This window comes from Pararhizobium sp. O133 (assembly GCF_051669845.1).
Classification (GTDB): Bacteria; Pseudomonadota; Alphaproteobacteria; order Rhizobiales; family Rhizobiaceae; genus Pararhizobium.
On record NZ_CP196426.1, the window covers coordinates 4,437,877 to 4,493,777 of the forward strand.

57 protein-coding genes, 1 tRNA gene and 1 pseudogene (2 of these 59 only partly in view) are annotated in these 55,901 nt (G+C 61.9%); 30 read left to right on the forward strand and 29 right to left on the reverse strand.

Going from position 1 to position 55,901, the window contains the following annotated elements:
• Together ACST81_RS21550 and ACST81_RS21555 are read left to right on the forward strand one after the other, a co-directional pair.
• A protein-coding gene (locus ACST81_RS21550) for a Crp/Fnr family transcriptional regulator (RefSeq protein WP_438750468.1) crosses the window boundary here: on the forward strand, positions 1-532 show its 3' portion. The gene continues 173 nt to the left of window position 1, outside the view; the window shows 532 of its 705 coding nt (coding positions 174-705); the start codon falls outside the window, past its left edge; the stop codon is at positions 530-532.
• A gap of 48 nt (positions 533-580) precedes the next feature.
• The gene (locus ACST81_RS21555; protein ID WP_438753757.1) at positions 581-2,392 is read left to right on the forward strand and encodes a CHASE2 domain-containing protein; all 1,812 of its coding nucleotides are present in this window, start codon (positions 581-583) and stop codon (positions 2,390-2,392) included.
• Between the two features lie 116 nt (positions 2,393-2,508).
• On the opposite strand, the gene ACST81_RS21560 is transcribed toward ACST81_RS21555, so the two are convergent.
• Positions 2,509-3,153, reverse strand: coding sequence for a FecR family protein (locus tag ACST81_RS21560; RefSeq protein WP_438750469.1), 645 nt, complete (start codon positions 3,151-3,153; stop codon positions 2,509-2,511).
• A 199-nt stretch (positions 3,154-3,352) separates the two neighbouring features.
• Between ACST81_RS21560 and ACST81_RS21565 the strand changes: the two genes are divergently transcribed.
• Positions 3,353-4,243, forward strand: coding sequence for a tetratricopeptide repeat protein (locus ACST81_RS21565; protein ID WP_438750470.1), 891 nt, complete (start codon positions 3,353-3,355; stop codon positions 4,241-4,243).
• 292 nt (positions 4,244-4,535) lie between these two features.
• Here the strand turns inward: ACST81_RS21565 and ACST81_RS21570 are convergent, their stop codons facing one another.
• From ACST81_RS21570 to ACST81_RS21585, 4 genes are all read right to left on the reverse strand, one after another.
• Complete coding sequence (locus ACST81_RS21570; RefSeq protein ID WP_438750472.1) at positions 4,536-5,570, reverse strand: proline racemase family protein; 1,035 nt, start codon at positions 5,568-5,570, stop codon at positions 4,536-4,538.
• A 24-nt stretch (positions 5,571-5,594) separates the two neighbouring features.
• On the reverse strand, positions 5,595-6,572 hold the full coding sequence (locus ACST81_RS21575) for a biotin-dependent carboxyltransferase family protein (protein ID WP_438750474.1): 978 nt from the start codon (positions 6,570-6,572) through the stop codon (positions 5,595-5,597).
• On the reverse strand, positions 6,569-7,234 hold the full coding sequence (pxpB, locus tag ACST81_RS21580; RefSeq protein WP_438750475.1) for a 5-oxoprolinase subunit PxpB: 666 nt from the start codon (positions 7,232-7,234) through the stop codon (positions 6,569-6,571). Before pxpB ends, ACST81_RS21575 begins: the two co-directional genes overlap by 4 nt.
• A 75-nt stretch (positions 7,235-7,309) precedes the next feature.
• A protein-coding gene (locus tag ACST81_RS21585; RefSeq protein WP_438749571.1) for an IS5 family transposase occupies positions 7,310-8,067 on the reverse strand; the annotation gives its coding sequence in 2 pieces (ribosomal slippage) (positions 7,310-7,734 and positions 7,734-8,067; 759 coding nt in all).
• A gap of 190 nt (positions 8,068-8,257) precedes the next feature.
• Here ACST81_RS21585 and ACST81_RS21590 point away from each other — a divergent pair.
• From ACST81_RS21590 to putA, 6 genes are all read left to right on the forward strand, one after another.
• Entirely contained in the window at positions 8,258-9,031 is a 774-nt protein-coding gene (locus ACST81_RS21590; RefSeq protein ID WP_438750476.1) for a LamB/YcsF family protein, read from the forward strand.
• A 23-nt stretch (positions 9,032-9,054) separates the two neighbouring features.
• Complete coding sequence (gene accB / locus ACST81_RS21595) at positions 9,055-9,504, forward strand: acetyl-CoA carboxylase biotin carboxyl carrier protein (RefSeq protein WP_438750477.1); 450 nt, start codon at positions 9,055-9,057, stop codon at positions 9,502-9,504.
• A gap of 4 nt (positions 9,505-9,508) precedes the next feature.
• Entirely contained in the window at positions 9,509-9,904 is a 396-nt protein-coding gene (locus ACST81_RS21600; protein ID WP_438750479.1) for a hypothetical protein, read from the forward strand.
• Positions 9,905-10,000: 96 nt separating this feature from the next.
• Positions 10,001-10,807: a 2', 3'cyclic nucleotide phosphodiesterase SpdA gene (gene spdA, locus ACST81_RS21605; protein ID WP_438750481.1), complete on the forward strand. Its 807-nt coding sequence runs from the start codon at positions 10,001-10,003 to the stop codon at positions 10,805-10,807.
• A gap of 203 nt (positions 10,808-11,010) precedes the next feature.
• Entirely contained in the window at positions 11,011-11,325 is a 315-nt protein-coding gene (locus ACST81_RS21610; protein WP_438750482.1) for a YkgJ family cysteine cluster protein, read from the forward strand.
• Positions 11,326-11,511: 186 nt separating this feature from the next.
• Complete coding sequence (gene putA / locus ACST81_RS21615; RefSeq protein ID WP_438750483.1) at positions 11,512-15,207, forward strand: trifunctional transcriptional regulator/proline dehydrogenase/L-glutamate gamma-semialdehyde dehydrogenase; 3,696 nt, start codon at positions 11,512-11,514, stop codon at positions 15,205-15,207.
• Between the two features lie 191 nt (positions 15,208-15,398).
• On the opposite strand, the gene ACST81_RS21620 is transcribed toward putA, so the two are convergent.
• Positions 15,399-16,166 carry a MauE/DoxX family redox-associated membrane protein gene (locus ACST81_RS21620; protein WP_438750484.1) on the reverse strand — a complete coding sequence of 256 codons (768 nt, stop codon included), beginning with the start codon at positions 16,164-16,166 and terminating at the stop codon, positions 15,399-15,401.
• A 76-nt stretch (positions 16,167-16,242) separates the two neighbouring features.
• On the opposite strand from ACST81_RS21620, the gene ACST81_RS21625 reads away from it, so the two are divergent.
• From ACST81_RS21625 to ACST81_RS21645, 5 genes are all read left to right on the forward strand, one after another.
• Positions 16,243-16,650, forward strand: coding sequence for a MerR family transcriptional regulator (locus ACST81_RS21625; protein WP_438750486.1), 408 nt, complete (start codon positions 16,243-16,245; stop codon positions 16,648-16,650).
• A 42-nt stretch (positions 16,651-16,692) separates the two neighbouring features.
• A complete protein-coding gene (locus ACST81_RS21630; RefSeq protein ID WP_438750488.1) occupies positions 16,693-17,280 on the forward strand; it encodes an IMPACT family protein in 588 nt (195 codons plus the stop codon).
• 79 nt (positions 17,281-17,359) lie between these two features.
• A complete protein-coding gene (locus tag ACST81_RS21635) occupies positions 17,360-18,346 on the forward strand; it encodes an aldo/keto reductase (RefSeq protein ID WP_438750489.1) in 987 nt (328 codons plus the stop codon).
• A gap of 209 nt (positions 18,347-18,555) precedes the next feature.
• Positions 18,556-19,005, forward strand: a complete 450-nt coding sequence (locus tag ACST81_RS21640) for a DUF1810 domain-containing protein (protein ID WP_438750491.1) — start codon at positions 18,556-18,558, stop codon at positions 19,003-19,005.
• Positions 19,006-19,416: 411 nt separating this feature from the next.
• Positions 19,417-19,833, forward strand: a complete 417-nt coding sequence (locus ACST81_RS21645) for a hypothetical protein (RefSeq protein ID WP_438750492.1) — start codon at positions 19,417-19,419, stop codon at positions 19,831-19,833.
• 85 nt (positions 19,834-19,918) lie between these two features.
• Here the strand turns inward: ACST81_RS21645 and ACST81_RS21650 are convergent.
• The 5 genes from ACST81_RS21650 to ACST81_RS21670 all read right to left on the reverse strand — a co-directional run bounded on the left by ACST81_RS21650 (position 19,919) and on the right by ACST81_RS21670 (position 26,127).
• Positions 19,919-19,995, reverse strand: a tRNA-Arg gene (locus ACST81_RS21650).
• Between the two features lie 201 nt (positions 19,996-20,196).
• A complete protein-coding gene (locus tag ACST81_RS21655; RefSeq protein WP_438750493.1) occupies positions 20,197-21,690 on the reverse strand; it encodes a sensor histidine kinase in 1,494 nt (497 codons plus the stop codon).
• A gap of 17 nt (positions 21,691-21,707) precedes the next feature.
• On the reverse strand, positions 21,708-23,153 hold the full coding sequence (locus tag ACST81_RS21660; RefSeq protein WP_438750494.1) for a dihydrolipoyl dehydrogenase family protein: 1,446 nt from the start codon (positions 23,151-23,153) through the stop codon (positions 21,708-21,710).
• Positions 23,137-23,940, reverse strand: coding sequence for a TVP38/TMEM64 family protein (locus ACST81_RS21665; protein ID WP_438750496.1), 804 nt, complete (start codon positions 23,938-23,940; stop codon positions 23,137-23,139). The genes ACST81_RS21660 and ACST81_RS21665 overlap by 17 nt, the downstream gene beginning before the upstream one ends.
• Positions 23,941-24,111: 171 nt before the next feature.
• Entirely contained in the window at positions 24,112-26,127 is a 2,016-nt protein-coding gene (locus ACST81_RS21670) for a methyl-accepting chemotaxis protein (protein WP_438750497.1), read from the reverse strand.
• Positions 26,128-26,545: 418 nt separating this feature from the next.
• On the opposite strand from ACST81_RS21670, the gene rpmH reads away from it, so the two are divergent.
• The 5 genes from rpmH to yihA all read left to right on the forward strand — a co-directional run bounded on the left by rpmH (position 26,546) and on the right by yihA (position 30,855).
• Complete coding sequence (gene rpmH, locus ACST81_RS21675) at positions 26,546-26,683, forward strand: 50S ribosomal protein L34 (RefSeq protein WP_037104763.1); 138 nt, start codon at positions 26,546-26,548, stop codon at positions 26,681-26,683.
• A gap of 135 nt (positions 26,684-26,818) precedes the next feature.
• Positions 26,819-27,214 carry a ribonuclease P protein component gene (gene rnpA / locus ACST81_RS21680; RefSeq protein ID WP_438750499.1) on the forward strand — a complete coding sequence of 132 codons (396 nt, stop codon included), beginning with the start codon at positions 26,819-26,821 and terminating at the stop codon, positions 27,212-27,214.
• Complete coding sequence (yidC, locus tag ACST81_RS21685) at positions 27,201-28,985, forward strand: membrane protein insertase YidC (RefSeq protein ID WP_438750500.1); 1,785 nt, start codon at positions 27,201-27,203, stop codon at positions 28,983-28,985. The genes rnpA and yidC overlap by 14 nt, the downstream gene beginning before the upstream one ends.
• Positions 28,986-29,204: 219 nt before the next feature.
• Complete coding sequence (locus ACST81_RS21690) at positions 29,205-30,119, forward strand: DMT family transporter (protein ID WP_438750502.1); 915 nt, start codon at positions 29,205-29,207, stop codon at positions 30,117-30,119.
• 82 nt (positions 30,120-30,201) lie between these two features.
• Entirely contained in the window at positions 30,202-30,855 is a 654-nt protein-coding gene (gene yihA / locus ACST81_RS21695) for a ribosome biogenesis GTP-binding protein YihA/YsxC (protein WP_438750503.1), read from the forward strand.
• Positions 30,856-30,872: 17 nt separating this feature from the next.
• Here yihA and msrB read toward each other — a convergent pair whose 3' ends face one another.
• From msrB to ACST81_RS21715, 4 genes are all read right to left on the reverse strand, one after another.
• Entirely contained in the window at positions 30,873-31,364 is a 492-nt protein-coding gene (gene msrB, locus ACST81_RS21700) for a peptide-methionine (R)-S-oxide reductase MsrB (RefSeq protein ID WP_438750505.1), read from the reverse strand.
• A gap of 236 nt (positions 31,365-31,600) precedes the next feature.
• Complete coding sequence (locus ACST81_RS21705) at positions 31,601-32,158, reverse strand: fasciclin domain-containing protein (RefSeq protein WP_438750506.1); 558 nt, start codon at positions 32,156-32,158, stop codon at positions 31,601-31,603.
• A 514-nt stretch (positions 32,159-32,672) separates the two neighbouring features.
• Positions 32,673-33,401: an anti-sigma factor gene (locus ACST81_RS21710; protein WP_438750508.1), complete on the reverse strand. Its 729-nt coding sequence runs from the start codon at positions 33,399-33,401 to the stop codon at positions 32,673-32,675.
• Positions 33,398-33,937, reverse strand: coding sequence for a sigma-70 family RNA polymerase sigma factor (locus ACST81_RS21715; protein WP_438750509.1), 540 nt, complete (start codon positions 33,935-33,937; stop codon positions 33,398-33,400). Before ACST81_RS21715 ends, ACST81_RS21710 begins: the two co-directional genes overlap by 4 nt.
• 186 nt (positions 33,938-34,123) lie before the next feature.
• On the opposite strand from ACST81_RS21715, the gene argB reads away from it, so the two are divergent.
• Positions 34,124-35,011, forward strand: a complete 888-nt coding sequence (gene argB, locus ACST81_RS21720; protein WP_062582936.1) for an acetylglutamate kinase — start codon at positions 34,124-34,126, stop codon at positions 35,009-35,011.
• Between the two features lie 214 nt (positions 35,012-35,225).
• Here the strand turns inward: argB and ACST81_RS21725 are convergent, their stop codons facing one another.
• Positions 35,226-35,993, reverse strand: a complete 768-nt coding sequence (locus ACST81_RS21725) for an isocitrate lyase/PEP mutase family protein (protein ID WP_438750510.1) — start codon at positions 35,991-35,993, stop codon at positions 35,226-35,228.
• Positions 35,994-36,067: 74 nt separating this feature from the next.
• The gene (locus ACST81_RS21730) at positions 36,068-36,973 is read right to left on the reverse strand and encodes an EamA family transporter (RefSeq protein ID WP_438750511.1); all 906 of its coding nucleotides are present in this window, start codon (positions 36,971-36,973) and stop codon (positions 36,068-36,070) included.
• A gap of 154 nt (positions 36,974-37,127) precedes the next feature.
• Between ACST81_RS21730 and ACST81_RS21735 the strand changes: the two genes are divergently transcribed.
• Positions 37,128-37,835 (forward strand): pyrimidine 5'-nucleotidase, encoded by a 708-nt coding sequence (locus tag ACST81_RS21735; protein WP_438750513.1) that lies wholly within the window; start codon positions 37,128-37,130, stop codon positions 37,833-37,835.
• A 142-nt stretch (positions 37,836-37,977) separates the two neighbouring features.
• Positions 37,978-38,499, forward strand: coding sequence for an EF-hand domain-containing protein (locus ACST81_RS21740; protein WP_438750514.1), 522 nt, complete (start codon positions 37,978-37,980; stop codon positions 38,497-38,499).
• A gap of 160 nt (positions 38,500-38,659) precedes the next feature.
• On the opposite strand, the gene ACST81_RS21745 is transcribed toward ACST81_RS21740, so the two are convergent.
• The 4 genes from ACST81_RS21745 to ACST81_RS21760 all read right to left on the reverse strand — a co-directional run bounded on the left by ACST81_RS21745 (position 38,660) and on the right by ACST81_RS21760 (position 42,026).
• On the reverse strand, positions 38,660-40,048 hold the full coding sequence (locus ACST81_RS21745; protein ID WP_438750515.1) for a PepSY-associated TM helix domain-containing protein: 1,389 nt from the start codon (positions 40,046-40,048) through the stop codon (positions 38,660-38,662).
• A 63-nt stretch (positions 40,049-40,111) separates the two neighbouring features.
• Complete coding sequence (locus tag ACST81_RS21750; RefSeq protein ID WP_438750516.1) at positions 40,112-40,513, reverse strand: DUF2946 family protein; 402 nt, start codon at positions 40,511-40,513, stop codon at positions 40,112-40,114.
• Between the two features lie 87 nt (positions 40,514-40,600).
• Positions 40,601-41,035: a pyridoxamine 5'-phosphate oxidase family protein gene (locus tag ACST81_RS21755; protein WP_113564689.1), complete on the reverse strand. Its 435-nt coding sequence runs from the start codon at positions 41,033-41,035 to the stop codon at positions 40,601-40,603.
• A 91-nt stretch (positions 41,036-41,126) separates the two neighbouring features.
• A complete protein-coding gene (locus tag ACST81_RS21760; RefSeq protein ID WP_438750517.1) occupies positions 41,127-42,026 on the reverse strand; it encodes an LOG family protein in 900 nt (299 codons plus the stop codon).
• Positions 42,027-42,233: 207 nt separating this feature from the next.
• On the opposite strand from ACST81_RS21760, the gene dapD reads away from it, so the two are divergent.
• Positions 42,234-43,091: a 2,3,4,5-tetrahydropyridine-2,6-dicarboxylate N-succinyltransferase gene (gene dapD / locus ACST81_RS21765; protein WP_438750518.1), complete on the forward strand. Its 858-nt coding sequence runs from the start codon at positions 42,234-42,236 to the stop codon at positions 43,089-43,091.
• 2 nt (positions 43,092-43,093) lie between these two features.
• Positions 43,094-43,459, forward strand: coding sequence for a DUF805 domain-containing protein (locus ACST81_RS21770; RefSeq protein WP_438750521.1), 366 nt, complete (start codon positions 43,094-43,096; stop codon positions 43,457-43,459).
• A 3-nt stretch (positions 43,460-43,462) separates the two neighbouring features.
• Here ACST81_RS21770 and ACST81_RS21775 read toward each other — a convergent pair whose 3' ends face one another.
• From ACST81_RS21775 to ACST81_RS21785, 3 genes are all read right to left on the reverse strand, one after another.
• Positions 43,463-44,614 (reverse strand): GAF domain-containing sensor histidine kinase, encoded by a 1,152-nt coding sequence (locus tag ACST81_RS21775; protein WP_438750523.1) that lies wholly within the window; start codon positions 44,612-44,614, stop codon positions 43,463-43,465.
• Positions 44,615-44,728: 114 nt separating this feature from the next.
• The gene (locus tag ACST81_RS21780) at positions 44,729-45,775 is read right to left on the reverse strand and encodes an aldo/keto reductase (RefSeq protein ID WP_438750524.1); all 1,047 of its coding nucleotides are present in this window, start codon (positions 45,773-45,775) and stop codon (positions 44,729-44,731) included.
• A gap of 120 nt (positions 45,776-45,895) precedes the next feature.
• Positions 45,896-46,804: an AraC family transcriptional regulator gene (locus ACST81_RS21785; RefSeq protein ID WP_438750525.1), complete on the reverse strand. Its 909-nt coding sequence runs from the start codon at positions 46,802-46,804 to the stop codon at positions 45,896-45,898.
• 192 nt (positions 46,805-46,996) lie between these two features.
• Here ACST81_RS21785 and ACST81_RS21790 point away from each other — a divergent pair, with 192 nt between their 5' ends.
• From ACST81_RS21790 to ACST81_RS21800, 3 genes are all read left to right on the forward strand, one after another.
• On the forward strand, positions 46,997-47,725 hold the full coding sequence (locus ACST81_RS21790) for an SDR family NAD(P)-dependent oxidoreductase (RefSeq protein ID WP_438750526.1): 729 nt from the start codon (positions 46,997-46,999) through the stop codon (positions 47,723-47,725).
• A gap of 365 nt (positions 47,726-48,090) precedes the next feature.
• Positions 48,091-49,284 carry a succinyl-diaminopimelate desuccinylase gene (gene dapE / locus ACST81_RS21795; protein ID WP_438750527.1) on the forward strand — a complete coding sequence of 398 codons (1,194 nt, stop codon included), beginning with the start codon at positions 48,091-48,093 and terminating at the stop codon, positions 49,282-49,284.
• Positions 49,271-49,885 carry a hypothetical protein gene (locus ACST81_RS21800; protein ID WP_438750529.1) on the forward strand — a complete coding sequence of 205 codons (615 nt, stop codon included), beginning with the start codon at positions 49,271-49,273 and terminating at the stop codon, positions 49,883-49,885. Before dapE ends, ACST81_RS21800 begins: the two co-directional genes overlap by 14 nt.
• Here ACST81_RS21800 and truA read toward each other — a convergent pair.
• The 5 genes and pseudogenes from truA to def all read right to left on the reverse strand — a co-directional run bounded on the left by truA (position 49,879) and on the right by def (position 52,848).
• Positions 49,879-50,622, reverse strand: coding sequence for a tRNA pseudouridine(38-40) synthase TruA (gene truA, locus ACST81_RS21805; RefSeq protein WP_438750530.1), 744 nt, complete (start codon positions 50,620-50,622; stop codon positions 49,879-49,881). The genes ACST81_RS21800 and truA overlap by 7 nt on opposite strands.
• Positions 50,622-51,557 carry a methionyl-tRNA formyltransferase gene (gene fmt, locus ACST81_RS21810; RefSeq protein WP_438750531.1) on the reverse strand — a complete coding sequence of 312 codons (936 nt, stop codon included), beginning with the start codon at positions 51,555-51,557 and terminating at the stop codon, positions 50,622-50,624. The genes truA and fmt overlap by 1 nt, the downstream gene beginning before the upstream one ends.
• A 23-nt stretch (positions 51,558-51,580) precedes the next feature.
• Positions 51,581-52,000: pseudogene (locus ACST81_RS21815) on the reverse strand (type II toxin-antitoxin system VapC family toxin).
• Positions 51,997-52,257, reverse strand: a complete 261-nt coding sequence (locus ACST81_RS21820; RefSeq protein ID WP_438750532.1) for a FitA-like ribbon-helix-helix domain-containing protein — start codon at positions 52,255-52,257, stop codon at positions 51,997-51,999. The pseudogene ACST81_RS21815 and the gene ACST81_RS21820 overlap by 4 nt, the downstream one beginning before the upstream one ends.
• A 66-nt stretch (positions 52,258-52,323) precedes the next feature.
• Complete coding sequence (gene def, locus ACST81_RS21825) at positions 52,324-52,848, reverse strand: peptide deformylase (protein WP_438750533.1); 525 nt, start codon at positions 52,846-52,848, stop codon at positions 52,324-52,326.
• A 144-nt stretch (positions 52,849-52,992) separates the two neighbouring features.
• Here def and ACST81_RS21830 point away from each other — a divergent pair, with 144 nt between their 5' ends.
• The 3 genes from ACST81_RS21830 to ACST81_RS21840 all read left to right on the forward strand — a co-directional run.
• Positions 52,993-54,192 (forward strand): DNA recombination protein RmuC, encoded by a 1,200-nt coding sequence (locus tag ACST81_RS21830; protein WP_438750534.1) that lies wholly within the window; start codon positions 52,993-52,995, stop codon positions 54,190-54,192.
• A gap of 48 nt (positions 54,193-54,240) precedes the next feature.
• Positions 54,241-55,140, forward strand: coding sequence for a ribokinase (locus ACST81_RS21835; RefSeq protein WP_438750535.1), 900 nt, complete (start codon positions 54,241-54,243; stop codon positions 55,138-55,140).
• 285 nt (positions 55,141-55,425) lie between these two features.
• Positions 55,426-55,901, forward strand: the beginning of a protein-coding gene (locus tag ACST81_RS21840) for a methyl-accepting chemotaxis protein (RefSeq protein WP_438750536.1). It continues 1,891 nt past the right edge of the window; only the first 476 of its 2,367 coding nucleotides appear in the window; it begins with the start codon at positions 55,426-55,428; the stop codon falls past the right edge of the window.

The following is a 55,901-nucleotide window of genomic DNA, read 5'->3' on the forward strand; positions in this document are numbered from 1 at the left end:
CGGCCGCATCAAGCTGTCGCTGATCACGCCGCAGGGACGCGAACTGCTGTTGCGCCACATCGAGGCCGGCGCGCTGTTTGGCGAAATGGCGATCCTCGACAACCAGCCGCGCTCGGCCGACGCCACCGCGATCACCGCGACGGAAGGCTATGTCATCGGCAAGAAGGCCTTTCTCGACTTCATCACCCACACGCCGAACGCCGCCGAATCCATTATCCGCTATCTCTGCTCGCAATTGCGCGACACGACGGACCGGCTGGAAACGATCGCGCTCTACGACCTGCATGCCCGTGTTGCCCGCTTTTTCCTCGCGACCCTCAAGCAGATCCACGGCAACGACCTGCCGGAGAGCGCCAACCTGCGCCTGACGCTGAGCCAGTCCGACATTGCCGGCATTCTCGGCGCCAGTCGCCCGAAGGTGAACCGCGCCATCCTGGCGCTGGAAGAAAGCTCGGCGATCAAGCGCGTCGACGGCGTCATCACCTGCCATATCGGCCGGCTGCAGAAAATTGCGGAACCGGAAGAGGAATAAGCCTTGAAAAGCTTTCGCCTGAGCCGGATCAGACCGCTGTTTGCCGGAATGGCGGTGAGCGTTCTGAGCGCGCTGTTGCTGTTCCTCTACGCAGGCGACGCTCTGGAGACGCAGCGCGAGCAGTTTTTCGATACGCTGACCCAATGGGTGCCGGCGCCGCAATCGAATGAGATCGTCGTCATCGACATCGACCGCAAGGCCGTCCAGCAGACCGCCGACAAGACCTGGAGCCGGGCTGAAACGGCCGAACTGCTGACAAGAGTGTCGAAAGCCGGTGCCAGGGCCGTCGCGATCGATTTCATTTTCAGCACGGCCTGCGACCCGTCCGAGAAATCCAACGCGGCCCTGACCCAGGGCATTTCCAGCGTCCCCGTCATTCTCGGCTTCCTGATCGCCGAGGGCGGCGTCGAACATCCCTCGCCGGTGCCGCCGGTCGCCGTCCGCAAGCCGGTCGATATTCCCGACCTCTGGTTCATCGACGGCGCGGAGGCATCCTGCCGCTTCCTGCAGGACGCATCGCGCTCGGCCGCAGCCGCTTTCCTCGTCGGCGACGAAGATGCCCGCATCCGTCGTGTCCAGGCCTATACAATCATCGGCAATGACGCCTATCCGACGCTCGGGATTGAGGCCGCGCGTTTCGCCGCCGGCGGGCGCACACCTATCCTCGGCGGACAGCCAGCATGGCTGAAACTGGAAACCCGCCTGATAGAGCTCGACGAGGACGGCAGCATGCGGTTTGCCGCCAGCCCCATCACGGCACTTGACGAACGCACCGTCTCGGCCGGCGACGTCCTGAGCGGCGAAGCGCCGGACGCACGCCTCAAGGGCAAGACCGTCTTCATCGGTAGCAGCATGCCCAATCTCGGCGGATTGCGCCCGACGGCCTCGATGCCGCTGGAACCGTCCGTGCAGATCCATGCCGACGTCGCCAACGCGGTCCTGACCGGGTTCATCCCCCGTCGCGATGCACGACTTCCGATGTTCGAAGCGGCACTGACGCTCATCGGCGGACTTCTGGTGGCGCTCGTCGCAACCCGACTGCGACCGGTGACCTCGGCCATCCTCGGCCTGCTCGCGGTTTCGGCGACGGTCGGTGCGGCGGCAGCGATCTACGCGTCCTCCGCCCTCCTGCTCGATGCCGTCAGCATCGGAGCCGCGCTGGTCTTCGTGCTGATCGTCACCAGCACGCTACAATTTGCCCGTGTCCGGCGGGCGGAATCGACGGCGCGCAGCAAATTCTCGCAATATCTGCCGCAATCCGTCGTCGCCCGCTACATCGACAATCCCGACGACGACCGTGTCGCCGGCGAGGAGCGGCCGGTCACGGCGCTGTTCACCGATATCGAGGGTTTCTCGACGCTGTCGCAAAAACTGACGCCGCGCGACCTCGTGACCTTGCTCGACATCTACTATGCCGAGGTCAACGGCCTCGTTGCCAGCCATGGCGGCATGGTCGACAAGGTGGTGGGCGACGCCGTCCACGCCTTCTTCAACGCTCCGGAGGATCTGGAAGACCATGTCAACAAGGCGATCGATTGCGCCGAAGCGATAAGGGTTCTGACAGAGGAAATGCGCCGGCGGCCCGGCTTCGTCGAACACGGCTTCGGCCGCACCCGCATCGGCATCGAGACCGGCATCGCCGTGCTGGGTGAAGTCGGTGCCGGAGGCAAGCTGGATTACACCGCCCATGGCGACGCCATCAATCTGGCAGCGCGGCTTCAGGAGGCCAACAAGTTTCTCGGCACCGCCATCTGCGTCGGGCCGGAAGCCTCGGTGCAGAGCGGTCGCGAGCTGCGCTCGGTCGGCATGCACGAAATCCGTGGCTTCGGCGAGATGGAACTGTTTACCACCGAAGCCTGAGGATCAACCGCCATTCGGCCCAAGCCGGCCTGCAAATGGCGCTTCTCCGCGCTTCCGGTGCTCACGGAAAATCACCATTTTCGACTCGACCTGAGCCGAATGGCAAACTATCCCAATCAGCGTTTCAGGCCGACGCTGGCATAGGCCTCGACGATCCGGGCCTCTTTCCACTTCACCGTCTCCGTCGGCGCATCGCCGGGCTTGGCGATCTCGATGCCTTCACCGGCGCCGACCAGCCGCTGGACGCCACCGCCCTGGACTGACACCTGGCCGTGTTCGACGAAAACAGCGAAGACGCCGCGATTGGGGCCGGCGAAGAATTTCGTGCCACGCACGCCGATCATGCCGAACGTGGTGCGTAGCGCCAGATCGATCTTCGGCAGGCCCTCCGGCCGGTCGAACACCATCTGCCCCATGCCCAGTTCCATCGTGCCGCCCTGGCTGGCGATGAAGCTGTCGAGCAGCAGTTCCGTCTTGCTGCCCAGAAGAATCCGGGTGTCGCCTTCCAGGGCCAGGTCGGCGAAACTTTCGCTGCCTGTCACGACATAGTCATTGTTCATGATGTCGCCGCCGGCGGACAGGCCTTCCTTCTTCTCGGCCCGTTTCAGGTCGACCTCGCCCCGTATGTCGGAGGCCTTGCCGATGACCGTGCTGGCCCGAGACGGAATGGCGGCGAAGCCTCCGGCGGCCAGCGCGCAACCGGCCATGAAGGTCCGGCGTCCGATCAGACCTTGCCGCTGCAGATTGAACTCTCGCGTCATGTCCTTGCTCCTTTTATCGACAACCCGGCTTCCCGAAACATTCCCGAAATCGCGGCCCGCTCAAGCAGTGCCCATCCGGAATGCCGCTTTGACCGGCATGTTCCCGTTATCCGCCTCGGCTCCCTCGGATGCTGTTTCCCACGGAACAGCCGCCGATCGGCTCTCTCCATAGGTTGGCACAAACACAAAGGAGAACGCCATGAAAAACGGAACCAGCAAGCGCATTTCGGCCGTCAATGCGATCCTGCTCGCCGCCATGAGCCTGCTGTCGATCGCGGCGATCGCCATCCCCTCCGCTCATGCCGCCTCGCCGCTGCTTCCCGCCGAACAGTGTGATGCGGAGGCCGGCAGCGAACACGATCTGCAACGCAACCTGTCCTTTCGGCCCGTTGCGACCGAGGATCTGCGCATCGGCATCGCTCTTTCGGCTTGCCGCGAGGCCTACAATCAGGGAAGCGGTCCCCGCCAGACCTTTCAACTCGCCCGCGTGCTCGATGCCGCCGGCCAGCGGGCGCAATCCATGGCGATGCTCGAAGAGGCGGTCCAAGGCAACCATGCGGTCGCGATGGTGAACTATGCCGTCATGATCGGCGAACGCGGCGACCACGCGAAGGAATTCGCGCTCTACCAGAAGGCCGCCGCGACCGGCAACATCCTCGCCGCCTACAATCTCGGCGTCGCCTATCGCGACGGCGTCGGCACCGAGGTCAACGGCACGCTCGCCGCCCAATGGTTCGCCCGCGCATCCGCCGCCAGGGACGGCCTCGGTGCTTTCAATCTGGCCGTTCTCCTCGATGAGGGCACGCTGGTTCCGGAAGACGACCACAAGGCCGCGCAGTTCTACAAGCTCGCCGCCGATCGCGGCAATGTCGATGCCATGGTCAATCTCGGCCTGATGCTGGAAAACGGCGAAGGCATGGATGCCGACCCGGAGGCTGCTCTGGCGATGTTCGCGATGGCTGCCAAGAAGGGCGACGCCTTCGCGCAAGACAAGATCGCACCGCAGCCGGTCGATACCGCGACGACGGCCAGCATCGAGACGAGCGAACAGGCCAGCGTGGTTTTGGCGAAGACGAGCCGGCTGAAGTGAGGGCTTTCGAGTAACTCTCTTCCTTCGCGGATTGTCGAGGCATCCCCCCACAAAGCAGGGCAATCGCATATGGAAAAGTCCCCTCCCCAACCCCTCCCCACAAGGGGGAGGGGCTTAAACTGCCGCCTCCTCCGTCATTGAACAAGAGGCTGCGGCAGGATTTCTCCCCCCTTGTGGGGGAGATGGCCGACAGGCCAAAGGGGGTCTTTTTCCATATGCGATAGCCCTGCCCCACAAAGGGGGGGTGAACGCCGCGGTTCGAACTAACCGACGCGACCTCAACCAAAAACCTTCACCGAATCTCGCCCGCCTGCGGCCCCCACGTATCCGTGATCGCAAACCCCTCCGCCAGCGGATCGGTCGGATCGAGCGACACCTGGTGCAGGCCGAAGGTCCAACCGCGGCCGGAAATGGTCGGGATGATGGCCGGGCGACCGGCGACTTCGGTGACGCTTTCAAGGCCGACCTCGAACTCAGAGCCGATGATCGAGCGGGACTTGAAGATGTCGCCGACCTTGGCCAGCCCGCGTGCATGCAGCGTCGCGAGATTGGCCGAGCTGCCCGTGCCGCAGGGCGAGCGATCGACGCGGCCCGGCCACATCGTCGTGCAGGTGCGCACCGTGCCGTCGGCTTCCGTATCGCGGAACATCACATAGGCGACGCCCTTGATCTCGGGGATTTCCGGATGAACGACCGGGATCGTGCGGTTGACCAGATCCTTCAGCTTCATGCCGGCCTCGACGATCTCGCGGGCATTGGCCTTGTCGATCGTGGTGCCGATCTGCGCGACATCGACCAGCGCATAGAAGATGCCGCCATAGCAGATATCCATCCTGATCCGGCCCCATTCGGGCGTATCGACCTCGACATCCAGTTCATGCACGAAGGACGGCACCATGGTGAGCTTGACGCGCTCGCAGCGCCCGTCGCGGCAGGTCGCCGTCGCCTTGACGAGACCGGCGGCGGTATCGAGCATGACGACCGTTTCCGGCTCCTTCATCTCGACCATGCCGGATTCCAGGAGTGCCGTGGTGACGCAGATCGAGTTGGAGCCCGAACTCGCATGCGCCTGGTCCGCCTGCAGGATGATGAAGCCGAAATCCGCCTCGGGGCGCTTGGCCGGCAACAGCAAATTGACCGAACCGATCGAGGCGGCGCGCGGCTCGAGGCAGAGGAACCGGCGCAGGCTATCATCCACCGTGTTGATGTGATTCAGCTGTTCGGCGATCGAATTGCCCGGGATCTTCGGCACACCGCCGATCGCGACCTTGCCGATTTCGCCTTCGCAATGAACGTCCAGCAACTGGATCGTGCGTTTCCATCTCATCGTTTCACTCCGGATTTTCCAAGATCACATCCACCCGCGTATCAGGCTCGCGGCGGCGGCAAGATCGGTCATGAAGGCCCGCTCCTTCGCCAGCGCGGCGACAGCCTTGTCGCGATCGGTCATTTCAAAACGCAGCCACGCACCAACCGGTGCCTGCGCCAGCTTCCACAGATCGGCCTCGATGACATTGGCGATCTTCGGATAGCCACCGCAGGTATTGGCCTCGGCAAGCTGGATGATCGGCTGGCCGTTCGGCGGCACCTGAACCGTGCCGGGCATGATGCCATGCGAGAATAGTTCCAGCTTGCGCGTCAGTTGCAGATCCGGGCCGCTGAGGCGATATCCCATGCGATTGGCGTCATTGGTGATCGACCAGTCGGAGCCGAAAAAACGGGCGATGGCCTCATCGGTGAAGGCATCATGCTCGGCGCTCGGCAGGACGCGCAGTACGACCGGTTCGTCCTTGCCGGGAACGGGTCCGCGCAGTTGCGAGGGATCGGCGCCGAAACCCGCCGCGATCCTCAGCGGCTTGCACGGCACATCGACCAGCAGCAGCCGGTCGCCGCGATTAAGGCCACGCCCTTCCAGCCCGCCGAAGGCACTCTTCAGGTCCGTCGAGCGAGAGCCGAGGACAAGTGAAACATCGATGCCGCCCTGGAAGGCGAGGATCGCGCGGGCGCCGGAGCGTGGCAGGCCGATCGTCAGAACCTCGCCGGCCATGGCATTCGTCACCCACCAGCCCGGCACTTCGCGATCGCCAATTCTCGCCGGACAATCGGCACCGGCAAGCGCGAAAATCGTGTCGCGCTCGAAGCGAAGGCGAAACGGAAACAGGGCGATCTCGATGCCGGCCGCATCCCGGTCGTTGCCGACGAGCAGATTGGCGATTTCGAGTGCCGGCGCATCCATCGCGCCGGATCGACCGACGCCTGCAGCGAGATAGCCGGTGCGGCCGAGATCCTGTACGGAATTGACCGCGCCGGTGGACAGGATTTCGATCATGCCTTCACCTCGACGACGCGAAAACGGATGCGGTCGCCCGGACGGCAGGCCGCCGGCGGATCGCGCAGCGGATCAAACAGGGGAACCTCCGTCCGGCCGATGATGTGCCAGCCGGAGGGCGCCGTGCATGGCATGATGCCGGCCTGCGCGCCGCCGATGATCACCGAGCCGGTCTCGACCTTCATGCGCGGCACCGCCCGGCGCGGCATGGCAAGTCTGGGATCGAGCCCCGACAGATAGACGAAACCCGGCATCGCCCCGACAGCGGCGACGGAATAGACAGCTTCGGAATGACGGCGCACGACCTCTTCGACGCTCAGGCCTGCGTGATTTGCCAGCGAAACCAGATCCTCGCCCGTCTCGCCGCCATAGACGACGGGAATATCGATGTCCCGGCCGGCAACGGCGCCCGGCACCACCGTGCGCCATGCGTCGAGCAACTGCTTTTCCGCCTTCACCGGCGCCAGCGCCAGCGGATCGAACACGATCATCAGATTGTTCATGCCGGGAACCGTCTCGGCGACGCCGTCCAGCGCTGTCATGGCGGCGGCCACCGCCCAGATCCGCGCCTGTACTTCAACGGAAAACACCGTGCCGGCCGCATCGAGAAGGATCGCGCCGGCGCCTTCCATGCTTAATCTGGGAAAAACAATCTCGATCAACTGCAATTTCCATTGGGAGAATTTGACGTCATCGTGATATATCAGCTTTCCCGCTTTGCCTAGGCTCAGGACTCATTAATCGAGCCAATAGCAGCAGGTTGCTGCGATGAGGATTGCTGAGAAGAATGTGTGGGCACATCGGTCGTATCTGGTCGCGATGCGCCTCCAATCCTTGATCCTGCCGAACATGTTCTCGATGCGATGGCGTTGCCTGTAGAGGATTTTGTCGTAGTCGGCTGGGTTCCTGCGTTTCTTGCGCGGGGGAATGCAGGGTGAAATTCCTTTGTCTTTCAGTCCGTTGCGAAACCAATCGGCATCGTAGCCACGATCTGCCAGCAGTTCCCTGGCGTTTGGCAGACGATCGAGAAGGTGTCGTGCACCCTGATAGTCGCTGGCATTGCCTGCGGTGAGGAAGAACAGCAAAGGTCGTCCCAGCCCATCGGTGACGGCATGCAGCTTGGAATTCAGGCCGCCTTTTGTTCGTCCGATACAGCGGGAAAGAGCCCCTTTTTTTGCAGACTGGCTGCGGTTCGGTGAGCTTTCAAATGGGTGGCATCGATCATCAGCCTGTCAGGCTGACCGGCTTTGCCCGCAAGCGCTTCGAAGATCCGGTTGAAGACGCCCAACTCGCTCCAGCGAATGAAGCGATTGTAGAGCGTCTTGTGCGGACCATATTCTTTCGGCGCATCTTTCCACTGAAGTCCATATTTTAAAACGTAAATAATACCGCTCACCACCCGGCGGTCGTCAACGCGCGGGATGCCGTGAGCCAGCGGAAAATAGGGCCTGATCCGGCCAAACTGTGATGGCGTCAGCAAAAACAAATCACTCATGGCAAAATCCTCCTGCCGTGAGTGAATCAAAACCCAGCCAAATTGGGAAGAGGCTTAATCAATAGGGTCTGAGCCTAGTCGCCGTCCCACCCGAACCACGGATTCTGTGTCTGGAACGTGCACGGCATTGTTCCCTGCACCCGGCATATCGGCTAGGATCGCGGCAAATCATCAGATAGTGGAAAATCCCTTGAACACCAAACCCTTGAGCGTCGACCTCAATTCCGACATGGCCGAAGGTTTCGGCGCCTACCGGATGGGCGATGACGATGCGATCCTGAAGATCGTCACCTCCGCCAATATCGCCTGCGGCTTCCATGGCGGCGATCCTGAGATCATGGCGACAACCTTTGCCCTGGCGAAGGAGCGCGGCGTCGCCGTCGGCGCCCATCCCGGATTTCCCGATCTCTGGGGCTTCGGCCGCCGCAATATTCCCTTTACCCCCGGCGAGATCGAACGCCTCGTCGCCTATCAGGTCGGCGCGGCGCAGGCGATGTCGGCCTATGCCGGCCACCCGATCACGCATGTGAAGGCACATGGCGCGCTCGGCAATCTCACCCAGCAGAATGCCGAGGTGGCGATGGCCGTCAACCGTGCCATCAAGGCGGTCGATTCCTCGCTCACCTGCCTCGTCATCGCGCTTGGCCACCAGCAGCGACAGGCGAACAAGATGGGCCTGAAAACGGCTTCGGAAATCTTCGCCGACCGCGCCTATACCGAGGAAGGCTATCTCGTCGATCGCAAGATCGCCGGTTCGGTGATCCATGACCCTACTGAAGCGGCCGCCCGCGTCATCCGCATGGTGCGCGCCGGCGCAATCGAAACCGTGACCGGCAAGAGCATTGCCACACCGATCGATTCCATCTGCGTTCACAGCGACACGCCCGCCGCCGTTACCATCGCCGCAACCGTTCGCCAAGGCCTCGAAGCCGATGGCATCGCGGTCAAGAACTTCCTGTCCTGATGCCGGAAGAAAGCGAAACAATCATGGATCTCGACCTCATCGAACGGCTGATGCGCCTTCTGGAAACCTCCGATGTCAACGAACTGGAAGTCAGCGAAAACGGCATGCGCATCCGCCTGTCGAAAACCGCGACACAGCCGATCCGGGCACAGGTGGCAAGCGCCGCGTCGGCTTTCGCAAGCGACATCGGCGCAACGTCGGTGGCGTCCGCCTCAACAGCCACGTCGAAGGATCACGTCGTTGTCGCCGGCCTGCCGGGCACCTTCTACCGTTCGCCGATGCCCGGCGAACCACCCTTCGTTCAGGTCGGCGACACCGTCGAGGATGGCCGCAAGCTCGGCATTATCGAGGCCATGAAGATGATGAACCCGGTCGAGGCCGATTGCGCCGGAGTGATCACCGTCATCCATCTTGAGGATGGCGCACCGGTGACGGCCGGCGTGCCGCTGTTTGCCATTGCCCGGAGTGTCTGACGCCATGACGAGCGAGGAAATCCGGAGCGTCATCGCTCTGATGGAGCGGCACGGCATTGCCGCCTTCGACTATGAACACGGCAACGCGGAACTTCACCTTACACTGGGCGGCGAGGGCACTATCGCTGTCCCTGAAACATCGCAGCGCCCACAAACTGTTGAACCAACTGTGCTGCGTTCACCCGGCGTCGGCACCCTGCTTTTTGCCCATCCGGCAACAGGAGCCCCGGCCCCTGTCCTGCCACGGCAAGTCACCGCCGGTGATGTCGTCGCCTATATCCGCACGGGCCTGACGTTGCGGGCAGTCGTCGCCAAAAAGGAATGCCTGCTGCTGCGTGCATTGGTCGAGGAAGGTGCGGGCGTCGGTTATGACGATGCGCTCTTCGAAATCACGCCCTGATCCCATTCTCCCAATTATGTTGCTTGACCCGGGAAGACCTCGCCGACAGCTTGGTGGTCTTCATTAGACCTTCTTTCACAACCGGATCTTACCTGCATGACCAAGCTGATCGTCTTCACCGACCTGCATATGGTGCCCGAGGGCATATCGATCATCGGGCTCGACCCGTTCCAGCGGCTGGCTGCCGGCATCGATCATGTCAATCGCTACCATGCCGATGCAGACCGGGTGGTCATCATGGGCGATCTCACCCACAGGGCGGACCGGGCCTCCTACGACCGGCTGCGCGGCCTGCTCGATCGCCTCGTGCCGCCCGTCGCGATCACCATCGGCAACCATGATCGGCGCGATATCTTCCTCGAAACCTTTTCAAACGTGACGCCGGACGATGACGGCTTCGTCCAGCAGACGATCGATTTTCCCGACTGCCGGATCGTGCTGCTCGATACGCTGTTTGCCCCGCCTTACGACTATCCGAACAGCCATGCCGGCTTCCTCTGTCACGCGCGCCTCGCCTCGCTGGATCGGCAACTGGAAACAGCAGGCGACCGACCGGTGCTCCTGTTCATGCACCACCCGCCGCATCCGACCGGTTTCATCGGCATGGACATGATGCGGCTGGCCAACGAAACCGACTTCTACGAAGTGGTGAAACGCCGGGGCAATGTGCTGCATATCTTCGCCGGCCATGTGCATCGGACGATCTCCGGCTCCAGCCGCGGCATCCCCTTCTCCATCTTCAAGAGCCCGGTGCACCAGCAGCCCATGCCTTTTCACTCACCCGACACCTCGCTGTCCGTCGACGAACCCGCCGCTTATGGCATCGTCGTGATGACGGATACGGGTGTCCTGGTGCATACAGAGGACTACGAGATCGCGGTTCGGGAGGCGGCGGTGGCGTGAACTCCCTCTTCTCCCCGCCGGGGAGAAGGTGCCCGAAGGGCGGATGAGGGGGGCCGAAGGCCACCTTCAGAACTTACCGCGCGCGCCGGCTTACGCCGTCGCCCCCTCATCGCCTCGCAGTCGCTCGGCACTTCTCCCCGCTGGGGAGAAGAGGAACCCGTCACCTTCCGCCGCCCCATCATTCCATGCTACCCTTCCCGCCCATGACCATTGCCGTTCCCACTGAAGATTTCGACTGCCAGAGTTGCGGCGCATGCTGCAGCTATTCCGAGGACTGGCCACGTTTTTCTCTGGAAACGGACGAGGAGCTGGAGAAAATCCCGGCGGAGTTTGTGTCCGTCGATCTTGGCGGCATGCGTTGCGCGGACAATCGCTGTTCGGCGCTCGATGGCACGCTCGGCGTTCATGTCGGCTGCAAGATCTACGCGGTCCGCCCGATTGTCTGTCGCACCTGCATGCCGGGAGACGACGAATGCCTGATGGCGCGCCATGCACTGTCGCAGAAGGTCATGCTTTGACCTCCGATCGTCCGGCGTGACTTAGAGATTACCGTATCTCTCGCGGCAAGTGTTACTTTTTTAGGTGAAACATCCGGCCCGACTGTCATTTTACCGGATGGTCATCCGGCGACCCCTAACCTAATTTGCGCCCATCATATCCGGGCATTGTCCGCGCGCCCGACAGCTTCGAAGAGGGATGATTCGATGAGCCAGCCGCACCTGCAACAGACCGCCGAAACTCTGCCCGCTGCCTTCGACCATTTTGCCCCGCCGATTGCCGAGCAGACGCCGCTGCGCCAGGCGATCACCGCCGCCTACCGCCGGCCGGAAACCGAATGTCTGCCGCCGCTGGTCGCCGCCGCCACACTGCCGGAAGACGTCCGCTCGCGCGCCAAAACGACCGCCCGCAAGCTGATCACCGCGCTGCGCGCCAAGCACAAGGGCTCCGGCGTCGAGGGTCTGGTGCATGAATATTCGCTGTCGAGCCAGGAAGGCGTGGCGCTGATGTGCCTGGCCGAAGCGTTGCTGCGCATCCCGGACACCGCGACCCGTGACGCACTCATTCGCGACAAGATTTCCGAAGGTGACTGGAAATCCCATATCGGCGGCGGCAAGTCGCTCTTCGTCAATGCCGCCACCTGGGGCCTCGTCGTCACCGGCAAGCTGACCTCCACCGTCAACGACCGCAGCCTGTCAGCGGCACTGACCCGCCTGATCGCGCGGGCCGGCGAGCCGGTGATCCGCCGTGGCGTCGACATGGCCATGCGCATGATGGGCGAGCAGTTCGTCACCGGCGAGACGATTGACGAGGCGATCAAGCGCGCCAAGCCGCTGGAAGCCCGGGGGTTCCGCTATTCCTATGACATGCTTGGCGAGGCCGCGACGACGGCAGCCGACGCCAAGCGCTACTATGCCGACTACGAGAACGCCATTCATGCGATCGGCAAGGCGTCTGCCGGTCGCGGCATTTATGAAGGCCCCGGCATCTCGATCAAGCTGTCGGCGCTGCACCCGCGCTATGTTCGCGCCCAGAGCGCGCGCGTGATGAGCGAGCTGCTGCCGAAGGTGAAGGCGCTGGCGCTGATCGCCAAGAGCTACGATATCGGCCTCAACATCGACGCCGAGGAAGCCGACCGGCTGGAACTGTCGCTGGACCTGCTCGAAGCCCTGCGCCTCGATTCCGCTCTCTCCGGCTGGAACGGCATGGGCTTCGTCGTCCAGGCCTATGGCAAGCGCTGCCCCTTCGTGCTCGATTTCGTCATCGATCTCGCCCGCCGCTCCGGCCACCGGATGATGGTGCGCCTCGTCAAGGGCGCCTATTGGGATGCCGAGATCAAGCGCGCCCAGATCGACGGCCTCGACGGCTTCCCGGTCTATACCCGCAAGATCTACACCGACATTTCCTACATCGCCTGCGCCCGAAAACTGCTGGATGCCACCGACGTCATCTTCCCGCAGTTCGCCACCCACAATGCCCAGTCACTGGCGACGATCTACGAAATGGCCGGTCCGGATTTCAAGGTCGGCAAGTACGAGTTCCAGTGCCTGCACGGCATGGGCGAGCCGCTGTATGACGAAGTGGTCGGCAAGGCCAATCTCGACCGCCCCTGCCGCATCTATGCGCCCGTCGGAACGCATGAGACGCTGCTGGCCTATCTCGTCCGCCGCCTGCTGGAAAACGGCGCCAACTCCTCCTTCGTCAACCGCATCGCCGATCCCGCCGTTTCCGTCGAGGAACTGATCGCCGATCCCGTCGATGTCGTCCGGGCGATGCCGGTCATGGGCGCGCAGCACGACCAGATCAAGCTGCCGGTCGATCTCTATGCCGGCCGCAGCAATTCGGCGGGCCTCGATCTCTCCAACGAAAATTCGCTGTCGATGCTCTCGGATGCGCTGAAGGCGAGCGCCGCCATCGACTGGACGGCGGCACCGCATCTCTGCGCCGAAAAGCTGCGCGGCGAGGCGCGCCCGGTGCTGAACCCCGGCGATCATCGCGACGTCGTCGGATCCGTCATCGAGACAGCCGAGGACGATGCCCGCCGCGCCGTGGAAATCGCGCTGGCCGAGGGCGCCAGGTGGAACACCGTAGCGCCCGTTGAGCGCGCCCAGTGCCTCGTGCGCGCCGCCGATCTGATGCAGGCGCGCATGTCGACCTTGCTCGGCCTGATCGTCCGCGAGGCCGGCAAGTCGCTGCCGAATGCTATTGCCGAAGTCCGCGAGGCCATCGATTTCCTGCGCTACTACGCCGAACAGGCAACGCGCACGTTTGGCCCTGCCCATCAGGCGCTCGGCCCGATCGTCTGCATCAGCCCGTGGAACTTCCCACTCGCCATCTTCGCCGGCCAGATCGCAGCCGCCCTCGTCGCCGGCAATCCGGTGCTGGCCAAGCCCGCCGAGGAAACCCCGTTGATCGCCGCCGAGGGCGTGCGCATCCTGCACGAAGCTGGCATTCCCGCAGAAGCGCTGCAGTTGCTGCCGGGTGACGGCCGGGTCGGAGCCGCCCTTGTCGGCGCGCCAAACATTGCCGGCGTGATGTTCACCGGTTCGACCGAGGTTGCCCGCCTGATCCAGGCGCAGCTCGCCGATCGCCTCTCCCCCGCCGGCAAGCCGATCCCGCTGATCGCCGAAACCGGCGGCCAGAACGCCATGATCGTCGATTCATCCGCGCTTGCCGAACAGGTGGTCGGCGACGTCATCGCGTCCGCCTTCGACAGCGCCGGCCAGCGCTGCTCGGCGCTGCGTGTGCTCTGCCTGCAGGACGATGTCGCCGACCGCGTGCTGACCATGCTGAAGGGTGCGCTGCACGAACTCGATATCGGCCGCACCGATCGCCTCGCCGTCGATGTCGGTCCAGTGATCTCAGCGGAAGCCAAGGGCATCATCGAGAAGCATATCGAGGCCATGCGTGGTATCGGCGCCAAGGTCGAGCAGATCGCCCTGTCGCCGGCCACGGCCGAGGGCACTTTCGTGCCGCCGACGATCATCGAGCTGAAGCAGCTTTCCGATCTCAAGCGCGAGGTCTTCGGCCCGGTCCTGCACGTGCTGCGCTACGAGCGTGACGATCTCGACCGGCTGATCGACGATATCAACGCCACCGGTTATGGCCTCACCTTCGGCCTGCACACACGTCTCGATGAAACGATCGCGCATGTCACCTCGCGCGTGAAGGCCGGCAATCTCTATGTGAACCGCAACATCATCGGCGCGGTCGTCGGCGTCCAGCCGTTCGGCGGACGCGGTCTCTCGGGCACAGGCCCGAAGGCGGGTGGACCGCTCTATCTCGGCCGCCTCGTCTCCACGCCGCCGGTGCCGCCGCAGCATGCTTCGGTACATACCGATCCGGTCCTGCTCGATTTCGCCCGTTGGCTGGACAGCAAGGGGTTGAAGGCGCAGGCGCTCGACGCTCGCGAAACCGGCAGCCAGTCGGCGCTTGGCATGACGACCGAGCTCGACGGCCCGGTCGGCGAACGCAACATCTATGCGCTGCACCCGCGCGGCCGCATCCTGCTCGTGCCGGAAACCGCGGATGGTCTCTACCGCCAGTTGGCGGCCGTGTTCGCGACCGGCAATGCCGCCGTGGTCGACACCACGTCCGGGCTCAAGGAAGCGCTCTCGACCCTGCCGGCAACCGTCGCCGCCCGCGTGTCCTATACCGCCGACTGGCGCATGGACGTGCCCTTTGCCGGTGCCCTGATCGAGGGCGAGGCAGACCGCGTCCGCGCTGCCGCCAAAAAGATCGCCGCCTTGCCCGGCCCGCTCGTTCTCGTCCAGGCCGCATCATCGGCGGAACTGGAGCGAAACCCCGACGCCTATTGCCTCAACTGGCTGCTGGAGGAAGTTTCCACCAGCGTCAATACGGCGGCGGCTGGCGGCAATGCGAGCTTGATGTCGATCGGGTGAGGCAGGTTTCCGCATGAGATAAAGACCCCACCCGCTCGCTTCGCTCGCCGCCCTCCCCACAGGTGGGAGGGCTGACGCGCGGCGGGCCCCTCGCGACACAGATCGTTCTTTTCGCGGAGAACGCAGCGGGTTATGTCCAGGGGTCTTTTCTCACGGGCAATGGCCCGTCTTCGTTAGCCCCATGCTCCGCATTACTCCATATGCCCCAACGGCACCGACATCACCAGCATCCAGATCGCCATGGCGATCATCATCAGGTTTTCCGTCAATGAGACGAAACCAAGGGGCACATTGCTGCCGCCGCCGACACAGGCGCATTTCAACTCGCGCTTGTCGACATAGACGGCTTTGAAGACAGAGACTGCGCCGATCGTGCCGATGAACAGCGCGACGGGAATGGAGATCCAGTTGAAAGCGCCTGAAATCATCAGGATGCCGGCGCCGGCCTCGGCAAAGGGATAGACATAGCCGTAGCGCACCCAGCGCCGGGCAAGTAGGTCATAGTTCAGGAACATCGTCGAAAAACTCTCGATATCCTGCAGCTTCAGCATGGCCAGGATCGCCATTGAAAAGGCGATGAACCATTCCGCGGCCCGGATGGTCAGGACCGTGCCGAAGCTGGCATAGCTCGTCGCCAGCGCCATCAGCGCCGCAATCGCAAAGACAGCGAGCACCGGCCGGTAGGTCACGGCCTTGGGATCGCGGACCGGCTTGCCGAAGAAGCAGCGCGTGTCGTCATAGCCGCCGATCCGGTTTGCGTCGATGAAGACCTGGGGTGTCGTCTTCACGTCATGCGCGGCCTTGAACGCATCCGTTTCCTCACGCGTTTTCAGCCAGTGATCCTCAACCACATAGCCCTGACGCTCCAGCAGGTCCTTGGCCTTGAGACCATAGGGGCAGGTGTGTTTCGGCATCACCATCCGATAGAGAATGGCCTTGCGGTGCGTGGTGTCGAGCATGATGCAGTCTTTCATTGTGTTGGATTTCAACCGACTGCACCCCATATAAGTTCCGTACCATAGTACGGAGTCAAGAATGTCGGCCATGACAATTTCAAAGCTTGCACACGAAGGCGGCGTGGGTGTGGAGACCGTTCGTTACTACCAGCGGCGCGGCCTGCTGGAATTGCCGGAGCGAGACGGCGGTGGCGGGTTGCGCGGCAATGTCCGGCGCTATGGCGAGGCCGACATCCGTCGCCTGCGCTTCATCCGCTCGGCGCAGGCCGCCGGCTTTACGCTGGAGCAGATCGGCGAGTTGATCGAACTCAATGCGACGGAAGACAGGGCGCGGGCGCGAACCTTTGCCCACCAGCGGATCGCGGCGCTGGATGAGAAAATCGCCGAGCTTCAGGCGGCCCGCAACGCGCTGCACCGGCTGGCGCATGATTGCGCCCATGGCAAAGCCGGTCCCTGCCCGATCCTGACCGCTTTCGATGGCGATTGAGGGAATTGCCGGGACGCCGTTGCTCGGCTACATCAGCGCAACATGTTTACCCTTCGTACCACCGAAAGCTTCAGCCAGGACGTCAAGAAGAGCCGCTTCATCGCGATCCACGGTCCCGTGGCCGACGAGCAGGAAGCGAAGGATTTCATTGCCGTTCATTCCGATCCAGCGGCAAACCACAATTGCTGGGCTTGGCGCATCGGCCAGCTCTATCGCTTCAACGACGATGGCGAGCCGAGCGGCACCGCCGGCAAGCCGATCCTGCAGGCGATCGACGGTCAAGGACTGGACCATGTCGCTGTTGTCGTTATCCGGTGGTTCGGTGGCATCCTGCTCGGCAGCGGCGGGCTGATCCGCGCCTACGGCGGCACCGCCGCAATGGGATTGCGCGCGGCCGAAAAGACAGAGGTCATCGAGACCGATGGCGCGACGATCACCTGCGACTTCTCCGATCTCGCCATCGTCAAGGCACGATTGCTGTCGAATGGTGTCATCATATCGGCGGAGAATTTTACCGGCACCGGCGCGATATTCGACGTGCAGATGGCCAAGCCCCTGCGCGAGACGGTCAGGGCTCTGGTTCGCGATCTCACCCGTGGGCGCGCCGAGATTCGCTTTGAGGACGAATAGGCTTTCACCTCCGTCATATTAGGCTTAGAAAGCCCCGCTAAACAAAATTGCGTGTCACATCGCAGGCGAGGAACCCACTATGAAAAACAGAATTCTGGGGCGCACTGGCGCCACCATTTCCGAAATCGGCTTCGGTGCCTGGCAGATCGGCGGCGCCTGGGGCGACGTGTCGGAGGAAGACGGCAAGCGGGCGCTGAATGCCGCGCTCGACGCCGGCGTCACCTTCATCGACACGGCTGACGTTTATGGCGACGGCCGCTCGGAAAAGATCATCGCATCCGTTCTGAAAGAGCGCGGCGGGGAAAAGCCCTTCGTCGCCACCAAGGCCGGCCGCCGGCTGAACCCGCATGTGGCCGATGGTTATACCGGCGCCAATATCGAGGCTTTCATCGACCGCAGCCTCGCCAATCTCGGCGTCGAGACGCTCGATCTGGTCCAGCTCCATTGCCCGCCGACGGAGGTCTTCTATCGCCCCGACATGTTCGGCGCGCTCGACGATCTCGTCGTCAAGGGCAAGATCCGCAATTACGGCGTCTCGGTCTCCACCGTCGAGGAAGCGCTGAAGGCGATCGAATATCCGGGCGTCGCGACGATCCAGATCATCTACAACATCTTCCGCCAGCGCCCGCACGGCGTGTTCTTCGAGCAGGCGCAGAAGAAGAATGTCGGCGTCATCGTGCGCGTGCCGCTCGCCTCCGGCCTGCTCTCCGGCAAGATCACCGCCGACACCAAGTTTGCCGACGACGATCATCGCAAGTTCAACCGCAACGGCGAATTCTTCGATGTCGGCGAGACCTTTGCCGGCGTGCCGCTCGACGTTGCGCTCGAGGCTGTCGAGCAGGTACGGCCGCTGGTGCCGGAAGGTGCCTCCATGGCCCAGTTCGCACTCGCCTGGATCCTTCAGCGCAAGGCCGTATCGGTCGTCATTCCCGGCGCGCGCAACGAGACACAGGCTCAGGCCAATGCCGCCGCCAGCGATCTTGCGCCGCTGTCGGCCGACGCGCTGTCGCAGCTGGCCGATATCTATGAACGGCTGATCAAGGTGCATGTTCACCAGAAGTGGTAACATCAGAGCCGCGCTGAGACCCAGCGCGGCTCAGCTTGCTGACAAACCCTACGGGCCTTCTTCCTTGGTGTCAGATTCACGGAACGTCTCTGAATCGAAAGGTGAACGGATTGGAATCAAAGAAGCTGCGCCGAGACCCCAAAGGGGTTTGTCAGCAGTCTGAGCCGCGCTGAGACCCAGCGCGGCTTTTTTGTGACAGGAGGCCACCGATGCCGGATCCCTTCCATCTCGAACGTTTCGTCGAGGCGCAAGCCGGCATCCATGATACCGCTCTGTCCGAACTGACCCGCGGCCGGAAAATGACGCACTGGATGTGGTTCGTCTTCCCGCAGCTCGCCGGCCTTGGCCTGTCCGCCATGGCGCAACGTTTTGCGATCTCGGGAAAGGCCGAGGCGTCCGCCTATCTCGCCTATCCGTTGCTCGGTGCGAGGCTTCTTGAATGCACGCAGGCGGTCAATGCCGTCTCAAGCCGGACGGCGCACGAAATATTCGGCAGCCCGGATGACCTGAAATTCCGTTCCTCGATGACGCTGTTTGAAACCGTGGCAGTGGAGCCGGCCCCCCTCCGCATCGCGATCGACCGCTTTTTCGGCGGCGAACCGGACCGGAGGACCCTAGCCCTGCTCGCGGCTGAGAGACCGTCGGCTACATTCCGGTGAAAAGAACCACGGCAACCACCATCGCGACCGTCAGGATGCTGCCAACGGTCAGGGCGTAGGCGATGCCGTATTGGAAGGGTCTCATGCCTTGCTCCCTTGAGGCCGGATCATTGTCAAAGTAGCGCGCGGCGGTTAAAACGCCAGCAAACAAGAACATTCTCGGGCTAAAGGGCGATGACGTTTGATCTGGCCAAGGTTTGGGCTGGTCCATCGACGATCAGGCGCGACAAGGCGTGAGACCGGGCGTATAGAGGATAATCCCGGGACTTCCCCGAACCTGGCCCTTGCCCGAAGTCGAAATGCCCTATTTCCTCCACGAAGGCTGGCAATCGATAATGTCGCAGGTCGTTGCGGCCATGACGGTACATCCGTCATGACATCGATGTCGAAATCGCATTTCGAAAGCGGACGATGAAACAGAACGAACTGATCAAGCGCCTGACGTCGCTGAAGGAACCCAACCGCGGGCTCGACGGCGAGATCGGCCTTTTGCTCGGGTATACCCGGAGCCTCAAGGTCGAGATCCATCCGAAGTCGAAGAAGGAAACCAGCAAGGCCATCTGGCATACACCGGCCAAGAAGGAATCCAAGCTTCCCTACTATACGAAATTGATGAACGACGCCTACAAGTTCGCCCAAACCGCTCTGCCCGGCCAGGTCGGCGGCTTCAGCTGGGACAGCAAGGGCGGCTCCGCCCGCATGGGCAAAGGCCCTTACATCACCGCCGCCAACCCCGCCATCGCGCTCTGCATCGCGGTGCTTGGCAATATGCCGGAGAAGGAAGAGGAGATTGAGACTGAGGTGGAAACGGACGCGGGAATGGAGTGATTGGTAATTGTTGAGCGCGCAGGAACGCATGCGACAATGCGTCTGGAGACGCGATCATTCAAATATTTGAATAGACAGAAGAAAATGGCGCACCCGAAGAGATTCGAACTCCTGACCCCCAGATTCGTAGTCTGGTGCTCTATCCAGCTGAGCTACGGGTGCGTGTCGCTGCGGCGGTGAACCGCTTGCGTGGCGATCCTCTAAAACGTCCCATCGGGGATTGCAAGCGAATTTCCGCAAAAAGTTTTCTTTTTGCGCGAAACGTCCGATTATGCCTTTGAATCCGTGGAAAGATTCCTTTCACACAGCTTTCCATATGCCGTGGCATGCATCTTTCGCGGCCCGATTTCCAAAGGCTGGCGGTCAGTGGCGCGCCTTGGAGCGGAAGGCGTCGAGCGGCACCGGGCGGTCGGGCAGTTCGATGCGAAACAGCGTGCCGGGCGTGGCCTTCTCGACCAGCGCGATCGTGCCGCCATGGGCGAGCACCAGTTCGCGGGCAATCGCCAGACCCAGTCCGGTTCCGCCGGAACGCGCCGAGCCGCGGAAGGCGGCAAACAGGTTTTCGCGGGCCTTTGGTGCCATGCCGGGGCCGGTATCATCGACGGAGATGCTGACGACGCTGCCGGTGCGCATGGCCGAGACGCTGATTATTCGCGGAAGACCGTCGGCCGGATCGTTCATCAGCGCCTGTACCGCGTTGCGGCAGATATTGTGGACCACCCGAAACAGCTGCTCGCTGTCGGCATCCACCTGCAGATCGTCGGGGATCTGGATATGGAACTCGATGCCGGCATTGGGGTCGATGGCCAGCATGTCGCCGACATCGCTGACCAGCGGCCGCAGACGCAGGAAGCGGCGGTGCGGCTCGGGCTCGGTGGTACGGCCATAGGAGAGGACCTCGGTCGTATAGCCGACGGCGCGGTCGATGGTGCGCAAAAGCGTCGGGGCAAAGCGCTTGACGATGGGGTCATCGACATCGGCGAGACGGTCGGAGATCAGCTGCGCCGAGGACAGGATATTGCGCATGTCATGGTTGATCTTGGAGACGGCAAGACCGAGGTCGGCAAGATTCTTCTGCTGCTTCAGGGTCTTTTGCAGTTGCTGCTGCATCGCCGCCAGGTGCTGGCCGGCGATCGACAGTTCGTCGCGGCCGGGCGCCGGTTCGAGCACGCGGCCGGGATCCGAGGGTTCGGCGGAAAATTCCTGCATATTGCCCGTCATCCGGCGGATCGGCACGATCATCAGCCGATTGATGGCGAGGAAGATCAGCGTTGCGGTGAACAGCGAAATGGCGATCGACAGGAAGAACACGTTGCGGGAATAGACGAGCATCGCCTTGCGCAGGCTCTTGTCCGACATCACCACCTCGATCACGGCATCGCTGTCGCCGACCGGCCCGTAGATCCGCACGACCTTGTCGCCGCCGAACAGCAGCGTGTCGAAGGCATCGCGAATGGCGACAAGCGGCGTCATCGCCGCGACGTCGTATTGCGCGTCGATTTCCGGCGGCATGTCCACCGCCGCGATCAGCCGCGATTCCTCCTTGCGGCGCAGGACGATCGCCTTGGTGCCGGTCGCCATCAAGGTTTCCTCCTGCACCAGGCGGGGCAGTTCCACGCCCTGCAGTCCGTCAACGACCACCCCGGCGGCGGCGGCGGTGTTGAGCCGGTCTTCCAGCCAGCGGATGCGCATGTTGGCGACCGACGGCACGAAGATCAGCACTTCGGCGAGCATCACGAAGAAGACGGTGAGAAGCAGCAACCTGCCGGACAGGCCGCGAAAGACGCCCACCTTCGCCAAGTACGGGCGTATAGGGGACGGGTTCGCCGCCGCGGTTTCTGTCGTGTTTGCTGCCATGTCGATGTTCCGTCGCCCTAACCGAAACGCCGCAGAAACCGGATGATCGCCCGGACGAACGGCTTTCGCGTCATCGGCGTATAATAGGTGATGACGGCGCGCTTTCCAATCTCCGTCATCGTCGGGTAGGGCGCGATGACATTGCGGACATGCCTGAGCCCCTGACGGTTGGCGATCACCATCTGCCACATGTTGATCATCTCGGCGGCACCCTTCCCGACAATGCTGACGCCGAGAACCCGGCCGCCCTGGCCGGCGATGATCTTGATCAGGCCGGTCGTCGTCCGTTCCGCCTGTGCGCGGTCGTTCTCCGAGTAGGGCCAGCGCAGGACATCGACATGGCCAAAACGCCGGCGTGCCTCGTCTTCGCCGAGACCGACGGAGGCGATTTCCGGATCGGTGAAGATGGCGCGCGGGATGATCTTGCGGTTTTCCCGCGCCGGCAGCCGGAACAGGATTTCGCGCAGCACCAGCGAGGCGTGATAGCTGGCCATATGGGTAAATTGCGGCCCACCGGCCACGTCGCCGATCGCATAGACGCGCCGGTTGCCGGTGCGCATGCGATCATCGACCGCGATGCCCGCCGCTGTCTCGCCGATACCGGCCGCCGAAAGCTCCAGTCCGGCCGTATTGCCGCGGCGTCCGGCGGCGAGCAGCACGGCGCTGCCTTCCACCATATGCGCGCCATCGCCGTTTTCGCATTGCAGCCAGACGCCATGCGCGGTCTGCCCGGCGGCGAGCACATGCGTGTTTTCGAAAAGCGTGATGCCTTCGTCGCGCAGCCGGCCGGTGACGATACGCGTCAGTTCCGGGTCCTCGCTGGAAAGCGCTTCGCGCACGTCGATGACGGTCACCTTCGCCCCCAGCCGCCGATGCGCCTGCGCCATTTCCAGACCGACGGGACCTGCGCCGATGATCAGCAGATGCTCCGGCAGCTGCTTGAGGTCGAACAGGCTTTCATTGGTGAGATAGTCGAGCTCGGCAAGGCCGGGAATCGGCGGCAGGATGGTGCTGGAGCCGGTGGCGATGACGAAGCGGCGAGCGCGGATGGAAAAGCCGCCGGCCTCCACCGTGTCGGCATCGAGAAACCGTGCCTCGGCCTTGATGACCCGCACGCCCATGGCGGTGAAGCGCTCGACCGAATCATTCGGCGCGATCGCGGCGATGACCGATTGTACATGCGCATGCACCTTTTCGAAGTCGATGACCGGTTCGCCGGCGATGACCCCGAAGGCGGCGGCCTCGCGAACGGCATGCGCGTGCCTGGCCGCGGCGATCAACGCCTTGGAGGGAACGCAGCCATGGTTCAGGCAGTCGCCGCCCATGCGATCGCGTTCGATCAGCACCACCGGCACACCGAAGGCGGCGGCACCGGCAGCAACCGACAGGCCTGCGGAACCGCCGCCGATCACGCAAATGTCGGGAGACAGGATGTTGATCGTGGGTTCAGTTTCTTCCGCCATGGGCAGCCGACCGCTTTTTCTCTCGTACAAATTGCACGATCAGCGGCAGCGCGGCAATGACGGCGAGAGCCATCAGGGCGAATGTCGTCTCGGGAACGAGAAAATCGGAGAGCATCAGCGGCTGGTCCCTGCTCGCCGCGTCCTCGATGACCCGTTCGCATCCCCTGCCAAGCCAAGTGTAAACGAAGGTCCCGGGAATGATGCCGACGATGGTGGCGGCGGCAAACGTTCGCAGGCTGACGGCGAAGAAGGCCGGTGCGATATTGACGACGAAAAACGGGAAGATCGGCGCCAAACGCAGGACCAACAGATAACTGAAGGCGTTCTTCGAAAAACCCTGGGCGAAACGGCCGAGAAACGGCCCTGCGCGCTGCCGCAGGATATCTCCAAAGGCGGTGTGGGCAGCCGCGAACAACAGGCACGAGCCGACCGTCGCCGCAACGACGACGATGATGCCGCCGGTCAGCCAGCCGAACAGGAAGCCCGCGAAGATCGTCAGCACCGATGCGGCTGGAATGGAAAGCGCGACGACCGCGACATAGACGAGGAAGAACAGTGCGGTTGCGCGCAGCGGATAGGCCGCGACGAAATCGTGCAGCACCTGTCGCTGGTTAGCCAGCCAGTCGAGCGAGACATATCTGTGCAGGCCCAATCCATAGGCGATGCCGAGTCCGGCGAACAGTAGGAGGAGCGGCGTCATCCGGAAGGCAAGGGAATGCACCGGCTGCGCCGGCAGGTTCTCCGCCGTCGCCACTTGGCCTCCCCTGTCGGTATCCTGCTGCTTCATGCCATCCCGTCTCTTCGTTGCCGAGCAGCATTAGTCGGAAAGCGTTGACGGGACCAATAACGAATGATCGCGCTCAAAAACGTCGCCGTGATCGAGAGGCCAAAACGCAAAGCCCGCGACGAACGGGGATCGCCGCGGGCCTGTATTCGGGCTCTCTCACCGAGAGGCGGATCAGAATTCTTCCCAATTGTCCCTGGCGACCGCGGCGCTTGCGGCAGCGCCACCACCGCCGAAGGCACGGGCAACGGTGCCCATGATCTTGCGGGCCGGCGATGCAACCGGACGGGTGGTCTCGCGGACCGGCGCGACAGCGGCGCGGCGTGCTGTTGCGCCGTCGTCGAGCTTGAAGTGCGAGATCAGGCGGGCCAGGCTGTCAGCTTCGCTGGACAGCTTATGGGTCGCGGCATTGGCCTCTTCCACCATGGCGGCGTTCTGCTGGGTCACCTGGTCCATCTGGTTGACGGCGGTGCTGACTTCGCCCAGGCCCGTCGATTGTTCGCGGGCGGCTGTCGCGATCGAATGGATATGATCGTTGATCTTCAGAACCCGCGCTTCGATCTCGCCGAGCACCAGGCCCGTTTCCTGCACCAGCTTGACGCCGGTGGCAACTTCCGAACCGGATTTCTCGATCAGGCCCTTGATGTCCTTGGCGGCACTTGCGGCGCGCTGGGCCAGTTCACGAACTTCCTGGGCGACCACCGCAAAGCCCTTGCCGGCATCACCGGCACGCGCGGCTTCGACACCGGCGTTGAGCGCCAAGAGGTTGGTCTGGAAGGCAATCTCGTCAATGACATTGGTGATCTGGCCGATCTCGCTGGAAGCCTGCTCGATGCGGCCCATGGCGTCGACGGCATTGCGCACGACTTCACCAGACTGCGCGGCACTCTGCTTGGCCTCGGTGACCATGACGGTCGCTTCCTGGGCGCGGTCGGTCGAGTTGCGAACGGCAACCGTAATCTCTTCGAGCGCAGCCGAGGTTTCCTCGAGAGCGGCGGCCTGCTGTTCCGTCCGCTTGGACAGGTCGTCGGCGGCTGAGCGCAGTTCGCTCGAATTGCCGTTGATCGAGTCCGTCGTGGTGCGGACTTCGCGCAGCGTGCTTTGCAGCGTCGACAGCGAGTCGTTGACGTTCTGTTGCAGTTCGGCGAAGGCGCCCTGGAAATTGCCGGACATGTTCCGCGTCAGGTCGCCGATGGCGAGGCTGGCGATGACGCGGCGCGTCTCGTTGATGCCGCTGTTGACGCTGTTGACCAGTTCGTTGACGCTGGCAGCGAACCGGTTGAGGTCGTCGTTGCCATAGTCCTTGTCGATGCGCTGGGTGAAATCGCCGGCGACGGCGGCCGAGACCACGACCGCGATGCTCGACTGAAGATCGGCGCTTTTCTGACGCAGGCCGCTTTCCTGGGCGTTCAGTTCGCGCACGGCAAGGCCGTTGCGCTTGAAGACTTCGACGGCGCTGGCCATTTCGCCGATTTCATCCTTGCGACCGGCAAAGGGCACGTCGGCATCGAGGTCGCCATCGGCCAGGTGCTTCATCGTGCCGGTCAGTTGCAGGATCGGCTGGCTGAGCTTGGTGCCGATATAGACGGCAATACCCGTACCGATGGCAAGGCCGAAGCCTGCGGTCAGCAGAACCAGCCAGATCATCTTCTGCTCGATCGAATTGACTTCGACCTGGATTTCATCGAGCGCCGTGCGGTCGGTCTGAACGATGGCGTCGATCTCGGCCTGAAACGCCTTGCGATTGGCGCGGTTTCCTTCGTTGTTGCCCTGCTCGTTGGCCGCCTGCGGCGAAACTTCCTGGCTGAGACGCGCGGTTTCCGTGCGGAAGGTGCGGAACTCGGCGGCGCGCTTCACCACGGCATCGAAGGCCGGTAGCTGCTCGGCCGGAACCAGCGGGCGCCATTGGGTGAGCAGCGTGTCGATCTTGTCGAGATTCTTCGCCAGGCCTTCACCGAAGGTCTTTGCCTTTTCGCTCGTGGGTGCCGCGTAGATCCCGCGCGCTTCCATGACGACGGCGGTCACCAGGCGGTTGAGATGCTCACCGTTGAAGGCACGGTCCGAGGCATTGTCGAACTGCACGAGTTTGGTGTTGTACTGGGTGATAACGGTCAGCGCGATACCCGTCACGACCAGTGCAATCATGCTCATCACAGCGACAATAAGGTAAATCTTGCCTCGAATTTTCATTGCTAGTGTCTCCTTTGAGCAGCCAGGATGGCGGGAGGTGGCAGCCCAGCTTGCTCGTACAATATCGATCGACACTACGCCGACGATGGTTAACGAAGCTCTTCGGCGCAATGTCAAATTATAATGGTCCGGCATTAGCAGTTTGTTTATGCTCATACATTAAGATCTGCTAACTTCACCGTTCAGGTGAACACCATCAGACATCGGCCGGCACGCCTTGCGGATACGAAAAATCTCCGCAACCGCCAAGAAATCCAGCTTTTCCACGGCAGCAATTGACTTTCGCGGGCCTTTGCACTTATAAGCCGCCCACGTCCGGACAAGTCCCCTTGCCCTGTGCAAAGTCGCGACCGGAACGTAACGCTCCCTTGCTAAGAAGCAAACCCAAGAAGGGCCGCACACCGCGGTATTAAAATAAATGACGAAGCGTACCTATCAACCGTCCAAGCTTGTTCGCAAGCGCCGTCACGGCTTCCGTGCACGTATCGCCACCAAGGGTGGTCGCAAGGTTATCGTTGCCCGCCGGGCACGTGGCCGTAAGCGTCTGTCGGCTTAAGGCCGTCTGGCGCGTGCCGCGTCTTCGCGCAGTCAACCTCGCGAAACCTGTACGCGCAGCCTCGCGGCGCCGGAGCATCCTTAAATCGTCCCTGTGGACGTCGGATGCTCCTGCTCCAAGAAGGAGCGCGGGCGAATGACATCACCCAAGCATAAATCGACTGCCGGGCGGCTGAAAAGCCGGCCGCAGTTTCTTGCCGTTCGCAAGGGAGAGCAGCGGAAAGGTCCGTTGATCCTGCTTGAAGTTCTTGATCGCGGCGAACCGGAGACCGCGCCACGCGTCGGTTTCACCGTCACCAAGAAGCACGGCAATGCCGTCGAGCGCAACCGGATGCGCCGTCGCCTCAAGGAGGCCGTGCGGCTTTCCGCCGGATTTGCAATGAAGCCCGGACATGACTATGTGGTTGTCGCCAGACGCGACGTTTTGAGCGCCCCCTTCGCACGGATCAAAAAGATCCTCGGCGAGCGCATCGAAAACAAGCAAAAACATTCACGGCCCCCGGCCGCTCCAGGAAAGAATGATGGAAAATAACCGCAACTACTTCGTGGCGATCGCCCTGTCGGTGCTCATTCTGATCGGCTGGCAGTTTCTCTACGTCAATCCGAAGATCGAGAAAGACCGCATCGCGACGGAAGCCCAGCAGGCGCAGACGCAGGCTGCAGCGCCGGCGACGGGCGATGCGGCGAACACCGCCCAGCCGACGAACGGTGCGGTTCCTGGCGCCGTCGAGACCCGCGATCAGGCGGTCGCGAAGTCTGCCCGCGTGACTATCGAAACGGCGGCGCTTAGCGGTTCGATCAACCTGACCGGTGCCCGTTTCGACGACCTGAAGCTCAAGGAATACCACGAGACCGTCGACGACAAGAGCCCGCTGATCACGCTCTTCAGCCCTTCCGACACGCAGGACGGCTATTTCACCGAAATCGGTTATATCGGCAATGCCGAGACTGGCGCTGTTCCGGGACCGACCACGGTCTGGACCGTCAAGAGCGGCGACAAGCTGACGACGGCGACTCCGGTCGTCCTGACCTTCACAAATGAGAAGGGCATCGTCTTCGAGCGCACGATCTCGATCGACGACCATTTCATGTTCCAGATCACCGACAATATCACCAATGGCACCGCCGCTCCGGTTTCGCTGTCGACCTATGGCCGCGTCACGCGCTTCAACAAGCCGACGACCCCGAGCGTCTACGTTCTGCACGAAGGCTTCATCGGTGTGATCGGCGAGCATGGCCTCAATGAAATTGCTTATGGCAAGGTCGAGAACGACGTGCCGGTCAAGCATGAGAAGGCCACCTCCGGCTGGCTCGGCATTACCGACAAATACTGGGCCGCCGCCATCGTGCCGCCGCAGACGACCCCTTACGAGTCGAAGTACGAGCACTTCACCGATGGCCGTCCGCGCTTCCAGGCCGACTACAAGCAGGACGCCGTGACGATCGCGCCCGGCCAATCGCTCGATGTGAAGACCCTGGTTTTCGCCGGCGCCAAGCAGGTTCCGCTGGTCGACGGTTATGAGACGTCCTATTCCATTCCGCAGTTCGACCTTTTGATCGACTGGGGCTGGTTCTACTTCATCACCAAGCCGATGTTCAAACTGATGGACTTCTTCTTCCGTTATTTCGGCAATTTCGGCGTCGCCATCCTGATGACCACCATCGTCGTCAAGCTGCTGTTCTTCCCGCTTGCCTCCAAGCAATACGCTTCGATGGCAAACATGAAGAAGGTTCAGCCGAAGATGGAGGAATTGAAGAAGAAACATGGCGACGATCGCATGGCGCTGCAGCAGGGCATGATGGCCCTCTACAAGGAAGAAAAGATCAATCCGATCGCCGGCTGCTGGCCTATCCTTCTGCAGATCCCGGTGTTCTTCGCGCTCTACAAGGTGATCTACGTCACCATCGAAATGCGCCACGCCCCGTTCTTCGGCTGGATCCAGGATTTGTCCGCCCCAGATCCGACCTCGATCTTCAACCTGTTCGGCCTTATCCCGTTCGAAGTGCCGCATATGCTGCTCATCGGCGTCTGGCCGCTGGTCATGGGTATCACCATGTTCCTGCAGATGCGCATGAACCCGACGCCGCCGGATCCAACCCAGGCGATGCTGTTCACCTGGATGCCCGTGGTCTTTACCTTCATGCTGGCAAGCTTCCCGGCCGGTCTCGTCATCTACTGGGCCTGGAACAACACGCTGTCGATCGCCCAGCAGGCCTTCATCATGAAGCGCCATGGCGCCAAGCTCGAACTGTTCGACAATCTCAAGGGATTGTTCGCCAAGAAACCCAAACCGGCCGAATAGGCCGGACGGAGCTTCAAGTCTGCATTAGGCCCCGGATCATCTCCGGGGCTTTTGTCGTTCGGGAGGCATGTTGATCAGGTGACCCGGGTGCGGTCTCTTTCCGAAACGGCGCGGCTGAGCTACAGCGCGAGGGATTTGCGACAGGCATTTGTCGCGAATCTCCGCGCCCCTTTTCAAGATCGCCTCTACACTTGCCTGACCGCAACCCGGATGCCCGCCATGTCGCAACCCGCCGCCCTGCCGCAAGCTCCGAGCATGGGACAACAGAGTTCCCCGCAAGGCATCATCCTCGTGCTCGGCTCGGCCATCGCCTGGAGCTTCGGCGGCGCATTGGCACGCTTCCTCGACATCACCGACAGCTGGACTGTGGTCTTCTGGCGTTCGTTGTTTGCCGCCCTGTTCCTGATCGGTTTCATGCTGCTACGAGACGGGCCGCGCGGCACGGTCCGGCTGTTTCGCGGCATGGGTCTTCCGGGCATCGCCGTCGGCCTCTGCTTCGCCACCGCATCGACGTCGTTCATCCTGGCGCTGGCCTATACCACGGTTGCCAATGTCATGCTCATCCAGGCCGGCGTGCCGCTGATTGCCGCGCTGATCGGTTGGCTGGTGTTTCGCGAGCGCATCTCGATGCTCACCTGGATCGCCATCGCGGCTGTTATCGGCGGCGTCGCCATCATGGTCTCGGATTCGCTTAGTGGCGGCGGCTCATGGATTGGCGACGCGCTCGCCGTGCTGATCGCCTTCGTCTTCGCGCTCGCCACCATCATCACCCGACGCTATGCCCATGTGCGCATGACGCCGGCAACCTGCTTCGGCACCATCGTCGCCGGTGGACTGGCGGCGGCCATGGCGTCCGGCTTTGCCGTGACGCTGCCGGAACTTGGTGTCCTCGTTGCCTTCGGCGCGCTGAATTTCGGCCTGGGGCTTGCCCTTTTCGTCACCGGTGCCCGGCTGATCCCATCTGCGCTTGCCGCCCTGCTCGGCACGGCCGAGACCGTGCTCGCCCCGCTCTGGGTGGCGCTGATCCATGGCGAAATCCCGAGCGTCAACACGGTGATCGGCGGCACCGTCGTGCTGGTCGCGCTCCTCTCCTATCTTACCGTCGAACTGTGGAGACAGCGGCGCGCACCCTGAGGAAATGGTGAAAATCGCAAGTTTCCTTGACAGGGCGGCGCAAAACCCCGAAGTCCTCTGACAAAGCAAGGACAGGACCACCATGACAAACGACAAGCCACAGGACGACAAGCCCCTTTTCGGGCGGCCATGGATTTTCATTCGCGGCGTGCCGTCGATGAAATTCCTGCCGCCGGAAGGGCCGCTGGAAATCGCCTTTGCTGGCCGCTCCAATGTCGGCAAGTCGTCGCTGATCAATGGTCTCGTCGGCCAGAAGGGTCTCGCCCGCACGTCCAATACGCCGGGCCGTACCCAGGAACTCAACTATTTCGTGCCGGATGGCTATTCCGGCGACGCTGGCGACCTGCCGCCGATGGCGCTGGTCGACATGCCCGGTTACGGTTATGCCCAGGCGCCGAAGGAACATGTCGATGCCTGGACCAAGCTCGTCTTCGACTATCTGCGTGGCCGCTCGACCCTGAAGCGCGTCTATGTGCTGATCGACAGCCGCCATGGCATCAAGAAAAACGACGACGAGGTGCTGGATCTGCTGGACAAGGCGGCCGTCTCCTATCAGGTCGTGCTGACCAAGACCGACAAGATCAAGGATCCGGCCGTGCCGAAGCTGATCGCCGAGACGCTGGAAAAGATCAGGAAAAGACCTGCCGCCTTCCCGGAAGTGCTGTCGACCTCGTCGGAAAAAGGCCTTGGCATCGAGGAACTGCGCGCCGCGATCAAGGTGGCCATTTCAACCTGACTTCGAACCGGAAAAATTCAGGCAGCCGCAGCCGGCTTGAAGGTCATTGCCATGCCGTTGATGCAGTGACGCATGCCGGTCGGCTGCGGGCCATCGTCGAAGATATGACCGAGATGGCCTCCGCAACGGCGGCAATGGCATTCGACCCGCACCATGAACAGCGACGTATCCTCGCGCTTGCCGATGGCATCGGGCAGCGCTTCCCAGAAGCTCGGCCAACCGGTGCCGCTGTCGAATTTCGTTTCTGACGAATAGACGGGCAGGTTGCAGCCGGCGCAATGAAAAATGCCTTTGCGCTTCTCGGTGTTGAGGGCGCTGGTGAAAGGATGCTCGGTGTCCTCGTGGCGCAGGATCCGGTATTGCTCCTCGGTGAGCATCGCCTTCCATTCCGCGTCCGTCTTCGTCACCTCGAAGGTTTCGGCAGCAATGGATTTCGGCGCGAAGCCGCGAAACATCGCCGCTGTTACCAGCGCCGTGCCGGAGATCAGAAAAAAACGACGGCTTGTCATGATGTTCTCCCGTGCAGTGAAGGCCGATGGCGCTTCGTTGACATCAAGCTAATGTTCTATCCCGTAGGCGGCAAAACAATTGCCGATCAATCCCGCGTGAGCAACGGCTTAAGTGGCATGCAAAAAGGCCACCGGCGAGTGAAAGCCGGTGGCCTTCAGGCCGGGGAGGATTGATCCCCGGCCCGGAGCCGAAAATGCCAAGCTGCATCCGGCTCCCAAGGCTTCGTGAACGCTGATCAGGACTTCGGCAACAGGACCTTGTCGATCACATGGATGACGCCGTTCGACTGCTTGACGTCGGCGATGGTGACATTGGCGACACCGCCGGTTTCGTCGGTCAGCGTAATCTTGCCGCCATCGGCCTTGGCCTTCAGCACGCAGCCGCCAACCGTCTTGACGTCATGCGTGCCGCCATCGTCGGCCACCATCTTGGAGATGGCGTCGGACATGGCATTGGCCGCGACCACATGGCAGGTCAGGACCTTGGTCAGCATATCCTTGTTTTCCGGCTTCAGGAGTGTGTCCACCGTGCCGGCCGGAAGAGCCGCGAAGGCGTCGTTGGTCGGTGCGAAAACGGTGAACGGACCGGCGCCCGACAGCGTCTCGACCAGACCGGCTGCCTTGACGGCGGCAACCAGCGTCGTGTGGTCCTTCGAGTTGACGGCATTTTCGACGATGGTCTTGTTGTCGTACATCGGCGCACCGCCAACCATCGGATTTTCAGCATGGGCGGCAAGGGTTCCGGCAGCCAGTATCGAAGCGACGGTGACCGTGCGCAGCATGGACTTGAACATGTCTATTCCTTCCTGTTGATCTCTTTGACCCGCAATGCGGGCTCTCCCGTTTTCTGGAATTCGCGTTCTCTGCGCAGAGGACAGAACAAGGAACGGAAGGTTTGCAAAAAGAGTTTCAGGAAATTTCCGAAATCAGCAAATACCTAAAATCGCTTGTTTATGTTCGGACAAACAAAAAATGCCGCGCAGCAATTTGCGCGGCATTCAGACTGCTGATAAAGTCATTTCCTTACGCCGCTGAAGGTCGCTTGGGTCATTCTGCGGCTACCATTTCCTCCGTCATTCCTGTGCTTGTCACAGGAATCCAGCCAGCCCAAGTCCTTGGGCTGAAAGAGTCTTTTGACCCGACGGACGTCGGGTCGCTGGATCCCCGCCACAAGGGCGAGGATGAGGGAGAGCGGGGGATGCCACGTCCTCAAACAATCAGCTTTGGAGTTTGTCAACAGTCTGAATGCCGCGCAGCAATTTGCGTGGCATTATGTAATTTACTACGTACCAAGAAAGGAGAAAAGCCTTATGGCAGTCGTGTCTTTCCGACAGCGACGACAGGCCCGGTCGCCTTTCCCGTTGGCGAGCCGCCGAACGGCTCGACGCTGACGGCAAGGGTGACGCCTTCGCCGAACTTGGAGCGCAGTTCCGGCGGAATGATGACCTCGCCTTCGCCGGTCTGCGGCAGGATACCGATCGATCGCGCCGGATTATCCCCTTCGATCAGCCAGAGTTCCAGCGACTTGGCTTCGGCCTGCCTCGCGGCGACGGGCGTTACTTTCAGCGCGCCGCTGCCGGCATCATAGTGCGCCAGCAGATTGATGGTGGCGCTGCCTTCGCCTGAAAGTTCCGCCACAAGCGGCTGTATCTGGTTCTGCGGCGTCAACACGCCCGAAGAGAAGGTCGCGACCGTGACAAGGGCGGCGACGGAGGCAAGCGTCAGCACGCGCCAGACCGCCAGGGATCTCCAGAGCCCGGTCGGTGCGACAGCGGCGGCAGCCTTGGACTGCTCGGCGAACAGCCGGCGCTCTACGGTTGCAAGCACCTTCGCCGGCGGCGTGATCGGCTCATAGGCATCGTCGAACGAGGTAAGGTTGCTCTGCCAATGATCGACCATGGCGGCAAAAGTGCGATCGAGAACCATGCGCGCCTCGACCTTTCGCCGGTCATCGGCCGAGAGAACACCGAGCACATATTCGCCGGCGATCACCTGGTCGCGACGGGAATCTCCGCTTTCGGGGTTCTGTGTGGTCATCGCTCCATGCACTCTCTCAGTTTCAAAAGGCTGCGGCGCAGCCATGTCCGCATCGTATTCAGGGGCGTACCAAACATCTCGGCAAGCTCCTGGTAGCTCAATCCCTCGACATAGGCCTTGCGCACGGCATCGGCGCGATCGGCTTCGAGTTCGTTCATGCAATTGTCGATCCGGCGGCCTTCCGCCCGGTTGATAGCGGTCCTTTCGGGATCGGGCGCAGAATCCGCCAGATCATAGGCTTCGTCAATCGTGTTGGCCACCGGCTTTCGCGCCCGGATGTGATCGATCGCATGATTGCGCGCGATCGCCGACAGCCAGGACATCGGATTGGTCTCGCCGGATGCATAACGGTCGGCGCGCTGCCAGATCTTGATGTAGATTTCCTGCAAGGCCTCTTCCGCTTCCGTCCTGTCCCTCAGGATACGAACGCAGATGGCAAAAAGTTTCGGGCTGGTCAGCCGGTAAAGGTCAGAGAACGCCGCCCGGTCCTTGAGGGAAACCCGGCCGATCAGTTTGGAAATGTCGTCTGTGGCCATGAATGGTTCCGGTCTTCGTCCGTCGGCGCGACCATAGAGCACAATTTGAGGGATAAAAAGGGTGCCGCCGAGATTAAGAAGACGGCGCGGCGAGCGCTGTCACATCACCTTTATCTTTCAAACGGATCATTCCCTCCGCCGAAAACTTGCGCTAAACAGCAGCCGGCTATTTCAGAGGTATCTTCCATGTCCGCATCCGAAAGCGAAATCCAGGCCAACCTTCTCGCCAAGGCGCTGCCCTATATGCAGCGCTACGAGAACAAGACGATCGTCGTCAAATATGGCGGCCACGCCATGGGTAATCCCGAGCTTGGCAAGGCTTTCGCAGCGGACATCGCACTTCTCAAGCAGTCCGGCGTCAACCCGATCGTCGTCCATGGCGGCGGCCCGCAGATCGGCGCGATGCTGACCAAGATGGGCATCGAATCGAAATTCGAAGGCGGCCTGCGCGTCACCGACGAGAAGACGGTCGAGATCGTCGAGATGGTTCTGGCCGGCTCGATCAACAAGGAGATCGTCGCGCTGATCAACCAGACCGGCGAATGGGCGATCGGGCTCTGCGGCAAGGACGGCAACATGGTCTTCGCCGAAAAGGCCAAGAAGACCATCAAGGATCCCGACAGCAATATCGAGCGCGTCCTCGATCTCGGCTTCGTCGGCGAGATCGTCGAGGTCGATCGCACGCTGCTCGATCTGCTCGCCCGCTCGGAGATGATCCCGGTCATCGCGCCGGTGGCGCCGGGCCGCGACGGTCATACCTACAACATCAATGCCGACACGTTCGCAGGCGCCATCGCCGGCGCGCTCAACGCCACCCGCCTGCTGTTTTTGACCGACGTTCCCGGCGTGCTCGACAAGAACGGTGAGTTGATCAAGGAACTGTCGGTCGCCGAGGCGCATGCGCTGATCAAGGATGGCACGATCTCCGGCGGCATGATCCCCAAGGTCGAGACCTGCATCGAGGCGCTTGCCCGCGGCGTCGAAGGCGTCGTCATCCTCAACGGCAAGACCGCCCATTCGGTGCTGCTCGAGATTTTCACCGAGCACGGTGCGGGGACGCTGATCGTTCCGTGAGGAAATGGCGACAGGTCGACAGGGGCTAGGGTCGGCTTGTGGATTTTACGTTCGGCAGGCACCGCCCCCACTTCCGTCATTCCTGTGCTCGTCACAGGAATCCAGCCACGCGACGTCCGTCGCGTGAAAGGAGTCTTTCAGCGGCGCGGACGCGCCGCTACTGGATCCCCGCCACGAGGGCGAGGATGACGGGAATGGAGATTACCCCCGAAACTCATCCCGCCTGATAAACAGCTTCCGCCTGCCCCTTCAGCCATTCGATCATCGCCCGGTACGGCCCCGGCCCATAGCTGATGCGCGCGACACCCAGTTCGGCCATCGCCTTCACTTCCATGCCCGGCCGCATCATGACATTGACCGGCAGCGAGACCGCATCGCAGACCTGTTTGATCAGATCGGGGTTCGACAGCCAGGGCACGAAAAAGCCGTCAGCCCCCGCCTCCGCATAGGCGGCGGCGCGCTCGATGGCCTCTTCGATCAAGGACGGGTGACGCGCTTCGTCGGAGACTTTCAGGAACAGATCGGTGCGGGCATTGATGAAAAAGGGGATGCCCTTCTCGTCAGCCATCGCCCGGATGGCCTTGATGCGCGCCGCCTGCGCCTCGATCGTGTGCAATCCGCTGCCGCCGACCACCTGGTCCTCGAAATTGATGCCGACGGCACCGATATCGATGATCCCGGCGACGTTCCGCGCCGCCTCGTCGGCCGTGTCGGAATAGGCGCCTTCGAAATCGATCGAAACAGGCAGGTCCGTTGCCGCTACGATGGCGCCCGAAATGTCGACCAGTTGCTGCAGCGGAATTTTCTGCCCATCGCCATGACCGTTGGCGGCCGCGACCGACCAGCTTCCGGTCGCCAACGCCTTGGCGCCCGATTCGGCGATCGCCTTCGCCGTACCGGCATCCCAGATATTATAGAGCACAACCGGATCGCCCTTGCGATGCAGTGCGGCGAACGCCTTTGCCTTGTCGATCTGGTTCATCACCTTTGCTCCAAAAATGCTGCACGACATTCATGCCACGAACGGCATGCCGGGCGCCAGACCGGACGGAGGTTCTATTTCCACATCAAGAGCAGCAAAATACCCGCAACAATCAACAGGCATCCAGCGGTCTCCATCCGGTTGATCCGCTCTCGGAACAGGAAGATCGAGGCCATAAAGGTGAAGACCAGCTCGATCTGGCCGAGTGCCCGCACATAGGCGACCTGCTGCAACGTCATCGCCGTGAACCAGCAGGCGGAACCCGTGACCCCAGCGAAGCCCACCAGCGCCGACGAGCGCCAAGACCGCGCCACGCGGCCGATCTCGCTTTTGTCCTTGATAATCATCCAGACCAGCATGAACGCGGTCTGGAACGTGGTGACGCAGGCAAGCGTGACAGCTGCCTGCATCACAGCGTTCGGCCCGTCCAGCGACAGGGACGCCGAGCGGTAGGCAACCGCCGAAATGCCGAATACGGCGCCGGATGCGATGCCGATCAGCGCGGTCCTGCCGGTCAAAGCCACCAGCAGATTGCGCCAGGACAGCGGCATGCGCGCCACCGAGATCATCATCACGCCGATCACCCCGACGATGATGGCGGCAATCGCGCCCGGCGTCAGCCGCTCGCCGAGCAGGATGAGGCCGAAAATCGCCGCCTGCACCGGCTCGGTCTTGGAATAGGCCGTGCCGACGGCGAAATTGCGCAGTGAAAACAGATAGACCAGCAGGATCGTCGCGAAGATCTGCGCCAGGCCACCGAGCACCGCCCAGAACGCGAAGGCGCCATTCAGCGCCGGGAAGGCATAGCCGGCGATATAATGCAGGCCCATCACATAGGCGATCGCCAGCGGAAAGCCGAAGCCGAAGCGCACGAAGCTCGCGCCGGTGGTGCCCAGCGAACCCTGCAGATGCTTCTGCAAGGCCGAACGCAGGTTCTGCATGAAGGCGGCGGTGATGGTGATTGCGATCCAGGCTTCCATGCCTTGCCGCTATCACGAGCATGCACGGGAATCCATCACGCCGGCGTTACAGTTGGCGCAAATTGTTTGAAGCATGACAGACACAGCGCGGAAATTACCTTTTGCCGCCGTATTTCCCTTTTGCGCCGGCCGCCGCCCGTGGCATAAGGCGGCCATGACAAAGCTCGACCGCCTGCCGACCAAAGCCGACTTCGCAGATGTCACCGACTGGGTGTTCGATCTCGACAACACGCTCTATCCGCACCACGTCAATCTGTTCTCGCAGATCGACCGCAACATGACGGCGTTTGTCGCCAGCCTTTTGCAGATGGATCCAGTCGAGGCCAAGGCGCTGCAGAAGCAGTACTATCGCGATCACGGCACGACGCTGCAGGGGCTGATGATCCATCACGGCATCAACCCCAACGATTTCCTCGAAAAGGCGCATGCCATCGACTACAGCGTCGTGCCGGCCAATCCGGCGCTTGGCGAGATGATCAAGGCGCTGCCCGGCCGCAAGTTCATCTTCACCAATGGCAGCGTTCCGCATGCGGAAATGACCGCGCGGGCACTCGGCATCCTCGATCATTTCGACGATATCTTCGACATTGTCGCCGCCGATTACGTGCCCAAGCCCGCCGGCGATACCTATGACAAGTTCATGAGCCTGCACCGGGTCGATACGAAACACGCCGCCATGTTCGAGGACCTGCCGCGCAATCTGGTCGTGCCGAAAGCGTTGGGCATGAAGACCGTGCTGCTGGTGCCGCAGAATTTCGAATATGAGTTCGCCGAGGCTTGGGAAAAGACCGACGAAGACAACAACGATGTCGATTTCATCACCGAGGATCTGACGGGCTTCCTCAGCAGGCTGGTCGCGTAAGGCGACGGCTACGCTCAAACACAATTCGGACACATAAAAATCCCTTTTGTATCAATTGGTTGCATTACAAAAATGTAACTGGCGCGGGGAACAATCGCGTCTATCCTTCAGTCAGGGACAATGATCACTGAAAGGATTTGACATGCGGAAGAATACTCTCGTTCTCGGCGTCGTCGCCGCCAGCCTCGCTCTCACCGGCCTTGTCGCCCCGACATTCGCCGCCCGGCAGAAGCCCACGCCGGAACAACGCGCCGAGTTCATGATCAAGCGCCTCGATACCAATGGCGACAAGAAGGTCTCGCTCGAAGAAGCGCAGGCCCGCGCCTCCGAAGCTTTCAAGACGTTCGATACCAATGGCGATGGTCAGGTTTCGCGCGACGAGATCAAGGCCAAGCGCCAGGCCTTCCGCGAGGCCCGCAAGGAATGGCGAGCCGCCAAGGACAAGACTGGCGCGGAAAAGACCGCCGCCATGGACAAGCTGAAGGACATGCGCCCGGCCATGATGCCCGGCATGCGCGGCAAGATGTTCAAGCATGCCGACACCGACAGCAACGGCACGCTCAGCCTTGCCGAGGTGACCGAACAGGCCGGCAAGATGTTCAAGCGCCGCGACACCAACGGCGACGGCTTCATCGACGCTGCGGATTTTACGAAGAAGATCTGATCTCCATCCGGAGTGGCCTGCGAGGAAAGACAATCATCCCGCAGGTGGCACGGCTTGCTCCTCCCTTCTCCCCGCATGCGGGGAGAAGGTGCCCGAAGGGCGGATGAGGGGCTTCAGCTCAACATGGTTGAGGAGGACAGCCTTGTCCCCGTGGGAAGGATTAACCACCCGCCGCCGGCGGCGCGAAGCGGATCGCACGCCGGAACAGCGGATAGAGCCGGTCCAGCACCAGCATCACGACGAAGGACATTCCGACGAGCGGAAAGACCATGCCACCGAGGGCAAGCAGCGCGATCAGGCCGCGAAACACCCGCCGGTCCGATGGCATGGGCGGCACTCCGAGCGAGCCCTTCGGTCGCCGTTTCCACCACATGATGCCGGCCGAAACCGCGAGCAGGACAATGGCCATGCAGGCCGCCAGCAGGACAAGTTGGTTCGCCAGCCCGAATTCCTGGCCCATATGAACATTGATGCCCCATTCCAGCGCCTTGCCCATGGGACCGTAATCCGCATAGTGCATGTCGATCAGCGGCTTGCCGCTATACTGGTCGAGATGCACAACCCGCTGCTGCGAGACGTCGTCGGGATAGACCGAGCCCGTATAGACGCTATCGGCCGTCGTCGGGATTGTCACCGAATAGCCCCGGGAGAGACCCAGCCCTTCGATGGTTGCGACCGCCGCGTCGAGGCCGATCGCCTCCGTGCCATCCTTCGCCGGTGATTGCGGCACCTGCGCCTGTTCGAGCGACCAGGAGGTCTTGGCGATAGAGTTCAGATGTTCGCTCGACATCGGAACACCGACATACACGCCCGCAGGATAGCCGAAATTATTGCCGTTCGCCCATTCGTTGACCTTTTCGCCCCAGACGCCGGACCAGGGCATGCCGGTGACGGCGAGGAAGACGATGAAGAAGCCGACGAAGATACCGCTGACCGCATGCGTATCGCGCCAGAACACCCGCCGTTTCGGCGTGCCTCGAATGCTCATCACGCCGCCGGTCTGGCTACGCGGCCACCAGAGATAGATGCCGGTGGCCACCAGCAGGATAGACCAGCCGGCGGCGATCTCGATCAAGGCCCGGGCATAGGAGCCGAAATATTTCAGGCTGTGCAAATAACGGATCGTCCACATGATCGTGCCGCGATCCGGCAACGATCCCAGAACCTTGCCGTCATAGGGGTTCACGTAGACAGCCAGCTTGCCGGATGCTTCCGTGCTGACGGTGATCTCGGTCGAGCTATCCGCTGTTGCCGCATCGGTATATTTGGCGACGGTGCCCGGATAAGTCGCCAGCGCCGCAGCCACCATCGCCGACGGTGCCACTCTCGCCGCATCGTCGCGGACCTCCACCTGCTTCAGGTCGGAATGGATGATCGCGTCGAGTTCGTCGCGAAACAGATAGAGCGCGCCGGTCAGCGCAAGCGAAATGAGGAAGGGCAGGACGAGCAGGCCTGCATAGAAATGCCAGCGCCAGACGGCGCGGTAGAGGTCGGACGAGGAACGCACTGGGACGGCGGCGTTCGCGCGGCCGATCGTGAAATCGGACATGGGGGTTCTCCAGATGAGCGAAAGAGGCGGCCGCCGCAAGGCAAACGACCGGGCTTCAGGGCGTCATGCGGAGAGGGATGGAGGCGCGCGTGCCTCTGCGAAATTGCCGCGCGGGGCCACTGCGGCGAGGATTTGTCGGGTTGGATTCGGCTTGTCAGCCTGCTGGATCGGAGAGACGATGCCCGCGACATGGCTGGGCAGCACGGGCGTGACACTCGCCGCGAGTTGGCAGAGCGTCGCGCAGAGATCATGGGCGCGCTGAACCGGATCGCCGGGAACCGGTTTTTGCGCGGGATCGGTCTCATGCGCAATGCAAAGAATGTTGAACGGATCGACCGCGGCGCTCGCCATCGTTCCCTGGGCAAGACCGCCGAACAGCCCTTGCGCCAATAACAGAAAGCCGACGAGCGCCGCAATGGCGCCAGCCGACATTCTATCTTTCAGGACAAGCCGCAGGGTCTTCATACCGGCTCATTGCCACAGGAACGACCGCCTGTCACTGCGACACAAAGCCAATACGTTTTGGGAACGGTCATCGTGAGCCATACGCGGTCAGTGACGCTTGCCGGACGGCAGTTTTACCTCGCCTTCGTCCTCGCCGTCCCAATAATGCGCCCGCACGGCGCTGACCTTGATCATCACCACGCCCTTGGTATCGATGCCGTCCTTGAACCAGTCGTCGAGGTCCGGTGTCCAGTGTTCTTTGAAGGCTTCCTTGTCCTTGATCACGTCGGCCTCACCTTCGACGGCGACCGAAAATGCCTTTTTGCCTTGGAAAGAAAGGCCCACCTTGGAATTCTTCCTGATGTCATCGACCATGCGCGACTTTTCCCAGGTGAAATAATAGGAATCGCCGTCGTAATCGACTTCGCCATTGTTGCTCATCGGCCGCGCGGCAATGGCGCCTCCGTCGGTGTGTGTCGACAGCATGGCGATGTCAATATCGCGCATCTTCTTGGCGACTTCGGAAAGGCTCTTCTGCGGCATGTTTTTCTCCCTTGTCCACGACTGAACGGGAGAACGCGCCCGAAGCCGTTTGGTTCGGGCGCGGTTCAGCAATCGATCGGAAAGCCTGTTCTTACCTTTGGCCCGATGCCATCGGCACCGACGCCGGGTCGACCGTCTCGTAGAATTTCGAGATGATCTCCCAGGCCTCGTCGGCCGTTTCGACGAACTGGATCAGATCGACATCATCGGGAGCGATCGTGCCGAACTCCGCCAAGGCATCGAAATTCACCACCGTGCGCCAGAATTTCTCGCCGAACAGGATGAGCGGCACCAGCGCCATGCGGCCGGTCTGCATCAGCGTGATCGTCTCGAACAGTTCGTCAAGCGTGCCGAACCCGCCCGGAAAGACCGTCACGGCCTTGGCGCGCACCAGGAAATGCATCTTGCGGATGGCGAAATAGTGGAAATTGAAGGACAACTCCGGCGTTACATAGCGGTTCGGCGCCTGCTCGTGCGGAAGCACGATATTGAGCCCGATCGACGGCGCCCCGACATCGTCGGCGCCGCGGTTTCCCGCTTCCATGACGCCCGGCCCGCCGCCTGTGGTGACCACATATTCCTTGTATCCGGACTGGGCCGAATGCAGCGAGCAGAGCTTGGCGAATTTGCGCGCCTCGTCGTAGTAGATCGAGGCCGCCGTCAGGTTCTTGCGCTGGATGTCGTTCTTCGCCGCCCAGGCGTCACCGCCCGGCTCGGGAATGCGCGCGCCGCCGAACATCACCACCGTCGACTGGATGCCGCGTTCGGCCAGCATCATTTCCGGCTTCAAAAGCTCGAGTTGCAGCCGTATCGGTCGCAGTTCCTCGCGCGTCAGAAAATCGTCGTCCGCATAAGCAAGCCGATAGGCCGGAGACATCGACTGCGGCGTCTGCGGCACGCCGGCTGCCCGGTGCCGCGCCTGCTCGCTATCGACCAGGGGGTCCCAGACCCCGTCCTTGCGCCGCAGATTCCGTTTCTTCATTCTTGCCATGTCACACTTTCCTGCCGCAAACCGGCAGCAATTCATCGCTGCCGGATGCTCCTTCGAATGCATCGGGCGCTACGGATCAAATCACCCCGCAGCCATTCCGTGCCATAGACCTTCATCCGCCGCCGACCGCAACCGAAAACCACTTCAATTTTTCGGGATCATGCTCTAGAGCAGGTTACGATATCCGCCGAAGTTTAAGGAATTCCGATGACGACCCATGATCTCGCCGCCCTGTCGAAGACCATCGACGCCGCTTTCGACAATCGCGACACCGTGACCCTTACGACCACAGGCGAGATCCGCGACGCGGTGGAAGCCGCGCTGAACCTGTTGGACGCTGGCAAGGTCCGTGTCGCCGAGCGCGGTTCCGACGGAAACTGGACGGTCAACCAGTGGCTGAAGAAGGCCGTGCTCCTGTCGTTCCGGCTGAACGACATGGAAGTCGTCAAGGGTGGTTCGGGCCAGTCGACCTGGTGGGACAAGGTGCCGTCGAAATTCGAAGGCTGGGGTGAAAGCCAGTTCCGCGACGCCGGTTTCCGCGCCGTGCCGAACGCAGTCGTGCGCCGCTCCGCCTACATCGCCCCGAATGCCATCCTGATGCCGTCCTTCGTCAATCTCGGCGCCTATGTCGGCGAAGGCACCATGGTCGACACCTGGGCGACCGTCGGTTCCTGCGCCCAGATCGGCAGCCACGTGCACCTGTCCGGCGGCGTCGGCATCGGCGGCGTGCTGGAACCGATGCAGGCCGGCCCGACGATCATCGAGGACAATTGCTTCATCGGCGCCCGCTCGGAAGTGGTCGAGGGCTGCATCGTGCGCGAAGGCTCCGTGCTCGGCATGGGCGTGTTCATCGGCAAATCGACCAAGATCGTCGATCGCGCCACCGGCGAAGTGACCTATGGCGAAGTTCCGCCCTATTCCGTCGTCGTTGCCGGCTCGATGGGCTCGGGTGCGGTCATGCCGAACGGCGTCGTTGCTCCGAACCTCTACTGCGCCGTCATCGTCAAGCGCGTCGATGAAAAGACCCGCTCCAAGACCGGCATCAACGAACTGCTGCGAGACTGATCATGGTGACGGAGGGGCAGCAGACCATGACCTGGCTGTTCTTCAGCCCCTCCGGCCGTCTATCCCGCCTGCCCTATTTCCTCGGCTGGCTGTTCTGGATCGTCATCGGCGGCTTTTTCTGCGCACGCATATTCGCGGTCCAGGACAACGATATCGCCTTGGCGCTCTGGACGCTCGCCCTCGTCGTCATGGGCCTCGTCTCCACCGTTTCCATTGTCATGCTGACGATCAAACGTCTGCACGATGTCGGCTATCCCGGCATGTACGCCATCTGCCTTTTCATCCCGGTGCTCAGTCTTGTGATGTTCGTCGTGCTCTGCGTGTGGCCCGGCCTTCGCGATGAGTCGGCCCTTCGCCGCAACCCGTGACTTTCACCGCAGCGGCATGGAAAAGGTAAAACGCGTTTCCTCAGGTGACGACGTCACCCGCAATCTGCCCTTGTGCGAGCGGGCGATTTCCGAGGCGATATAAAGTCCGAGCCCCAATCCCGATGCATTGGCCGTGTCGGACGCCCGCACGAAGGGCTTGAACAGGTCCTTGACGACATCGTCGGCGATCGGCTCGCCGCCATTGGAGACCGACAGTTCGAACCGGTCTTTGACGGCGGCGGACCGAACCCGGATTGGGCTTCCAGAATCGCCATGCGTCAGCGCGTTGGCAAGCAGGTTGGACAAAAGCTGTCCGATACGCCCCTCGTCGCAGCGCACGAGCGCATCCGTCAAATTGGTTTCGATCACCCGCTCAGGATTGGCGATCCGCAATTCGGCGATGACCTGCTCGAGCACCGGCCGCAGCGGCACGGCCTCCGCCTGCTCGATCGGGATCCCGCCGCCCATCCGCCCGCGGGCGAAATCGAGCACATTGTCGATCAGACCCGACATGCGCGAAATGCTGTTCTGCATCAAGCCCAGGATCGATTTGCTCTTGTCGTCGTTGATCGTCCGCTGCAGCATCCGCGTTCCTGCATCGATCGAGGCCAGCGGGTTACGCAGGTCATGGCCGAGCACGGCGATGAACTGCTCGCGCAATTCGCTGCCCTGCCGCTCATGCTCGATCCGTTCATGGGCGTCGAGATGGAAGGCGATCAGACTGGCGAACAGCTTGAACATGCCGGCGATCTCCGGCGTATTCAGGGTGCGCGGCACGGTGTCGATCGCACAGAGCGTACCGAAGAAGGAGCCGTCGTCCAGCATGATCGGCACGGAGATATAGCTCTGCAGCCCATAGATCTGCGGCGTGTGATGCGTGGCGTAATGTGGATCCTCGGCAACGTTGTCGATGATGACGGGCTTCCGGTGGTCGCGGATTTCATTGCAGATCGTCGTCTCGATCTTCAATTCGCCGCCCGGCGCCAGCCCGAAGGCAAGGTTATCCTGGACACCACAGGCGATCCACTGATCCACCGTTACGCGCGCGACGGCCGCAAAGCGCATGCCGGTCGTCTTGCAGACGACATCGAGTATCGTCGGCACGGCGCTGATCTGCGCAATCACGTCAACGGCGGCGTGGGGAGTGTCGTTCAATGCATTACTTTCGGTTGAAGAATAAAGGGAGCAGACCATCCCTTGTCGGTCCAATGCGGCCAACATGCAAGCCTGCTCCCCGAAAGGTCCTCAGAAAGACCGCCGATTGCGGCCTTATGCCTTGGGTTCGAACGGCTTCGGGCGGCGTGCCGCTCCTTGACGTTCCAGCATCCAGCCGGGATATTCCGGCGGCAGGGCGCTGACGGCGTTGAGCTTTTCCAGATCCTCCGCATCCAGCTTCAGGTCGACCGCCTTCAGATTCTCCTCCAACTGTTCGACCCTCTTCGCGCCGACAATGACGCTGGTGACGAACGGCTTGGCGAGGATGAAGGCAAGCGCCACTTCGGCAACGCTGGCGCCGTGCTTGGCAGCGACCTCGCGCATGGCAGCGACGCAATCCCAGGCGCGGTCGGTATTGACCGGCGGGAAGTCGAAATTTGCCCGGCGACCTGCGCCATTGCCTGGAGTACCGGGTCCGTACTTGCCCGAGAGCAGGCCGCCGGCCAGCGGCGACCAGACCATCAGGCCCATCTTCTCCTCGGTCAAAAGCGGTACGATCTCGCGCTCGAGATCACGGCCGGCGATCGAATAATAGGCCTGCAGGCTGTCGAACTGGGCAAAACCCTTGCGCTCGGAAATGCCCAGCGCCTTGGCGATCCGCCAGGCCTGCCAGTTGGACACGCCGATATAGCGAACCAGTCCGCCGGAAACGAGATCGTCGAGCGCCCTGAGTGTTTCGTCGATCGGCGTGACCGGATCGGTCGCATGGATCTGGTAGAGGTCGATATGGTCCATCTGCAGGCGATCAAGGCTGGCCTCGACCGAATCCATGATGTGACCGCGCGAGGCGCCGCGGTCATTCGGACCATCGCCCATCTGGCCGTAAACCTTGGTGGCGATCACGACATCCTTGCGATCGACGCCGAGATTGATCAGCGACTGGCCGAGCAATTCCTCGGAAATGCCGTTGGAATAGACATCCGCCGTATCGATGAAATTGACGCCGGCATCAAGCGACCGTTTGACGATCCCATCGGCGGCGTCTTGGTCGACGTCGGCGATCGAACCCCACATTCCTTCGTTTGCTGGCCCGAAGGTCATGGTCCCAAGGCAGATTTCCGAAACGAACAGGCCGGTCTTGCCAAGCTGATTGTAACGCATGGTGTGCTCCATTTATCCATGGGGGAAAGCCCGATGCGGGCCGGTATGGTTGCTTCGTGAGATAGGGCGCAAACACTGTCTCGCCAGCGCCCGGAGTAATCTGAATCGTGACGGATCGCGCTATTCGGCGGCAACTTGCATGCGCAGGGCCGCAATGTCGCGCAACGGGGACAGGCCATAGAGCCTTGTATATTCCAGTCCGAATTGCGACGGGCTCTGGTAGCCGACTGTGTGTCCGGCGTTGCCCGCATCCATGTTTTCCACCAGCATCAGCCGTCGGGCTTCGTTAAGCCTCAGTTGTTTCTGGTATTGCATCGGCGTCATCGCCGTGACGGCCTTGAAATGGTGATGCAGGGACGAAACACTCATGCCGATATGATCAGCGAGGTCTTCGATGCGAAGCGGCCTTGTATAATTGTCGCGCAGCCAGGCGATCGCCCTTGCGACGCGGTTGCCGGGACTGTCGGCGGTGGCGATCTGGATCAGCCGCGACGCATGGACACCGGTCAGCAATCGATAGAGAATTTCCTGCTCGATCAACGGCGCAACGCCCGGAATGTCGTCTGGAGTATCAAGGAGCTGGATATATCGCAGCGTCGCGTCGACAAGCGATGGTGGCGCCTTGGTCACGGCCAGTCCGCGTGTCCCGCCGGCCGTCGCCGCAACCGCCGGCACGGCGATGAGCTGCAGCACTTCGCGGACCCTGTCGGGGTCGATCACCATGGCCACGCCGAGATGCGGCTTTTCGGGGCTGGCGGTGATCGTCTTGGAACTGACGGGCAGGTCGACGGAAACGACAAGGCAGTCTCCAGCGCCGTAATTATAGATTTCCTGCCCGAGTTTGAGGCTTTTCTCACCGCCGACGACCAACGCGAAAACCGGGCGATAGGCCGAATGGGTCATGACCGTCGGCGCGGTCTGGCGCCCGATGAACAGGTTGTCGATGATCGTCTGCTGCGATCCTTCGCCCTCGACATGACGCGAAATGATGTCCGCGATTGTCCCAAGATTGTCAGTTTGTGTCTTCATGTTTCTGTCCAAGATCGCTGTGTGTGCGGCTCGACACAAGCTAGTACCGAAAGGTGGGCGGTGAAATGCCCCCATCCCCACATTTGCAGGATCACATATAAATCTCGCAGGATCGCTGTAACGCATGAGCCCTTGTCTGCCGCATGCTTGGGATATCGGACAAACGAAGTCCGAAGAATCAAGGATGATCCCATGACAAGATTGACCGGAAAGATCGCCGTCGTCAGCGGCGCTGCCAATGGACCGACGGCGCGCATCGCTGCCCGGCTTGCCGCCGAAGGTGCTGCCGTCGTGCTCAACGATGCCGCCGACAGCGAAGGTGCGGTCCGGGTCGCCGCCGGCATCGTCCGGCGCGGGGGCCGCGCAATTGCCGTTCAGGGCGACGTGTCGAAGGCACAGGATGTCCGGCGCATCTTCCGTGCTGCCGTGGAAATTTTCGGCCGACCCGATATCGTCGTCAACAATGCCGGCATTTTCCGGGTCGAGCCGATCGAAGCACCGGAAGATGCCGGCCGCGCCTTCGCGGTCAACGTCTTCGGTACGTTCCTGATGTGCCAGGAAGCCGCGCGCCAGTTCGACGGACGCGGCGGCATGATCATCAACATGAGCTCGGCGGAAAACAGCGGCGCCGTGCCGGACGAAGAAACTCACGCGACCATCAAGGGGGCGATCGACATGCTGACGCTCGGCCTTGCCAGTGATTTCGCTTCGCGCGGCATCCGCGTCGTCTCGGTTGATCCGGCAGGCTTCGACACACTGGACCTCTCCATTGACGAGCTACCTGGACGGTCCGCACGGCATCTTTCCGGCCTGCTGCATCACCGCGCCAGGTTGTCGGGCAGTCGCGCACTCCCTGGCGCCGGCGATGTCGCCTTCATCCGCAACGAACTGGTCGCATCGACCGGCTGGCGCGGCTGGTAGAGGTGGTGAAGTCTAACCACATCAGCGGTGACTTCGAAAAAATTTCCCCGCCCATCCCCGCCGTGAAAACCCATGCCATCATCATCCCTTTCCGCCAATGGATACAAAGCCCCCCTCTGGCCTGTCGGCCATCTCCCCCACAAGGGGGGAGAGATCCTGCCGCAGCCCCTTGTTTTCAATGACGGACCGGGCGGCCGGTTAAGCCCCTCCCCCTTGTGGGGAGGGGTTGGGGAGGGGACTTTTCCAGATGCAATAACCCTCCCGCTCAAAGGCAAGACAAAGACACCGCAAACCTCCAAGCCCACCCCGTGACAGCCCGGCATGGATCGGCTAAACCAAGCCCGTACAACAACAGGCCTTGTTTGATGACTGCTACCGATCCCGTCGCCAATCTTTCCACCCTCATTCGCTGCCCCTCCGTCACACCCGCCGAAGGCGGGGCGTTGACGGCGCTGGAGGCGATGCTGAAGCCGTTGGGCTTTGCCACGCACCGGGTAACGGCGACCGAGGAAGGCACCCCGGATATCGACAACCTCTATGCCCGCATCGGCACCGACGGGCCGCACCTGATGTTTGCCGGCCATACCGATGTCGTGCCCGTGGGCGACGAGGCAGCCTGGACGCACGGCCCCTTCTCGGCCGATATTTCGGATGGCGAGATGTACGGACGCGGCGCCGTCGATATGAAGGGCGGCATCGCCTGCTTTGCCGCCGCCGTGGCCCGCCATATCGAAAACAACGGTCCGCCCAAGGGCTCGATCTCCTTCCTCATCACCGGCGACGAGGAGGGTCCAGCGATCAACGGCACCATCAAGCTGCTCGAGTGGGCCGCGTCGCGAGGCGAGCGCTGGGACGCATGCCTGGTCGGCGAACCGACCAATCCCGACACGCTCGGCGACATGATCAAGATCGGTCGCCGAGGCTCACTGTCGGGCACGATCACCGTGCACGGCGTGCAGGGCCATGCGGCCTATCCGCATCTGGCCGACAGCCCCGTGCGCGGCATTCTCGCGTTGACCCAAGCGCTGATGGACCCGCCCTTCGATGGCGGCACCGACAATTTCCAGCCGTCCAATCTGGAAGTGACGACGATCGACGTCGGCAACAAGGCCGTCAACGTCATCCCCGCGAAGGCGTCGGCCAGCTTCAATATCCGCTTCAATGACACCTGGGACGCCGACCGGCTGAAGGCGGAGATCATCGCAAGGCTCGACCGCGCCGCCACCGACGGCGTGCTGCGTCCCGGCCGCGCGCCGGTCGGATACGACATCGTCTGGAGCGAGCGCCCGAGCCACGTGTTTCTCACCCGCAACAATGCCCTGATCGCCTCGCTGTCGGGCGCCGTCGAGGCCGTCACCGGCCGCGAGCCGAAGCTCTCGACCACCGGGGGCACGTCGGACGCGCGTTTCATCAAGGATTATTGCCCGGTCGTCGAATTCGGCCTTGTCGGCCAGACCATGCATATGGTCGACGAACGCGTCGCGGTCGCCGATCTGGAAATACTGACCAACATCTACGAGACCTTCATCAGCCGCTGGTTCGGTCATGCCGCAGATTGAAGAAATCGGATACTATTTAAAGGGACTCTGGCTGCTGATCCTCGGCGACAAGAGCGGTTTCGACTGGCTCGACATCTCCGCACCCGGCGTCTGGCGCTCGTTTGCTGCGATCCTGTGGTGCCTTCCGGCCATGGCCGTCGGCTGGGCCGCATGGCGGCTGTTCTATCTCGAACAGATGCCGCAAGGCACGGAAACGGGTCTGCTGTTCATCTTCAAGCTGCTCCTCGTCGATACTGCGATGTGGATCGTACCGCTGGTTCTGATAGCGATGCTGGCGAAGCCTCTCGGCTATGCGGATCTGCTCGCCCCGATCATCGTCACGACCAACTGGCTTTCCGTCCCGACCGTCTATGCCATGGCCGTGCCGCTGACGATCCGGCTGATCATTCCCGGCGCGGAGGGGCTGGCCTATCTCCTGTCCTTCATCCTGCTGATCGCGAATTTCACGGCGATCTTCCGGTTGATCAAAACAATCGCCGACGATCAGTTGCTGCTGGCATCCGCCATTTCCGCCCTGCTGATTCTGCCGTCGCTGATGCTGAGCGAAGGTCTGCCGCGGCTTTTCGGCGTAATGCCAGTCTTTGCCGCAGCACTTCAGTAATCGACCTGCATGAAATAGAGCCCTTCCGGCGGCGCCACCGGGCCGCAGGCCTTGCGGTCGCGCGCTTCCAGAGCCGTTCGCACATCGTCCGGCGTCCAGCGTCCGTCGCCCACCAGTTTCAGCGTGCCGGCAAAGGAGCGAATCTGATTGTGCAGGAAACTTTGTGCGGTCGCCCGCATCTCGATCACGTCACCATTGCGGATGACATCCAGCCGGTCGAGCGTGCGCACGGGGCTGTTGGCCTGGCAATGGGTCGAGCGGAAAGTCGTGAAATCGTGCCGCCCGACCAGAATCTGCGCCGCCTCGTGCATCGCCTCGTGGTCGATCGGCTTCGAGACCCACCAGGCGCGCTTCGCCTCGAGCGCCAGCGGCGAGGGCCGCGAAATGATGCGATAAAGATAATGCCGCCGCAGCGCCGAGAACCGCGCGTCGAATTCGTCCGGCACCTCCGCCGCCTCCAAGATCGACACCTGCTCGCGCGCCTGGCCGAGATAGGCGTTCAGGGCATTGCGCAGCGTGTCCGGTTTCCACTGCCGCGAAAGATCGGCATGCGCCACCTGCCCACGCGCATGCACGCCGGAATCGGTCCGCCCCGCGCCGCGGACCAAAACAGGCTCCCTGGTCAGTGCCACAATCGCCTTTTCGATCGCGCCCTGCACGGACGGCCCATTGTCCTGCCGCTGCCAGCCGACATAATTCGAGCCATCATATTCGACGGTCATGCGAAAGCGCGGCATCAGAAAAGCCTTGTGCCAGCGGGAATGGGCGTGCCGCGCCGGAATTCGTCTGCGCCCAGCACCTTGCCGCCGGCCTTTTGCAGCCGCGTCAGGCGCACCGAACCATCGCCGCAGGCAATCGTCAGATCGTCGAACAGGGCCGTTCCGGTTTCCCCGCCCGCGGTCTCGACCACTGAGGACAGGACTTTCACGCGTTCGGGCTTGCCGGCGATCTCAAGCTCGAACCAGGCTCCGGGAAAGGGCGACAGACCACGAATATGATTGTGGACTTCAGTCGCAGGCTTCGAAAAATCGATCCGCGTCTCGGCCTTGCTGATCTTGGCGGCATAGATCACGCCCTGCTCGGCCTGCGGCGTCAACGGCAGGTCGCCGCCATCGAGCTTGTCCATCGCCTGCCTCATCAGCTCCGCGCCGGCCAGCATCAGGCGATCGTGCAATTCGGCTGATGTCATCTCGCTGCCGATGGCGACAACGTTGGTCAGCGCGACAGCGCCGGTGTCGAGGCCCTTGTCCATCTTCATCACCATCATGCCGGTCTCATGATCGCCGGCCATGATCGCCCGCTGGATCGGAGCAGCGCCGCGCCAGCGCGGCAGGAGGGAGGCATGGCCGTTATAGCAGCCGAGCCGCGTTCCATTGAGGATATCCTCCGGCAGCAGCAGGCCATAGGCGATGACCACGGCGACATCGGCATCGAAATCACGGAAGGTCTGGCGGTCTGTGGCATCCTTGAAATTGACCGGGGTCAGGACGGGAATGCCAAGCAGTTCCGCCGCCTGATGCACCGGCGATTTCTGCAGGTCGAGGCCACGGCGCCCGCCCGGTCGCGGCGGCTGGGTGTAGACGGCGACGATCTTGTGGCCGGCCTGCGCCAGCGCTGCCAGCGTCGGCACCGAAAACTCGGGCGTTCCCATGAAAATGATACGAAGCGACACGGTGCGCGGACTCCCGTTCCTGATCAGGCCTCTTCAAACGGGTTTACGAGCTTCAAATCAAGTCCCTCGAAGTCTTTTACATTTCGCGTGGCCAGCGTCGCGCCGTGCGACAGGCAGATCGCGGCGATCATGGCGTCCTTGGTTTCCATCGCCCTTCCCACCTTCTGGCGGTGGGCAGAAATCGTGCCGTAGCGCGCAGCCGCGGTTTGGGAGAAACTCAGAATTCGCCCCGAAAACTCGTTCTCAATGCTGGAGTATGTCTTGCGCAGGCTGTCTTGCCGTTTTCCACGGTCGAGCAAGGCAATACCATAATGGATTTCCGCCATCGCAATGGCCGTCAGAAAGACGACTTCGCTATCTTATCCATCCAGCCATTGGAGGATGCGCTCGCTGTGATATCGTCCCTGCAACTCGGAAATGACATTGGTATCCAGAACGATCATTTGAAGTCCGGAGGATTGCGATCAGGCTGCTTGCGAAATCCATCGATAGTACGCAGCTCTTCCTCTTCGAATCGTTCCTCGCTCAAGACAAAGCGAAGTCGCTGTCCGGCGGTCTGGCTTTGATGCTGTTCCCGCTCTAACGCTAAACGTATCTGAACGATCGCCTCGTCCGAGAGGCTACGTCCATTACGGCGCGTACTTTCCTGCAGCTCAACTTTCAGCGCATCATCAATGCCACGAAGAAGAAGATCACCCATCGCCAGACCTCCAACATGATATCACCGATATCATAGTCTCAGGCCCGAGCATTTTCAACGGATGCGTCAGATCGCCTTGGCGCCGCGGGTCTTGGCAGCCTTGGTGAATTTGCGGATCACCATTTCGCGCTTGAGCTTGGAGATATGGTCGATGAACAGGACGCCGTTCAGATGATCGACCTCATGCTGCAGGCAGGTCGCCAACAGTCCGTCGGCCTTCGCCGTCAACTGCTTGCCCTCGAGATCGAGATACTCGACAGTGATCTCCGCCGGCCGTTCCACCTCGGCGTAATAATCGGGGATAGACAGGCAACCCTCTTCATAGACCGAGCGCTCGTCGGAGGACGTCAGGATCTTCGGGTTGATGAAGACCAGCGGTTGCTTGTCCTCGCCTTCCTTGGCGACATCGATGACCAGCATCTGGCGTGGAATACCGATCTGGATGGCCGCTAGGCCGATACCCGGCGCATCATACATGGTTTCGAGCATGTCGTCGGCCAGGCGGCGGACATCGGCGTCGATGGTCTCGACCGGCTTGGACAGCTGGCGCAATATGGGATCGGGAAGGATGATGAGCGGCTTGATGGTCATCTGGCTCCCATAACCGATCTTTCGGGCTGATGGAATTCTCCGTTGCAAGATTTTTGCGGCAAAAGCAGCCATTCGAGTTCCCAAACGCAGAAATGTTCTTGTTTTGATCTGGTCAATGAGGACGAACCCACCTATTCTGCAGCGATGGAGCCGACAATTCTGACACTCGACCAGTCCCTCTTCATTCTTGGCACCACTCCGGTGACGCTTGGCATGTGCCTGTTCATCGCCGTCGCCATCCTGCTGCTTGCCGGGATTCCCGTGGTGCTCGGACGCCGTCGCGCGCGGCAATCGGCTGATGATGCCGAGCAGCGGATGAACGCTCTCCTCGCCGCCCAAACGGAAATGCAAGGACGGATCGCCGCAATGGCGGAAGTGTTCGGAGCGCGCCAATCCGAGTTGAACCAGTCGATCAGCCAGCGCATCGACGGCATGACCCATCGGCTCGGCGCTTCGATCACCGAACAGACGAAGGCGACGCATGAGAACCTGCGTCGGCTGCAGGAGCGGCTGGCGGTCATCGATACAGCCCAAACCAACATCCAGTCTCTGGCCAAGGACATGGCGGGGCTGCAGAGCATCCTGTCCAACAAGCAGACGCGCGGCGCCTTTGGCCAGTCTCGCATGGAAACGATCATCGCCGATGGCCTGCCGATGGGCGCCTATGCGTTTCAGTCAACGCTTTCGAACGGCTCACGACCGGACTGTACGGTACGCATGCCGAACGGCCAGCCGGTTCTGGTGATCGATGCAAAATTTCCGCTCGAGGGTTGGAACGCGATCCGCGGCGCGGAAAATCCGGAGGCAGGCCGTCAGGCGGGCCAGCAGTTCCGGCGCGACATGGAAGTGCATATCCGCGATATCGCCGGGAAATACCTGATCCCCGGCGAGACGCAGGAGACGGCCTTCCTCTTCGTTCCGTCAGAGTCGATCTTTGCGGAGATTCACGAGAATTTCGAAGGCATCGTCCAGCGGGCGCACAAGGCGCGCATCGTCATCGTCTCCCCTTCCCTGCTGATGCTGTCGATCCAGGTCATCCAGGCGATCCTGCGCGATGCCCGGATGCGCGAGCAGGCCCACCTGATCCAGGGGGAAGTCATCCGGCTGATGGAGGATCTTACCCGTCTCGACGACCGCGTACGCAAGCTGCACGGTCATTTCCTGACGACGCAGAAGGATGTCGATGACATCCTCATCTCATCGGAGAAGCTGAAGAAGCGCGGCGGCAGGATCGAGGCGCTCGATCTGGAAACCGCCAGCCCCGCCCAGCCTTCGCCGCAGGAGCCGAAAGAGTTCGACAATCGCATGGGGCAATTGAAGCTTCGGGTGGTTGACGAGGACTGACCGTCTCGGGCACTGTCCGGCAAAATCGCCTGCCGGGGAGACGCGTCAATGATTACAGTTTTTGGCTCCATCAACATGGATCTGATCGCCACCACGGAGCGCCTGCCGAAGCCGGGCGAGACCGTTGCTGGTACCGGTTTTTCGACAGCCGCCGGCGGCAAGGGCGCCAACCAGGCGCTCGCCGCGACCCGTGCCGGCGCGTCCGTCCGCATGGCCGGCGCAGTCGGCTCGGATGGTTTCGCCGAGGGCGCGCTGGCGCTGATGAAACAGGCCGGCACAGATCTTTCACGAACCAAGATCGCCGACGAGCCGACCGGTACGGCGCATATCCTCGTCGGTGGTGATGGCGAAAACGTCATCGTCGTCGTGGCGAGCGCAAATGGCACTGTCGATGCGCAGGACGCGGTTGCCACCGTCGAAGCGATGGCTGCGGGCGATACGCTGATGCTGCAGCTGGAAATTCCGGCGCTGGCGGTGGAGAAGGCGCTGGTTTCCGCCCGGCAGAAGGGCGTCACCTCGATCATGAATATCGCGCCGCTGACAGCGGATGCCGCCCGCCTCGGACGCATGGCCGATATCGTCGTTGCCAATGAAACGGAATTCGAGCTGCTGGCCGGCCGCGACGGCCTCTCCGCCGACGAACGTCGGGATGCAATGACGCGGCTACACGGCGAGACGAAACAGACGATCATCGTCACGCTCGGTGCGGAAGGCGTGATCGCCATCCGAAACGGCGCTTTCCACGAGGCAAAGGGCCTGAAGATCGAGCCGGTCGATACCGTCGGCGCGGGCGACACGTTCTGCGGCTATCTTGCCGCCAGCCTCGATGCCGGCCTCGATTTCGACGCGGCGCTGCGCCGTGCAGCCGTCGCGGGCTCGCTTGCCTGCCTGAAGCCCGGCGCCCAGCCGGCCATTCCGCTCGCAGCCGAGGTCGATGCCAGGATCTGACCGGCAGGCAATTTCCGCCCCGCATTGCGCGATCGGAACAGGAAGCGTCGTCAATGTCATATTCCGTGTAAGTCCTTCAGAAAAATGGCTGGATTTGGGTTCGTGACGTTGGTCTAATTTTAATAAATGCTGCTGTATCAAACAGCTACTCAGGCTCGCTTGCCCAGGATCAAAGGCGGCCTTGTGATGCCGGTTGGCATCTGGCGCTCCATGACGGAGCATTCCCAACAGATCGCGTCATTCCGCGGCATCGAAACCCGCGGCCTCTCACATGCGGGGACATCCATGTTCAAGTTCCAAGCCAAATCCCTGGCGACCAAGCTTATCGCAGTGACGGGCGGCACCATCGCGCTTGTCCTGCTTGCGTCCAATTTCGTATTGATCTCGCAGACCCAAGACCGGGTTCAGACGCTGGTTCTGGATCAGGCGCGCACCGAGGCAAAATCGATTGCCTCCGACATCGCCAGCAACGTTGCCGAACTGGCCGGTGCAGCGCGCTCGACGGCCGGCGTCATCGGTCGTGGTCACGAGGGCAGCTATCTCGACCGCAAGGGCATCGTCGATATGCTGAAGGCCAATGTCGAGAAGAATGCCTTCGCATTCGGTAGCTGGTTCGCGGAAGAACCCAACGCCTTCGACGGCAAGTCCGCCGATTATGCCGGCAAGAAGGATTTCGGCGCAAGCAAGAACGGCACGCTCAATCCTTACTGGACCAAGGGCAAGACCGGTATCGATTTCTCGACCTTCGATTCCGACTATCC

Excerpts from the sequence above, each read along its gene's own strand:
- ACST81_RS21620 (WP_438750484.1), bottom strand. The coding sequence starts at position 16,166 with ATGCTCGACACCACGCACCGCAAGGCCATTCTCTATCGGATGGTGATG.
- ACST81_RS21705 (WP_438750506.1), bottom strand. The coding sequence starts at position 32,158 with ATGTTCAAGTCCATGCTGCGCACGGTCACCGTCGCTTCGATACTGGCT.
- ACST81_RS21735 (WP_438750513.1), top strand. The coding sequence starts at position 37,128 with ATGACAAAGCTCGACCGCCTGCCGACCAAAGCCGACTTCGCAGATGTC.
- msrB (WP_438750505.1), bottom strand. The coding sequence starts at position 31,364 with ATGACAAGCCGTCGTTTTTTTCTGATCTCCGGCACGGCGCTGGTAACA.
- ACST81_RS21610 (WP_438750482.1), top strand. The coding sequence starts at position 11,011 with ATGACCATTGCCGTTCCCACTGAAGATTTCGACTGCCAGAGTTGCGGC.
- ACST81_RS21575 (WP_438750474.1), bottom strand. The coding sequence starts at position 6,572 with ATGATCGAAATCCTGTCCACCGGCGCGGTCAATTCCGTACAGGATCTC.
- ACST81_RS21760 (WP_438750517.1), bottom strand. The coding sequence starts at position 42,026 with ATGGCAAGAATGAAGAAACGGAATCTGCGGCGCAAGGACGGGGTCTGG.
- rnpA (WP_438750499.1), top strand. The coding sequence starts at position 26,819 with ATGACATCACCCAAGCATAAATCGACTGCCGGGCGGCTGAAAAGCCGG.
- ACST81_RS21730 (WP_438750511.1), bottom strand. The coding sequence starts at position 36,973 with ATGGAAGCCTGGATCGCAATCACCATCACCGCCGCCTTCATGCAGAAC.
- ACST81_RS21780 (WP_438750524.1), bottom strand. The coding sequence starts at position 45,775 with ATGCGTTACAATCAGCTTGGCAAGACCGGCCTGTTCGTTTCGGAAATC.
- ACST81_RS21565 (WP_438750470.1), top strand. The coding sequence starts at position 3,353 with ATGAAAAACGGAACCAGCAAGCGCATTTCGGCCGTCAATGCGATCCTG.
- ACST81_RS21715 (WP_438750509.1), bottom strand. The coding sequence starts at position 33,937 with ATGGCCACAGACGACATTTCCAAACTGATCGGCCGGGTTTCCCTCAAG.
- ACST81_RS21570 (WP_438750472.1), bottom strand. The coding sequence starts at position 5,570 with ATGAGATGGAAACGCACGATCCAGTTGCTGGACGTTCATTGCGAAGGC.
- ACST81_RS21640 (WP_438750491.1), top strand. The coding sequence starts at position 18,556 with ATGCCGGATCCCTTCCATCTCGAACGTTTCGTCGAGGCGCAAGCCGGC.
- ACST81_RS21785 (WP_438750525.1), bottom strand. The coding sequence starts at position 46,804 with ATGAAGACACAAACTGACAATCTTGGGACAATCGCGGACATCATTTCG.
- ACST81_RS21800 (WP_438750529.1), top strand. The coding sequence starts at position 49,271 with ATGCCGCAGATTGAAGAAATCGGATACTATTTAAAGGGACTCTGGCTG.
- putA (WP_438750483.1), top strand. The coding sequence starts at position 11,512 with ATGAGCCAGCCGCACCTGCAACAGACCGCCGAAACTCTGCCCGCTGCC.
- ACST81_RS21625 (WP_438750486.1), top strand. The coding sequence starts at position 16,243 with ATGTCGGCCATGACAATTTCAAAGCTTGCACACGAAGGCGGCGTGGGT.
- argB (WP_062582936.1), top strand. The coding sequence starts at position 34,124 with ATGTCCGCATCCGAAAGCGAAATCCAGGCCAACCTTCTCGCCAAGGCG.
- ACST81_RS21750 (WP_438750516.1), bottom strand. The coding sequence starts at position 40,513 with ATGAAGACCCTGCGGCTTGTCCTGAAAGATAGAATGTCGGCTGGCGCC.
- ACST81_RS21835 (WP_438750535.1), top strand. The coding sequence starts at position 54,241 with ATGATTACAGTTTTTGGCTCCATCAACATGGATCTGATCGCCACCACG.
- yihA (WP_438750503.1), top strand. The coding sequence starts at position 30,202 with ATGACAAACGACAAGCCACAGGACGACAAGCCCCTTTTCGGGCGGCCA.
- ACST81_RS21690 (WP_438750502.1), top strand. The coding sequence starts at position 29,205 with ATGTCGCAACCCGCCGCCCTGCCGCAAGCTCCGAGCATGGGACAACAG.
- ACST81_RS21740 (WP_438750514.1), top strand. The coding sequence starts at position 37,978 with ATGCGGAAGAATACTCTCGTTCTCGGCGTCGTCGCCGCCAGCCTCGCT.
- ACST81_RS21710 (WP_438750508.1), bottom strand. The coding sequence starts at position 33,401 with ATGACCACACAGAACCCCGAAAGCGGAGATTCCCGTCGCGACCAGGTG.
- ACST81_RS21600 (WP_438750479.1), top strand. The coding sequence starts at position 9,509 with ATGACGAGCGAGGAAATCCGGAGCGTCATCGCTCTGATGGAGCGGCAC.
- ACST81_RS21555 (WP_438753757.1), top strand. The coding sequence starts at position 581 with ATGGCGGTGAGCGTTCTGAGCGCGCTGTTGCTGTTCCTCTACGCAGGC.
- dapE (WP_438750527.1), top strand. The coding sequence starts at position 48,091 with ATGACTGCTACCGATCCCGTCGCCAATCTTTCCACCCTCATTCGCTGC.
- ACST81_RS21655 (WP_438750493.1), bottom strand. The coding sequence starts at position 21,690 with ATGGCAGCAAACACGACAGAAACCGCGGCGGCGAACCCGTCCCCTATA.
- accB (WP_438750477.1), top strand. The coding sequence starts at position 9,055 with ATGGATCTCGACCTCATCGAACGGCTGATGCGCCTTCTGGAAACCTCC.
- ACST81_RS21830 (WP_438750534.1), top strand. The coding sequence starts at position 52,993 with ATGGAGCCGACAATTCTGACACTCGACCAGTCCCTCTTCATTCTTGGC.
- ACST81_RS21665 (WP_438750496.1), bottom strand. The coding sequence starts at position 23,940 with ATGAAGCAGCAGGATACCGACAGGGGAGGCCAAGTGGCGACGGCGGAG.
- truA (WP_438750530.1), bottom strand. The coding sequence starts at position 50,622 with ATGCCGCGCTTTCGCATGACCGTCGAATATGATGGCTCGAATTATGTC.
- yidC (WP_438750500.1), top strand. The coding sequence starts at position 27,201 with ATGATGGAAAATAACCGCAACTACTTCGTGGCGATCGCCCTGTCGGTG.
- ACST81_RS21725 (WP_438750510.1), bottom strand. The coding sequence starts at position 35,993 with ATGAACCAGATCGACAAGGCAAAGGCGTTCGCCGCACTGCATCGCAAG.
- ACST81_RS21630 (WP_438750488.1), top strand. The coding sequence starts at position 16,693 with ATGTTTACCCTTCGTACCACCGAAAGCTTCAGCCAGGACGTCAAGAAG.
- rpmH (WP_037104763.1), top strand. The coding sequence starts at position 26,546 with ATGACGAAGCGTACCTATCAACCGTCCAAGCTTGTTCGCAAGCGCCGT.
- ACST81_RS21660 (WP_438750494.1), bottom strand. The coding sequence starts at position 23,153 with ATGGCGGAAGAAACTGAACCCACGATCAACATCCTGTCTCCCGACATT.
- ACST81_RS21790 (WP_438750526.1), top strand. The coding sequence starts at position 46,997 with ATGACAAGATTGACCGGAAAGATCGCCGTCGTCAGCGGCGCTGCCAAT.
- ACST81_RS21770 (WP_438750521.1), top strand. The coding sequence starts at position 43,094 with ATGGTGACGGAGGGGCAGCAGACCATGACCTGGCTGTTCTTCAGCCCC.
- spdA (WP_438750481.1), top strand. The coding sequence starts at position 10,001 with ATGACCAAGCTGATCGTCTTCACCGACCTGCATATGGTGCCCGAGGGC.
- ACST81_RS21635 (WP_438750489.1), top strand. The coding sequence starts at position 17,360 with ATGAAAAACAGAATTCTGGGGCGCACTGGCGCCACCATTTCCGAAATC.
- dapD (WP_438750518.1), top strand. The coding sequence starts at position 42,234 with ATGACGACCCATGATCTCGCCGCCCTGTCGAAGACCATCGACGCCGCT.
- ACST81_RS21820 (WP_438750532.1), bottom strand. The coding sequence starts at position 52,257 with ATGGGTGATCTTCTTCTTCGTGGCATTGATGATGCGCTGAAAGTTGAG.
- ACST81_RS21745 (WP_438750515.1), bottom strand. The coding sequence starts at position 40,048 with ATGTCCGATTTCACGATCGGCCGCGCGAACGCCGCCGTCCCAGTGCGT.
- def (WP_438750533.1), bottom strand. The coding sequence starts at position 52,848 with ATGACCATCAAGCCGCTCATCATCCTTCCCGATCCCATATTGCGCCAG.
- ACST81_RS21670 (WP_438750497.1), bottom strand. The coding sequence starts at position 26,127 with ATGAAAATTCGAGGCAAGATTTACCTTATTGTCGCTGTGATGAGCATG.
- ACST81_RS21755 (WP_113564689.1), bottom strand. The coding sequence starts at position 41,035 with ATGCCGCAGAAGAGCCTTTCCGAAGTCGCCAAGAAGATGCGCGATATT.
- ACST81_RS21560 (WP_438750469.1), bottom strand. The coding sequence starts at position 3,153 with ATGACGCGAGAGTTCAATCTGCAGCGGCAAGGTCTGATCGGACGCCGG.
- ACST81_RS21645 (WP_438750492.1), top strand. The coding sequence starts at position 19,417 with ATGAAACAGAACGAACTGATCAAGCGCCTGACGTCGCTGAAGGAACCC.